This is a genomic window from Acidovorax sp. NO-1 (assembly GCF_000238595.1).
Lineage (GTDB): Bacteria > Pseudomonadota > Gammaproteobacteria > Burkholderiales > Burkholderiaceae_C > Acidovorax.
Map to the genome: position 1 here is coordinate 1 of NZ_AGTS01000049.1, position 56395 is coordinate 56395.

General features: G+C 65.3%; 53 protein-coding genes and 2 pseudogenes (1 of these 55 cut by a window edge). 21 read left to right on the top strand and 34 right to left on the bottom strand.

Annotated features, from left to right (window positions below; genetic code table 11):
• The 4 genes from KYG_RS24270 to KYG_RS05235 form a co-directional block, all read right to left on the bottom strand.
• Window positions 1-537, bottom strand: a 537-nt coding sequence (locus KYG_RS24270) for a peptidoglycan-binding protein (protein WP_139019298.1), incomplete at its 3' end; no start/stop codon positions are given.
• 40 nt (window positions 538-577) lie between these two features.
• Window positions 578-1054 (bottom strand): STY0301 family protein, encoded by a 477-nt coding sequence (locus KYG_RS05225; RefSeq protein WP_008903800.1) that lies wholly within the window; start codon window positions 1052-1054, stop codon window positions 578-580.
• Window positions 1055-1059: 5 nt separating this feature from the next.
• Complete coding sequence (locus tag KYG_RS05230) at window positions 1060-1440, bottom strand: BPSL0067 family protein (RefSeq protein WP_034693281.1); 381 nt, start codon at window positions 1438-1440, stop codon at window positions 1060-1062.
• Window positions 1441-1599: 159 nt separating this feature from the next.
• Window positions 1600-2355 (bottom strand): tyrosine-protein phosphatase, encoded by a 756-nt coding sequence (locus tag KYG_RS05235; protein WP_008903802.1) that lies wholly within the window; start codon window positions 2353-2355, stop codon window positions 1600-1602.
• A gap of 71 nt (window positions 2356-2426) precedes the next feature.
• Here KYG_RS05235 and KYG_RS05240 point away from each other — a divergent pair, with 71 nt between their 5' ends.
• Window positions 2427-3317, top strand: coding sequence for a helix-turn-helix domain-containing protein (locus KYG_RS05240; protein WP_008903803.1), 891 nt, complete (start codon window positions 2427-2429; stop codon window positions 3315-3317).
• Here KYG_RS05240 and KYG_RS05245 read toward each other — a convergent pair.
• The 4 genes and pseudogenes from KYG_RS05245 to KYG_RS05260 all read right to left on the bottom strand — a co-directional run bounded on the left by KYG_RS05245 (window position 3293) and on the right by KYG_RS05260 (window position 7311).
• Window positions 3293-3616: a DUF2834 domain-containing protein gene (locus tag KYG_RS05245; RefSeq protein WP_008903804.1), complete on the bottom strand. Its 324-nt coding sequence runs from the start codon at window positions 3614-3616 to the stop codon at window positions 3293-3295. The two genes, KYG_RS05240 and KYG_RS05245, sit on opposite strands and share 25 nt — an antisense overlap.
• Window positions 3617-3750: 134 nt before the next feature.
• Entirely contained in the window at window positions 3751-4101 is a 351-nt protein-coding gene (locus KYG_RS05250; RefSeq protein ID WP_008903805.1) for a DUF4124 domain-containing protein, read from the bottom strand.
• 54 nt (window positions 4102-4155) lie between these two features.
• Complete coding sequence (locus KYG_RS05255; protein ID WP_008903806.1) at window positions 4156-4371, bottom strand: hypothetical protein; 216 nt, start codon at window positions 4369-4371, stop codon at window positions 4156-4158.
• Window positions 4368-7311: pseudogene (locus tag KYG_RS05260) on the bottom strand (DNA topoisomerase III). The gene KYG_RS05255 and the pseudogene KYG_RS05260 overlap by 4 nt, the downstream one beginning before the upstream one ends.
• Window positions 7312-7442: 131 nt before the next feature.
• On the opposite strand from KYG_RS05260, the gene KYG_RS05265 reads away from it, so the two are divergent.
• The 3 genes from KYG_RS05265 to KYG_RS05275 are packed head-to-tail and all read left to right on the top strand — an operon-like array spanning window position 7443 to window position 9665.
• On the top strand, window positions 7443-8045 hold the full coding sequence (locus KYG_RS05265; protein ID WP_008903807.1) for an SET domain-containing protein: 603 nt from the start codon (window positions 7443-7445) through the stop codon (window positions 8043-8045).
• Window positions 8042-8902 carry a biotin--[acetyl-CoA-carboxylase] ligase gene (locus KYG_RS05270; protein WP_008903808.1) on the top strand — a complete coding sequence of 287 codons (861 nt, stop codon included), beginning with the start codon at window positions 8042-8044 and terminating at the stop codon, window positions 8900-8902. The genes KYG_RS05265 and KYG_RS05270 overlap by 4 nt, the downstream gene beginning before the upstream one ends.
• A 46-nt stretch (window positions 8903-8948) precedes the next feature.
• Window positions 8949-9665 (top strand): SPOR domain-containing protein, encoded by a 717-nt coding sequence (locus KYG_RS05275; protein WP_008903809.1) that lies wholly within the window; start codon window positions 8949-8951, stop codon window positions 9663-9665.
• A gap of 68 nt (window positions 9666-9733) precedes the next feature.
• On the opposite strand, the gene KYG_RS05280 is transcribed toward KYG_RS05275, so the two are convergent.
• From KYG_RS05280 to KYG_RS05295, 4 genes are all read right to left on the bottom strand, one after another.
• Entirely contained in the window at window positions 9734-11185 is a 1452-nt protein-coding gene (locus tag KYG_RS05280; protein ID WP_008903810.1) for a sensor histidine kinase, read from the bottom strand.
• A gap of 80 nt (window positions 11186-11265) precedes the next feature.
• A complete protein-coding gene (locus KYG_RS05285; protein ID WP_008903811.1) occupies window positions 11266-11940 on the bottom strand; it encodes a response regulator transcription factor in 675 nt (224 codons plus the stop codon).
• A 162-nt stretch (window positions 11941-12102) separates the two neighbouring features.
• Window positions 12103-12948, bottom strand: a complete 846-nt coding sequence (locus KYG_RS05290) for an N-formylglutamate amidohydrolase (RefSeq protein ID WP_034693315.1) — start codon at window positions 12946-12948, stop codon at window positions 12103-12105.
• Window positions 12949-13044: 96 nt separating this feature from the next.
• Window positions 13045-13551 carry a MarR family winged helix-turn-helix transcriptional regulator gene (locus KYG_RS05295; protein ID WP_008903813.1) on the bottom strand — a complete coding sequence of 169 codons (507 nt, stop codon included), beginning with the start codon at window positions 13549-13551 and terminating at the stop codon, window positions 13045-13047.
• Between the two features lie 141 nt (window positions 13552-13692).
• On the opposite strand from KYG_RS05295, the gene recA reads away from it, so the two are divergent.
• The gene (gene recA, locus KYG_RS05300) at window positions 13693-14805 is read left to right on the top strand and encodes a recombinase RecA (RefSeq protein ID WP_008903814.1); all 1113 of its coding nucleotides are present in this window, start codon (window positions 13693-13695) and stop codon (window positions 14803-14805) included.
• A gap of 90 nt (window positions 14806-14895) precedes the next feature.
• Window positions 14896-15360 carry a recombination regulator RecX gene (gene recX, locus KYG_RS05305; protein WP_008903815.1) on the top strand — a complete coding sequence of 155 codons (465 nt, stop codon included), beginning with the start codon at window positions 14896-14898 and terminating at the stop codon, window positions 15358-15360.
• Window positions 15361-15486: 126 nt separating this feature from the next.
• Here the strand turns inward: recX and argC are convergent, their stop codons facing one another.
• Window positions 15487-16419: an N-acetyl-gamma-glutamyl-phosphate reductase gene (argC, locus tag KYG_RS05310; RefSeq protein ID WP_008903816.1), complete on the bottom strand. Its 933-nt coding sequence runs from the start codon at window positions 16417-16419 to the stop codon at window positions 15487-15489.
• 163 nt (window positions 16420-16582) lie between these two features.
• On the opposite strand from argC, the gene sucC reads away from it, so the two are divergent.
• The 10 genes from sucC (at window position 16583) to tfpZ (ending at window position 28600) form a co-directional block, all read left to right on the top strand.
• Window positions 16583-17743 carry an ADP-forming succinate--CoA ligase subunit beta gene (sucC, locus tag KYG_RS05315; protein WP_008903817.1) on the top strand — a complete coding sequence of 387 codons (1161 nt, stop codon included), beginning with the start codon at window positions 16583-16585 and terminating at the stop codon, window positions 17741-17743.
• Window positions 17744-17758: 15 nt separating this feature from the next.
• Window positions 17759-18655 carry a succinate--CoA ligase subunit alpha gene (sucD, locus tag KYG_RS05320; protein ID WP_008903818.1) on the top strand — a complete coding sequence of 299 codons (897 nt, stop codon included), beginning with the start codon at window positions 17759-17761 and terminating at the stop codon, window positions 18653-18655.
• A 393-nt stretch (window positions 18656-19048) separates the two neighbouring features.
• Window positions 19049-21640, top strand: coding sequence for a CHASE2 domain-containing serine/threonine-protein kinase (locus KYG_RS05325; RefSeq protein WP_008903819.1), 2592 nt, complete (start codon window positions 19049-19051; stop codon window positions 21638-21640).
• Between the two features lie 17 nt (window positions 21641-21657).
• Complete coding sequence (locus KYG_RS05330) at window positions 21658-22446, top strand: Stp1/IreP family PP2C-type Ser/Thr phosphatase (RefSeq protein WP_085942508.1); 789 nt, start codon at window positions 21658-21660, stop codon at window positions 22444-22446.
• A 44-nt stretch (window positions 22447-22490) separates the two neighbouring features.
• Complete coding sequence (locus KYG_RS05335) at window positions 22491-23147, top strand: FHA domain-containing protein (RefSeq protein WP_034693286.1); 657 nt, start codon at window positions 22491-22493, stop codon at window positions 23145-23147.
• A gap of 41 nt (window positions 23148-23188) precedes the next feature.
• Window positions 23189-25450, top strand: coding sequence for a CHASE2 domain-containing protein (locus KYG_RS05340; protein ID WP_237707206.1), 2262 nt, complete (start codon window positions 23189-23191; stop codon window positions 25448-25450).
• 17 nt (window positions 25451-25467) lie between these two features.
• Entirely contained in the window at window positions 25468-26271 is an 804-nt protein-coding gene (locus tag KYG_RS05345; protein ID WP_008903823.1) for a 3',5'-cyclic-nucleotide phosphodiesterase, read from the top strand.
• A 295-nt stretch (window positions 26272-26566) separates the two neighbouring features.
• Window positions 26567-27112 carry a pilin gene (locus tag KYG_RS05350; RefSeq protein ID WP_008903824.1) on the top strand — a complete coding sequence of 182 codons (546 nt, stop codon included), beginning with the start codon at window positions 26567-26569 and terminating at the stop codon, window positions 27110-27112.
• A 128-nt stretch (window positions 27113-27240) separates the two neighbouring features.
• A complete protein-coding gene (locus tag KYG_RS05355) occupies window positions 27241-27771 on the top strand; it encodes a pilin (protein ID WP_008903825.1) in 531 nt (176 codons plus the stop codon).
• Window positions 27772-27832: 61 nt separating this feature from the next.
• Window positions 27833-28600 carry a TfpX/TfpZ family type IV pilin accessory protein gene (gene tfpZ / locus KYG_RS05360; RefSeq protein ID WP_034693292.1) on the top strand — a complete coding sequence of 256 codons (768 nt, stop codon included), beginning with the start codon at window positions 27833-27835 and terminating at the stop codon, window positions 28598-28600.
• A gap of 25 nt (window positions 28601-28625) precedes the next feature.
• On the opposite strand, the gene moaC is transcribed toward tfpZ, so the two are convergent.
• Window positions 28626-29135 carry a cyclic pyranopterin monophosphate synthase MoaC gene (gene moaC / locus KYG_RS05365; protein ID WP_008903827.1) on the bottom strand — a complete coding sequence of 170 codons (510 nt, stop codon included), beginning with the start codon at window positions 29133-29135 and terminating at the stop codon, window positions 28626-28628.
• 95 nt (window positions 29136-29230) lie between these two features.
• On the opposite strand from moaC, the gene KYG_RS05370 reads away from it, so the two are divergent.
• Window positions 29231-30802 carry a M48 family metalloprotease gene (locus tag KYG_RS05370; RefSeq protein ID WP_008903828.1) on the top strand — a complete coding sequence of 524 codons (1572 nt, stop codon included), beginning with the start codon at window positions 29231-29233 and terminating at the stop codon, window positions 30800-30802.
• Here the strand turns inward: KYG_RS05370 and KYG_RS05375 are convergent.
• The 3 genes from KYG_RS05375 to KYG_RS05385 form a co-directional block, all read right to left on the bottom strand.
• Window positions 30770-31123: a phage holin family protein gene (locus KYG_RS05375; protein WP_008903829.1), complete on the bottom strand. Its 354-nt coding sequence runs from the start codon at window positions 31121-31123 to the stop codon at window positions 30770-30772. The two genes, KYG_RS05370 and KYG_RS05375, sit on opposite strands and share 33 nt — an antisense overlap.
• Before the next feature lie 66 nt (window positions 31124-31189).
• Window positions 31190-31642, bottom strand: coding sequence for a hypothetical protein (locus tag KYG_RS05380; protein ID WP_008903830.1), 453 nt, complete (start codon window positions 31640-31642; stop codon window positions 31190-31192).
• Window positions 31643-31760: 118 nt separating this feature from the next.
• The gene (locus KYG_RS05385; RefSeq protein WP_008903831.1) at window positions 31761-32489 is read right to left on the bottom strand and encodes a TerC family protein; all 729 of its coding nucleotides are present in this window, start codon (window positions 32487-32489) and stop codon (window positions 31761-31763) included.
• Between the two features lie 448 nt (window positions 32490-32937).
• On the opposite strand from KYG_RS05385, the gene KYG_RS05390 reads away from it, so the two are divergent.
• Entirely contained in the window at window positions 32938-33399 is a 462-nt protein-coding gene (locus KYG_RS05390) for a DUF3717 domain-containing protein (protein WP_008903832.1), read from the top strand.
• A gap of 45 nt (window positions 33400-33444) precedes the next feature.
• Window positions 33445-33750, top strand: coding sequence for a putative signal transducing protein (locus KYG_RS05395; protein WP_008903833.1), 306 nt, complete (start codon window positions 33445-33447; stop codon window positions 33748-33750).
• A 78-nt stretch (window positions 33751-33828) separates the two neighbouring features.
• Here KYG_RS05395 and KYG_RS05400 read toward each other — a convergent pair whose 3' ends face one another.
• Together KYG_RS05400 and purB are read right to left on the bottom strand one after the other, a co-directional pair.
• Window positions 33829-34389, bottom strand: coding sequence for a YaeQ family protein (locus KYG_RS05400; protein ID WP_008903834.1), 561 nt, complete (start codon window positions 34387-34389; stop codon window positions 33829-33831).
• Between the two features lie 79 nt (window positions 34390-34468).
• Window positions 34469-35848 (bottom strand): adenylosuccinate lyase, encoded by a 1380-nt coding sequence (purB, locus tag KYG_RS05405; RefSeq protein ID WP_008903835.1) that lies wholly within the window; start codon window positions 35846-35848, stop codon window positions 34469-34471.
• Between the two features lie 129 nt (window positions 35849-35977).
• Between purB and KYG_RS05410 the strand changes: the two genes are divergently transcribed.
• The gene (locus tag KYG_RS05410) at window positions 35978-36592 is read left to right on the top strand and encodes a glutathione S-transferase N-terminal domain-containing protein (RefSeq protein WP_008903836.1); all 615 of its coding nucleotides are present in this window, start codon (window positions 35978-35980) and stop codon (window positions 36590-36592) included.
• Between the two features lie 52 nt (window positions 36593-36644).
• Here the strand turns inward: KYG_RS05410 and KYG_RS05415 are convergent, their stop codons facing one another.
• The 15 genes from KYG_RS05415 to glnE form a co-directional block, all read right to left on the bottom strand.
• Window positions 36645-37100: a nuclear transport factor 2 family protein gene (locus KYG_RS05415; RefSeq protein WP_008903837.1), complete on the bottom strand. Its 456-nt coding sequence runs from the start codon at window positions 37098-37100 to the stop codon at window positions 36645-36647.
• 6 nt (window positions 37101-37106) lie between these two features.
• The gene (locus KYG_RS05420; RefSeq protein WP_008903838.1) at window positions 37107-37889 is read right to left on the bottom strand and encodes an SDR family oxidoreductase; all 783 of its coding nucleotides are present in this window, start codon (window positions 37887-37889) and stop codon (window positions 37107-37109) included.
• On the bottom strand, window positions 37886-38428 hold the full coding sequence (locus KYG_RS05425) for a DUF3833 domain-containing protein (RefSeq protein ID WP_008903839.1): 543 nt from the start codon (window positions 38426-38428) through the stop codon (window positions 37886-37888). The genes KYG_RS05420 and KYG_RS05425 overlap by 4 nt, the downstream gene beginning before the upstream one ends.
• A 26-nt stretch (window positions 38429-38454) precedes the next feature.
• Window positions 38455-39747 (bottom strand): MFS transporter, encoded by a 1293-nt coding sequence (locus KYG_RS05430; protein ID WP_008903840.1) that lies wholly within the window; start codon window positions 39745-39747, stop codon window positions 38455-38457.
• A complete protein-coding gene (locus KYG_RS05435; RefSeq protein WP_008903841.1) occupies window positions 39744-40259 on the bottom strand; it encodes a chalcone isomerase family protein in 516 nt (171 codons plus the stop codon). Before KYG_RS05435 ends, KYG_RS05430 begins: the two co-directional genes overlap by 4 nt.
• Window positions 40260-40333: 74 nt before the next feature.
• The gene (locus tag KYG_RS05440) at window positions 40334-41557 is read right to left on the bottom strand and encodes a cyclopropane-fatty-acyl-phospholipid synthase family protein (protein ID WP_008903842.1); all 1224 of its coding nucleotides are present in this window, start codon (window positions 41555-41557) and stop codon (window positions 40334-40336) included.
• Window positions 41558-41583: 26 nt separating this feature from the next.
• Window positions 41584-42375: a DUF1365 domain-containing protein gene (locus KYG_RS05445; RefSeq protein WP_008903843.1), complete on the bottom strand. Its 792-nt coding sequence runs from the start codon at window positions 42373-42375 to the stop codon at window positions 41584-41586.
• The gene (locus KYG_RS05450; protein WP_008903844.1) at window positions 42372-43682 is read right to left on the bottom strand and encodes an NAD(P)/FAD-dependent oxidoreductase; all 1311 of its coding nucleotides are present in this window, start codon (window positions 43680-43682) and stop codon (window positions 42372-42374) included. The genes KYG_RS05445 and KYG_RS05450 overlap by 4 nt, the downstream gene beginning before the upstream one ends.
• 244 nt (window positions 43683-43926) lie before the next feature.
• Complete coding sequence (locus tag KYG_RS05455; RefSeq protein WP_008903845.1) at window positions 43927-44514, bottom strand: glutathione peroxidase; 588 nt, start codon at window positions 44512-44514, stop codon at window positions 43927-43929.
• A gap of 251 nt (window positions 44515-44765) precedes the next feature.
• The gene (locus KYG_RS05460; RefSeq protein WP_008903846.1) at window positions 44766-45971 is read right to left on the bottom strand and encodes an HD-GYP domain-containing protein; all 1206 of its coding nucleotides are present in this window, start codon (window positions 45969-45971) and stop codon (window positions 44766-44768) included.
• Between the two features lie 93 nt (window positions 45972-46064).
• Window positions 46065-49184: an efflux RND transporter permease subunit gene (locus tag KYG_RS05465; protein WP_008903847.1), complete on the bottom strand. Its 3120-nt coding sequence runs from the start codon at window positions 49182-49184 to the stop codon at window positions 46065-46067.
• A gap of 12 nt (window positions 49185-49196) precedes the next feature.
• Window positions 49197-50402 (bottom strand): efflux RND transporter periplasmic adaptor subunit, encoded by a 1206-nt coding sequence (locus KYG_RS05470; protein ID WP_008903848.1) that lies wholly within the window; start codon window positions 50400-50402, stop codon window positions 49197-49199.
• A 191-nt stretch (window positions 50403-50593) separates the two neighbouring features.
• Window positions 50594-51976: an efflux transporter outer membrane subunit gene (locus KYG_RS05475; protein ID WP_008903849.1), complete on the bottom strand. Its 1383-nt coding sequence runs from the start codon at window positions 51974-51976 to the stop codon at window positions 50594-50596.
• The gene (locus KYG_RS05480) at window positions 51973-52713 is read right to left on the bottom strand and encodes a TetR/AcrR family transcriptional regulator (RefSeq protein WP_008903850.1); all 741 of its coding nucleotides are present in this window, start codon (window positions 52711-52713) and stop codon (window positions 51973-51975) included. Before KYG_RS05480 ends, KYG_RS05475 begins: the two co-directional genes overlap by 4 nt.
• Window positions 52714-52826: 113 nt before the next feature.
• Complete coding sequence (gene glnE / locus KYG_RS05485) at window positions 52827-55574, bottom strand: bifunctional [glutamate--ammonia ligase]-adenylyl-L-tyrosine phosphorylase/[glutamate--ammonia-ligase] adenylyltransferase (RefSeq protein ID WP_008903851.1); 2748 nt, start codon at window positions 55572-55574, stop codon at window positions 52827-52829.
• A gap of 98 nt (window positions 55575-55672) precedes the next feature.
• On the opposite strand from glnE, the pseudogene KYG_RS05490 reads away from it, so the two are divergent.
• Window positions 55673-56395: pseudogene (locus tag KYG_RS05490) on the top strand (YhdP family protein) (it continues 3445 nt past the right edge of the window).

The following is a 56395-nucleotide window of genomic DNA, read 5'->3' on the forward strand; positions in this document are numbered from 1 at the left end:
TAGACAATCGATAGCATAGTGATAGCTAATTTGTCCGAAGCTATTCATATCGATCTTCTCAGCCTGCTTCAGGGCATCAACACCCTTTGCACCGCATGAGAAGGAATTACCCGCATGATGAATGGCGATGGACTGGTAGCTCCAATCATTCTGGGGAATTTTGGCAGGATTCAAAGCCTGCCACGTTTTACGTTCAACAATATTTACCCGGTCAATAATTACTTGTCTTATTTTTTCTTGATCAGCAGCAACGCATGCTGCAGTGGGATTGAGAATTCTGATGATATCTTGATTCAAGGCCCTATGAGTCGAACCATTGGGGAGAATAATAGAGTCCGCGGGTGCTATTCCAAGCATTCTCTGAAATACATAGATCGCTTGGAGTGTTTCGGGAGAAATCCGGCCGTCTTCTTTGATGGGCTGATAGCCGACCTTGCAGTTCATATGACGATTGAGAGCTCGCTGTATCGCTTGTACCTCATGAGGATTGTTTCCAACGGTTTTTCCAATTGGCGAAGTAATTTTAATTTCGGCCATTATTAATATCTTTAATAAAAGGTACGCATCTCAGAGAATCTCACTCCTGCCTACCGCGCTGGCCTGCTGCGCAGCTCCATCGTTTAAGCACCGGTGGCGAGCTGTTCGGGTCGTGCTCGGCAACACAAGACGCAATGTTTTTTTCAAGCGGCCTGGTAACGATGGCCGATGTCCCGGCGTATTCACAAGCCACCCAGTAAACGCGGTCGGTCGGAGCGAGCAGCCACCGCGAAGTGAGAGTCTTGGCTTTGCGCTGCTCGCTGCTGGGCGCCAGTTGGGCCATCTCCTCTGGTGGCCCCGCGTAGAAGGAAATATTGGCGAGAGGATGCGTGTCGTTGCTGCTGCGGGTTTGCCATCCTGCAGCAAAGGCGGTGAGGGGCGTCTGTTGGACCTGGATCGATGGTGGGCAAGCGATTGCCTTGGGAGACGCTGCGGTGGCTGGGGCCTGTTGCGCGACGGCGGCGCCGCTCGCGCCCAAAACAATCAGTAAAAGACTCAGGCCAAATTTATTCGTCATACCGATTACTCCACCACCGAAAAGGCGTCGCCATTGTTGCTGGGGTCCACATACTTCCCTGTCTTGTCCTTGCCGAGAAACATCAAGCGACGCAAGCGGATCGTGCCGCTGCCGGACCATTGATCGACGACCGTGATTCCCGATGCATCTTGGGACACATACAACGCCGCATGGTTGCCAGTGCCTTGGTTTGGGTACTTTCCGTTGACGAAGGTTGCGATGGCGGTGCCCTTCGCGAGCAGCATGTTGCCTTTCACAGCGGCTCCTTCTCTCCAGAGTGGCGTGGCTGGCGCATGGGCGTAGTGCTTGACGAGTGCAACGCAGTGATGCGTGCCAACGAGGGGTTGCTTGGCCAATGACTCTGGGTTGCCGTAGATGTATGACATGCGATTACAGGGACGCCACGCAAACACGCCTGTAGAGGCTCGTTCAGACGCTTGGGGCGGCGGAATTCTAGGAGCGCCATCCAGGATCAAAACGTGACACTGGAAACCACTTGTGCGCAGGCTTTAGCAACTCGCACAGTCCGGTCTTTCTCAAGAAAGTTATGCGTCCTGCAAATACCGCCCCTCCAGCTCCCTCTGCGCAGCAGCTTCCACACCCAGCACATCCACCAGATACGGCTGCACGCCGCCAAAGTCGTTGTCCACCAAGTGCAGGGCGGCGTCCAGAAACTCCTCTTGCACGCGCCACAGCACGCGCAGCACTTCTTCAGGCGCGTGGGTGCCCATGCCGGGCGGGCGCTGGTAGAGCGCGTTGGTGAGCAGGTAGTCGTGCATGACCACGTCACGCGGCACGCCCAGTGTCAGCAGGATGAGGGCGGCGGCGAAGCCGGTGCGGTCTTTGCCTGCGGTGCAGTGGAACACGGTGGGCGCATCGCTGGCCAGCAGCAGGCGGAACAGCTCGGCAAAACGCGGCGCGTTGTCGTGCACAAAGCCGCGGTAGGTGTCTTGCATCAGGCCCACGGCGTCTTGCGCGGTGAGCTGGCGGCCGGTGCGTTGCAGCTCCAGTGCGCGCTGCACCACGGTGGGCTCGATGTGCAGCGGGTGGTAGGCCACGCCGGGCAGCGCATAGGCATAGGCGGCGCTTTCGGCCTGGCCCCGAAAGTCCACCGCGCGAGCCACGCCCAGGTCGGCCAGCAGGGCCTGGTCTTCGGGCGTCAGGCCCGCCAGGTGGTCGGAGCGGAAGATGCGGCGCCATTTCACCGGGCGCCCGCCGTGGCCCACATAGCCGCCGAGGTCACGGAAATTGGTGGCGCCTGCGAGGGGGAGGGATCGGGTGGGGGTTTGCGCTTGCTGCATGGTGCGTGGGATTGAGGTGCGGTGGGGCGAGTGCTGAACCGCCAAGGATAGACGGGCGGTACGGCAGGCACATGTCGCACGCGTGGCTGCTTCGGCCACTGGCTGGCGCGGGTGTGCAGAATCCGGCCATGCAGCGTTTTGTGCCCGCACCCCTTGATCTGCAGCCCTGGCTGGTAGGCGCGGTGGTGGTCGATGCCCCTGCAACTCTGGCGCAGTCGCATTTCCCGGCGATGGTGTCGAGCATTCTGGTGGTGCGGCTGGCGGGCCAAGTGCACTGCCGGGGCGCGCTGGTGCCACCTTCGGCCTGGATCAGCGCCAGCACCACGCCCACCGTGTACGAGCACGGCGGCCCGGTGCGAGCAGTGGGGCTGGTGCTGCAGCCTGCGGCAGCGGCGGCGCTTTTTGCCAACGCGCGTGGGCAGGTCAACACAGCGCGCCCGCTGGCGGAACTGGCTGGCCCCCGGTGGGCCGAAGTGGAGCACGCAGTGAGGGCCACGGCAGACGATGCAACGCGGCTGGAGGTGCTGTGCCAGTTTGTCCGGCAAACGGTTGCACCGCCGTCGCCCTGTGAATCGCAACGGCTGCAGGGGCTGGCCTTGCTGGCTGCGATGGGCCATCGCATGGGCCTGGGCCAGCGGCAATTCGAACGGCGCTTTGTGGCGCACTGGGGCATGGCGCCCAAGCAGTTTGAGGTGATTGCGCGCATGAACAGCGCGCTGGGGCATGCGCTTGCCGCGCCGGGAAGTGCGGTTGCCGGGGCAGAGCTGGCAGCCGACGAAGGCTACTACGACCAGTCGCACATGGGGCGCGACGTGCGCAGGCTCGCGGGCCACCCGTTGCGGGCGCTGGTGCAAGGCACGCGCACCCCGATCAGTGCGCAATGGCCCATGAAGATCGGTGTGCAGGCGCAGAAGACGCTGGCGCACCTGCAAGGCGATCAGGAATTGGTCCGCAGACGCTGAGCCAGGTACAGCGGCATGGCGAAGGCCAGGCCCAGGCACCAGCAGGCGGCGATGTAGGCCCAGCGCCAGGCGCCCCGGGTGCCGTCAGCGGCAACCCAGGCGGAGAACGCCCCAGCCGCCAAGTACACATCCAGGGTGATGGCCGTGGTGAGCGGGTTGGCGAAGGCATCGCTCCAGAAAACCCCGGGCATCACGCTGCCCCCCGACAGGAAATACACCGCGTTGAAATACCAGGGGACTGCCAGGCCGGCAAGAGCCAGGAGAAGAAAAAAGGTGCGCAGGTACCGGTGGTTGTGCATTGTTGTATGGGGCCTCCCACGTGGAGGCCCGGACAGTGGATCAATGCACCGATTGAATCCGCACACCCTGTGGACGGCTAGGAAAAATGCGACTTGTCCGCGCAGGCCGGCCGTGAACTCTTCAGTGCACGTATTTACTGCGCGCGGGGGAGCGATGTGACGGCGCCGTCCACCGGCTGCTCCTGCGCCCCTTTGGGGCAAGGCTGGTCGGTGTAGGTGGTGCGGCCGTCCTGCACGCACTTGCGAGGCTGCGCAGCCAGCGGTTGGGATGCCCCACCCTGTACGGCGCCGGCCCGTGCAGCAGGTTGCTGCTTGCCGGGCGGCAGCGTTTCGGGGCCCGGGCGGGTGATCTTTTTCCAGGCCTGCTCGGCCCAGGGCCCGGCGTGGGGCAACCATTGGTCGTGCGTCCACCACGCGGCGGCGGCAGCGGCAACGAGAATCACCGCTATGGCGGTGAGGACCGTGCGTTCCGAGCGGCTGCGCATGCGGGGGTGTGGCGGATCAGGACCGACGACAGACCGGGGCGGGAGCCAGCGGCGTCAGCGCTGGCGCTGCACGCCCACGTCCATGGTGCCGTAGACGGTGATGCCCGAGGGCTCGCGCGCACCGGCTGCGTCACCAGCGCTGGTGCGTGCGGGCAGGCTGTCGCAGCCCGCAAGTGCCGCCGCAGCAGCAACAGCCAGCACCAGCCTACGCCAGCCGGATGCTCTGACGCTGGTGGCGCTGTGTCGGGCGAAGTCGTGGTGGTGTTTCATGCTGCGTCGCCTCCCAGATGGTTGCCCAGAATGCCGGCCAGCTCGAACATGCCCGCGCTGTCCTTGCCGAACACGGCGCGCAGCTTGTCGTCGGCGACGATGGTGCGCTTGTCCTTGGGGTCCTGCAAGTTGTTGGCCTTGATGTACTCCCACATCTTCTTCACGGCCTCGGGGCGGGCCACCGGTTCGGAGCCGATCACGGCAGCCAGGGCAGCACTGGGGGCCTTGCCTGCGGCGGCCTTGCGGGGTGCCTTGGCGGCTGCGGTCTTGGTGGCCGGGGCCTTCTTGGCGGCAGCAGGCTTTGAGGCTCTTTTGGCTGCAGCGCTTGTCCTGCCTGCGCCACCAGCTCCTGTTTTTGCAGCAGCGCCTGGGCGCGGCGGGAACTTGCTCGGTGCAAACTCGAAGTTGACCTTGCCCGCCTCCTTGTCCCACGCCAGGTGGGCCTTGAAGGCGCGGCGGGTGCGCATGCTCACAAACTTGTCGAGCAGGTCGGTCTTGCCGGTGTCGAGCAGCTTGGTCATCTGCTCGCGCTCCACAGGCTGTTGAAGGATGATCTTGCCGCTCTTGAAGGTGCAGCTGGGCGTGGGCTGGGCGGCGGTGGGCACGGCCTTGCTGCACACGTAGTTGCTGCCGTGCTCATGCACTTCCGAGCCGCAAATGGGGCACGCGCCGAGTGATGCGTCTTCAAACTCCACGATCTCGCCAGATTCTTCGCCCTTCTTGTCGTCGCCAAAGTCGAATTCGAGCTTGTAGTTGTGCGCCTCGTCGTCGTACTTGATGACGATCTCGGACGTGAAAGGCCAGCCCGCCTTGGAGCGGAAGCCTTCCAGCGGGCCGATCTTCTTGTCGCGCAGCAGCGCGTTGGCCTCGGCCGTTTCAAAGGTGCGGCCTGCGGGCGATTTGCCGAAGCTGAAGCCGCAGCCTTCCGAGCCGGGCTTGCCCACGCAGGCAAAGCGGCGGTAGTTCTCTTTGACCACGCCGCCGCAGTTGGGGCACGGCGATTCGAGTGTGGCGTAGTCGCCGGGGATGGTGTCGCGGTCGTATTCCTTGGCCTTTTTTCACCATGCGCTCGGTCATGGCGGCGATCTCCTGCATGAAGGATTCGCGCGTGAGCAGGCCCTTTTCCATCTGTGCGAGCTTGAACTCCCATTCGCCCGTGAGGTCGGCGCGGCACAGTTCTTCCACCTCCAGCCCGCGCAGCAGCGTCATGAGCTGGAAGGCCTTGGCCGTGGGGATGATCTCGCGGCCTTCGCGCAGCATGTATTTTTCGGTCAGCAGGCCTTCGATGATGGCTGCGCGCGTGGCGGGCGTGCCCAGGCCTTTTTCCTGCATGGCTTCGCGCAGCTCGTCGTCGTCGATCTGCTTGCCAGCGCTTTCCATGGCACCGAGCAGCGTGGCTTCCGAGTAGCGGGCGGGGGGCTTGGTCTTGAGGCCCTTGGGGTCCACCTGCAGGGTGTTGACCATTTCACCAGGCTTCACGGGCACCAGGTTCTGGCCCTTGTCGCCGTCCTTGCCGCCTTCGACTTCGTCAGCCGCTTCCTTGCCGTAGATGGCCAGCCAGCCAGGTTTGACCAAGACCTTGCCTTCGGTCTTGAAGCTGTGTGGAGCCACAGTGGAAATACGCGTGGTGACGGTGTATTCGGCGCTTGGGAAGAACACGGCCATGAAGCGGCGCACGACCAGGTCGTACAGCTTCTGCTCAGCCTCGCTCAGGCCGCTGGGCGCCTGCAGCGTGGGGATGATGGCAAAGTGATCGCTCACCTTGCTGTTGTCGAAGATGCGCTTGGACGGGCGCACGTAGTTGTTGTTCAGCGCGGTGAGCGCGTGCGGCGCCAGGTGGCGCATGCCGCTGTCGGCCAGCATCTCGAAGGTCTGCTTGGCCACGGGCAGATAGTCTTCCGGCAGCGCGCGCGAGTCGGTACGCGGGTAGGTCAGGGCCTTGTGGCGCTCGTACAGGCTTTGCGCCAGCGCCAGCGTGGTCTTGGCAGAAAAGCCGAACTTGCCGTTGGCCTCGCGTTGCAGGCTGGTCAAATCGAACAGCAGGGGCGACGCCTGCGTGGTGGGCTTGCTCTCTTCGGTGACCGTCGCCTGCTTGCCGCGCACGGCGTTGGCAATCGCCTGGGCTTCCGATGCAGACCACACGCGGTCGGCGCGGGCTTCCACGTCTTCCGATTTTTTCCATTTGGGGTCGAACCATTTGGCGGGGTATTCACCGGCCTGGGCGCCAAAGGTGGCGTGGATTTCCCAGTAGTCACGGCTGATGAACTTGCGGATCTTTTCTTCGCGCTCCACCACCAGCGAGAGCGTGGGTGTCTGCACGCGGCCCACGGTGGTCAAAAAGAACCCACCGTCGCGCGAGTTGAAGGCCGTCATGGCGCGGGTGCCGTTGATGCCGACCAGCCAGTCGGCTTCAGACCGGCTGCGCGCGGCGTGGGCCAGGCCTGCCATCTGCTGCTCGCTGCGCAGCGCATCGAAGCCATCGCGGATGGCCTGGGGCGTCATGGACTGCAGCCACAGGCGCTTGACGGGCTTGCCAAGACCTTTGCCATCGGGCTTGCTGCCCCCGGCGTACTGCTCGATCAGGCGGAAGATCAGCTCCCCCTCGCGTCCCGCGTCACAGGCGTTGATGAGTTCGGTCACGTCCTTGCGCTTGGCCTGCTTGACGACTGCGTTCAGGCGCGTCTTGGTCTTGTCCACGGGCTTGAGGTCAAAGTACGGCGGAATCACAGGCAGGTGGGCAAAGCTCCACTTGCCGCGCTTCACGTCAAACTCTTCGGGCGCCTGGATCTCCACCAGGTGGCCCACGGCGCTGGTGACTACATAGCGGTCGTTTTCGAAGTGTTCGTCGTGCTTTTCAAACTTGCCCGCCACGGGCGTGAGGGCGCGCACGATGTCTTGCGCTACCGAGGGTTTCTCTGCAATTACCAGGGTCTTGGTCATTTTGGGGCTCTCGCCAGTCGTTCTGGTTGCCCGGGTTCCGGGCGCTTCTACAATTCGTCTCTCACGCGCATGCACACGCATACACGCGCACGCACACATGTGTGCACTATCAAGTTAACAGAGTTTTTGCCATGCCCCGCACCGCACCGCCTGCAACCCCGACCCCCGCGCAGGGGCGTCGCATCCAGACCCGGCGCTCGGGCGTGCATGGCAAGGGCGTTTTTGCCGTGCAGGATATTGCAGAGGGCGAAGTCCTTGTCGAATACACGGGTGAAGTGATCGGCTGGCAGGAGGCGCAGGACCGGCACCCGCACGACCCCTTGCAGCCCAACCACACGTTCTACTTTCATGTGGATGAAGACCACGTGATCGACGCAAAGTTCGGCGGTAATTCGTCGCGCTGGATCAACCACAGCTGCAACCCCAACTGCTACGCCGACGAACGCGACGGCCGCATTTTCATCACCGCGCTGCGCAACATCCAGGCGGGCGAAGAGCTGAACTACGACTACGGCCTGATCATTGAAGAGCGCTACACCCCGAAGCTCAAGGCCGAATACCCCTGCTGGTGCGGCAGCAAGAACTGCCGGGGCACGCTGCTGGCGCCCAAGCGCGGCTGGGCGCCGCCGGTGCCGCTGCCGCCGTCCAGGCCGTCTTCTTCCAAAAAGGCTGCCAAGGCCCCCAAGGCGCCCAAGGCGCCCCAGAAGACCAAGCCGCGGGGCCGCAGCCAGTGAACGCCACGTCCCCGATCCGTTGGCCCGCCGAGGCCATCTGGGAGGCGGTGTCACCGTTGCTGCCGGGCTTTACCGTCGAGGTGCTGCCCACCATCGACTCCACCAACACCGAGCTGATGCGCCGCGCGCGCAACGGCCAGTGCGACCCCACCCTGCTGGTGGCCGAGCAGCAGACGGCCGGGCGCGGGCGGCTGGGGCGGGTTTGGCAAAGCGACGTCGGGGCTTCGCTCATGATGTCCCTGGGCTTGCCGCTGGCCCCCAAGGACTGGTCCGGCCTGTCGCTGGCCGTGGGCGTGAGCGTGGCCGAGAGCCTGCAGCCCGTGCTGCCGCCGCTGGGCACTCACCAGCCGGCCCGCGTCGGCCTGAAGTGGCCCAACGACCTCTGGCTGGGCGGCGTGGCGGGCGACCGCAAGCTGGGCGGCATTCTGGTGGAGACTGCGAGTTTTGTGGCGCCCCAGACGGCGATTGCACCAGGCCATGCAGGCACCGCACGCTATGTGGTGGTGGGCATTGGCATCAACGTGCTGCCGCGCAGTGCCGAGGGCATGAGCATGCCGCCCGGCAGCCTGCAGGAGGTGGAGCCGGGCATGGACGCGCCCACCGCCCTGCTGCGCATCGTGCCGCCGCTGGTGGCCATGCTGCGCTCGTTTGAAGGCTACGGATTTGGCCCCATGCAGCCCCGCTTTGCGGCACGCGACGTGCTGCAGGGCCGCGCAGTGACGCTGAGCGACGGCCACACCGGCACCGCGCATGGCGTGGGCGACGATGGTGCGCTGCTGGTGCATACGGCGGGCGGCATGCAGGCCATCACCAGCGCTGAAATCAGCGTGCGGCCCACTGCGGTGCCACCGGTGTGAAGATGCTGCTTTTGTTGATTCCGATGTTCCTGAAAGGCTGCGCCCCATGCTCCGACTTGCCGTGATCGTGCTGCTGCTGGCCAACGCGGGCTACTACGCGTGGTCGCAGGGGCTGCTCAAGGACTGGGGCTTTGCCCCTGAGGAGCAGGCCGAGCCCCAGCGCATGAACCAGCAGATCCGGCCCGAGACGCTGCAGATCCTGCGTGTGAACCCCAGCCGCACTGCGCCCTCATCGTCCTCGCAGTCTGCGCCCTCCGGCGTGGCGGTGGCCAGCAGCAACGCCAGTTCTGCGCCGTCGTCCCCGTCTGCATCCGACGCCGCGGAATGCCTGCAGGCGGGGGTGTTTGACGAGCGCCAGGCCGAGACCTTGCGCGCCACGCTGGCCCCGCTGCCGCAGGGCAGCTGGCAGCTGGACCCCACCCCCATCCCCGGCCGCTGGATGGTGTACATGGGGCGCTTTGATGACCTGGAGACGATGGACCGCAAGCGCGCCGAGCTGCGCGCCCGCAAGGTGGACCACGACCGCGCCGGTGGCACGCTGGAATACGGCCTGTCGCTGGGGCGTTTCTCGTCCAAGGAAGCGGCCGAGCGCGAGCTCACCAATCTGGCCAACAAGGGCGTGCGCACGGCGCGTGTGCTGCAGGAGCGGCCGGACGCCACCGGCTTCACGCTGCGCCTGCCCGCGGTGACGGACGCGCTGCGCCCGCAGCTCGAACCCCTGCGCACCGCCATGGCCGGCAAGACGCTGCGGGCCTGCAGCTGACGGATAGGCGGTACGGCGGGGCGCAGGCGTTCCCGCACCGTTGATGTCCGCCCTTGGCCGCGACGCGATCAGCCCGGCACAACGGTATCGCGCGCTGCAAAGCGCACACTGAAGCGCGCGCCCGGCGGGTGGTGCCCGGGGCGCGCGTCTTCCAGCGTGACCTCGGCGTCGTGCTTGCGCGCGATCTCCAGCACGATGGGCAGGCCCAGGCCCGAGCCATCGGCCTCGCTGCCCAGCGCCCGGTAGAAGGGCTGGAACACCAGCTCGCGCTCGGCCTCGGGCACGCCGGGGCCCGAGTCTTCCACCTGCAGCAGCAGCACATGGCCAAAGGTGTCGGCCAGCACGCGTGCGGTAACCACGCCGGGCTTGTCGGGCGTGGAGGGCGTGTAGTTGATGGCGTTGTCCACCAGGTTGCGCACGAGCTCCTTGAGCAAGGTGGGGTTGCCGTCCAGCACCATCCCGGGCGAGCCGGGCTCGGCGCCGTCGTAGCCCAGGTCGATGTGCTTTTCCAGCGCGCGCGGCACCGAGTCGCGCACCACCTCGATGACCAGCCGTGCCAGGTCGCAGGGCTGGCGGGCAATGCCCACGCCGCTGCCCTCGGCGCGCGCCAGCGCCAGCAGCTGGTTGACGGTGTGCGTGGCGCGGATGCTCGAGCGGCCGATCTGCTGCAGCGAGCGCTTGAGCTCCTCGGTGCTGGTGCCTTCGCGCTGGGCCAGGTCGGCCTGCATGCGCAGGCCTGCCAGGGGGGTCTTGAGCTGGTGGGCCGCGTCGGCCAGAAAGCGCTTTTGCGTGGCCAGCGAGTCGTTCAGGCGTGTGAGCAGATCATTCACCGACGACACCAGCGGCGCGACCTCCAGCGGCACGGTGCGGTCGTCCAGTGGCGAGAGGTCGTCGGGGTTGCGCGCGCGGATGCGCTGCTCCAGCTGGTTCAGCGGCTGGATGCCGCGCGCCAGCGCCAGCCACACCAGCAGCACGGCCAGCGGCAGGATGACGAACTGCGGCAGCATCACGCCCTTGATGATTTCGGTGGCCAGCACACTGCGCTTTTCGCGGGTTTCGGCCACCTGCACCAGCGCCACGGGCGTGTCCTCCAGCGGCAGCCGCACCCAGATGTAGGCGATGCGGATATCGATGCCCCGCAGCTCCGCATCGCGCAGCCGCACCTCGCCCGACTGGGGAATTTCATCCGCAGGCGGCTGGGGCAGTTCGCGTTCGCCCGAGAGGAATTCACCCCCAGGGCCGATGACCTGGTAGTACACGATGTCGGAATCGTCGGCCCGCAGGATTTCGGTGGCGGGCTGGGGCAGGTTGAACTGGGCCTTGCCCCGCGAGACGCTCACCAGCTGGGCCAGCGCGTGGGCGTTGTATTCGAGTGCGCGGTCAAAAGGCTTGTTGGCCAGGCCCTGGGCCACCAGCCAGGTCAGCGCCAGGCTCACGGGCCACAGCAGCAGCAGCGGCGTGAGCATCCAGTCCAGGATCTCGCCAAACAGGGAGCGCTGCTCGCGCTGGAAGATTTTCAAGGCAGTCGCCGTGGTGGGTTTTGAATGAAATTGGCCTCTGGCGCTTATCCATCAAGCGCGAGTAGCTATCATTTTTTTGACTATCCGGGAATCTTCTCCAGGCAGTACCCCAGGCCGCGCACCGTGGCGATGCGGATGGGCCCGCCCTCGATCTTCTTGCGCAGGCGGTGGATGTAGACCTCGATGGCGTTGTTGCTCACCTCTTCGCCCCATTCGCACAGGCGCTCCACCAGCTGCTCCTTGCTGACCAGGCGCCCAGCGCGCTGCAGCAGCACTTCGAGCAGGCCCAGCTCGCGCGCCGACAGCTCGACCATCTTGCCGTCGATGGTGGCCACACGGCCCGCCTGGTCGTACACCAGCGGGCCGTGCTTGATGGCGCTGCTGGTGCCGCCCATGCCCCGGCGCGTGAGCGCACGCACGCGCGCCTCCAGCTCCTGCAGGGAAAAGGGCTTGGCCATGTAGTCGTCGGCGCCAAAATCGAGGCCCTTCACGCGCTCTTCCACGCTGTCGGCCGCGGTGAGGATCAGCACCGGCAGGGCCGAGCCCCGGCCGCGCAGCTTTTTCAGCACCTCCAGCCCGTGCATGCGGGGCAGGCCCAGATCGAGGATGAGCAGGTCGAACTCGTTGTTGGTCAGCAGGGCCGCGTCGGCCTCGCTGCCGCTGGCGACGTGGTCCACCACGGCCCCCGATGCGCGCAGCGTGCGCAGCAGGCCATCGGCCAGCACCTGGTCGTCTTCGGCAATGAGGATGCGCATGGGGGTTGTCTCCTGGTGGGTGGCTGTGGTCTGGCGCCGCGCCTGTGCCGCGATTTTAGGAGGCACTCGGGCCTGGCGTATCCATCGCGCACATCGGGCCGCCGCAGTGGTCCTGCGCCGGTGCGGCGCAGGTTTGGCTGTGACCTGGCAGGCGCTGGACGGTCAGCGTGGATCGGTGGCGAGCAGCTTGTGCACCAGCGCCTTCAGGTCGGCCTGCAGGCGCGCCATGCCTTCGGGGTGCTGTGCCAGCGTGTGCTCATCCATGTACAGCCGGCGGTTGATCTCCAGCTGGATGCTGTGGCGGTGCTCTGCCGGGTTGCTGTAGCGCCGCACCAGCTCCACGCCCTTGTAGGGGTGGTTGTGCTCCACGCTGTAACCACAGCCGCGCAGGTGCTCGCACACCAGGGCCGACAGCGCGGGGCTTGCGGTGGTGCCGTCGCGGTCGCCCACCACAAAGTCGGCGTGCACCAGGCCCGGAAATTCGGTGGCAAAGCGCCCCGCCACGGCGGGCATCGAGTGGCAGTTGATGTGGATGCTGTAGCCGTGGCACGCGTGCGCGGCGGCAATGGCCTGTTGCACGGCAGCGTGGTAGGGGCGCCAGCAGCGCTCAATGCGCGCGCGCACCTCGGCCACAGAGAGCTGGCGGTTGTAGATCGGCTCGCCTTCGTCGGTGAACTTCCAGATCAGCCCCTTGCCCAGGCGCACCTTGCTGAGCACCGCGGGCTCGGTGGAGACCGGCTCGGTCCATTCGCCGTCGAGCAGGCTGGTGTCCAGCTCGGTGGTGTCGCGGTTGGCATCCAGGTAGATGCGCGGGAAATGGGCTTCGATCCAGGCCACGCCGAGGGCGGGGGCAAAGGCGTAGATCTTCTCGACATGCGTGTCTTCGGCGCGGCGCAGGGTGGGCAGATCGCAGGCCGAACCAAAATCAGCGGGGTATCGGGTGCCGCTGTGGGGGGAATCGAGCACCAGCGGGGTACGGCCGGGCAGGTGGGTGACTTCGGAGGACATGGCTTCGAGGGTAACGCAGTCGGCAAGGGTGCCAGTGTGCGCAATCCGCCAGCGGGCGTCCATGGCGCATTCCCTTGTGTAGTGCCTGCGGACGGGTCAGGGCGGGGCGCCGCCCGCGTAGGCCTCCAGCCCGATGGCCACCACCGTGGCCACCTCGGCGCCGACTTCATCGCGGAACTCCGCCTCGGCCTGCGCGACGGCATCGTGAAACGCCTGCAACCACGCCAGGCCCGTGGGCGTGAAGCGCACGCGCCGCGCGCGCGCATCCAGCGCGTCTGCCTCGCGTGTGACCAGGCCCCAGGCCTCGCACTGGTCCACCAGGTGGGCCATGGCCTGCTTGGTCATGCCCGCGCGCTGGGCCAGGTCGGTCAGCCGGTCGCCCTGCAAGGCCAGGTGGCGGGTGATGTGCACGTGCGCAGCCGTCACCTGGTCACGTGCCGCCAGGTTGGACAGCGCCAGCGGCACTTCGATATTGCGGGCCATGAGCTGCAGCACCCGGGCGTCGAAGCGGCGCAGCGCGCTGCCCATGAGGCGACCCAGGTGGGTTTGCCGCCAGCCGTCGTCGGCCGCCGCAGGCAGGCCGGAGCGAGAAAAATCGGTCATGGTAAATTGTCAGGCAAACTGACCAAATATCGCTTTGTTTTGATTGCATCACTCGCATAAACTACTGTTCAAGCATCCAGCCTGTGATTAACCGCAGAGCGATGCAAGCATCCAACCTGTTGTTTTTCAAGGAGTTTTCTCATGGACGTCGCAGTCAAAGGCACCAACCCGGCATTGCCAGTGAACACCGAAAAGGCCAAGGCCCTGGCCGCCGCGCTCGCCCAGATCGAGAAGCAGTTTGGCAAGGGCACCATCATGCGCCTGGGTGAAGGCGAGGTGATCGAGGACATCCAGGTTGTCTCCACCGGCTCGCTGGGCCTCGACATCGCCCTGGGCGTGGGTGGCCTGCCGCGCGGCCGGGTGGTTGAAATCTATGGCCCTGAATCGTCGGGCAAGACCACGCTCACGCTGCAGGTCATTGCCGAGATGCAAAAGCAGGGCGGCACCTGCGCGTTCGTCGATGCCGAACACGCGCTGGATGTGCAATACGCCCAGAAGCTGGGCGTGCAGCTGTCTGACCTGCTGATCAGCCAGCCCGACACCGGCGAGCAGGCACTGGAAATTGTGGACAGCCTGGTGCGCTCGGGCGCCGTGGACCTGATCGTGGTGGACTCGGTGGCCGCGCTCACGCCCAAGGCCGAAATCGAGGGTGAAATGGGCGACAGCCTGCCTGGCCTGCAGGCCCGCCTGATGAGCCAGGCGCTGCGCAAGCTGACCTCCACCATCAAGAAGACCAACTGCATGGTCATCTTCATCAACCAGATCCGCATGAAGATCGGCGTGATGTTCGGTTCGCCCGAAACCACCACCGGCGGCAATGCGCTCAAGTTCTACGCCTCGGTGCGGCTGGACATCCGCCGCACCGGCACCATCAAGAAGGGTGAAGAGGCCATCGGCAACGAAACCAAGGTCAAGGTGGTCAAGAACAAGGTGAGCCCGCCGTTCAAGACGGCCGAGTTCGACATCCTCTTCGGCGAGGGCATCAGCCGCGAGGGCGAGATCATCGACATGGGCGTGAACGCGAAGATCGTGGAAAAGAGCGGCGCCTGGTACGCCTACAACGGCGAAAAGATCGGCCAGGGCCGCGACAACGCCCGCGAGTTCCTGCGCGAGAACCCCGACCTCGCCCGCGAGATCGAGAACAAGGTGCGCGAGAGCCTGGGCATTGCCCTGCTGCCCGCGGCCCTGGAAGCCGCCCCTGCCGACAAGCCCGCCAAGGTTGCCAAGGGCGAGAAGGAAGACAACAACAAGTAAGCAGGCGGATGCGCGGCCTGTTTTGATGAAATGGGCCGCTGGCGCTTGCTGGTAAAGCGCTAACCGCTACTTATATGAGAGCAAAAGGCGATGGGCTTTGGCACCCTCTCCCTCAAGGGCCGCGCGCTGCGGCTGCTGTCGCAACGCGAACATTCGCGCGCCGAGTTGGCCACCAAGCTGGCGCGCCACGTGCAGGAGGGCGACGATCTCAACGCGGTGCTGGATGACCTGCAGGCCAAGGACTTCATCAACGCCCATCGCGTGGCCGAATCGCTGGTGCACCGCCGCGCCGCGCGCTTGGGCACCCAGCGCCTGGTGCAGGAGCTTCGCAGCAAGGGGCTGGATGACGACCTGGTGCGCGCCACTGCTGAACAACTGCGTGCCACCGAACTGGAGCGCGCCCGCGCCGTGTGGCGCCAGCGCTTTGGCAGCGTGGCCGACGACGCCAAGGAGCGGGCGCGGCAGATGCGCTTTCTGGCCGCGCGCGGGTTCGCGGGCGATGTGGTGCGCCGCGTGGTGCGCGGCGGCGGGCCTGAGGAAGACGACGCCCTGTGACCGCGCAGCCTGTGGGGCTGCGATCGCCAAAATAAGGGTGAAAATGGCCGCTAGCGCTTTACCAGCAAGCGCCAATAGCTACTAAATCAATAGCGATCATGCCCTGCCATTGCAGGGCGTGTCGGTTTACAGGCCCAGCATCAGCTGCAGGTTCTGCACTGCGGCCCCGCTGGCGCCCTTGCCCAGGTTATCGAGGCGCGCCACCAGCACGGCCTGGCGGTGGGTTTCGTTGCTGAACACCCGCAGCTCCAGCTTGTTGGTGTCGTTCAGCGCGGTGGGCTCGAGCTTGCCGTCGTCCGTGGGTGGCAGCACGCTCACCCATTGCGCGGGCGTGTTGCTCTTTGCATAGTGCGAGGCCAGCGCGTCGTGCAGGTCTGCGGCCTTGGGCTGGCCGGGCAGCAGATCCAGATGCAGCGGCAACTGCACCAGCATGCCCTGGCGGAAGTTGCCCACGGCCGGCACAAAAATGGGTCGGCGCGTGAGCCCGGTGTATTTCAAAATTTCGGGCAGGTGCTTGTGCGCGAGGCCCAGTGCATACAGCTCGAACGGCGCCGCCTGGCCTTGCTCATAGGCTTCGATCATGGTGCGTCCGCCGCCCGAATAGCCACTGACGGCGGGCAGCGCGAGCGGGAAATCATGGGGCACGAGGCCTGCATCCACCAGCGGGCGCAGCAGGGCGATGGCGCCGGTGGAATAGCAGCCGGGGTTGGAAACGCGCAGCGCATCGCGCACGGCTTGCGCCTGGCCTGCGGCGAGCTCGGGAAAGCCAAACACCCAGCCGGGTGCCGTGCGGTGCGCTGTGCTGGCGTCGATCACCTTGACCTGGCGGCCGGTGGTCTTTTCGATCTCATCGACCATGGCCACGGTCTCGCGCGCGGCATCGTCGTGCAGGCACAGCACCACCAGATCCACGCCCGCAATGAGGTCGCGCTTGGCAGCGGGGTCCTTGCGCAACTCGGGCGCAATGCTCACCAGCTCCACCTGCGGCATGGCCTGCAGCCGTTCACGGATCTGCAGGCCCGTGGTGCCGGCTTCGCCATCAATAAAGATTCTGGACATCGGAATGCTCCTGCTATGGGGTGGATGCGCCTGTAAGCTTGGCACAAGGGATGGTGCGTTGCAACATGATACAGTCGCCGGTTGCCATGTCCCCAGCCCGCGGCCAGACATTTTGTTGTCCATGGTAAACGGGTAAATACCACCCTTCCCTGAGAGAGACCTCATGAAGATTCACGAATACCAAGGCAAGGAAATCTTGCGCAATTTTGGTGTGCCCGTTCCGCGTGGCATTCCCGCATTCACGGTGCAAGAAGCCGTGGAAGCAGCCCAGAAGCTCGGCGGCCCCGTGTGGGTGGTCAAGGCCCAGATCCACGCCGGTGGCCGTGGCAAGGGTGGTGGCGTGAAGGTGGCCAAATCCATTGACGACGTGAAGGCCCGCGCCAGCGAAATCCTGGGCATGCAGCTGGTCACGCACCAGACCGGCGCCGAAGGCCAGAAGGTCCGCCGCCTGTACATCGAAGACGGCGCCGACATCAAGAACGAACTGTATGTGTCGTTGGTCACCGACCGCGCCACGCAGAAGGTCGCCCTGATCGCGTCCAGCGAAGGCGGCATGGACATCGAGGAAGTGGCCCACTCCACGCCCGAGAAGATCATCACCGAGATGATCGACCCGCTGACCGGCATCACCGAAGCGCAGAGCCGCAAGGTGGCAGCAGCCATCGGATTGAGTGGCGCCTCGATCGACCAGGCCGTGGACATCTTCGCCAAGATCTACAAGTGCTACATGGATACCGATGCGTCGCTGGTGGAAATCAACCCGCTGAACTGCGACTCCAAGGGCAACCTGATGGCCCTGGACGCGAAGTTCAACTTTGACGCCAACGCCCTGTTTCGTCACCCTGAAATCGTGGCCTTCCGCGATCTGGACGAAGAAGATCCGGCCGAAGTGGAAGCCTCCAAGTTCGACCTGGCCTACATCAGCCTGGATGGCAACATCGGCTGCCTGGTCAACGGCGCGGGCCTGGCCATGGCCACCATGGACACCATCAAGCTGTTCGGCGGCGAGCCGGCCAACTTCCTGGATGTGGGCGGCGGTGCCACCCCCGAGAAGGTGACTGAAGCCTTCAAGATCATGCTCAAGAACCCCAAGGTTGAAGGCATTCTGGTCAACATCTTCGGCGGCATCATGAAGTGCGACACCATTGCCACCGGCGTGATCACCGCTTGCAAGGCCGTGAACCTGAACGTGCCGCTGGTCGTGCGCATGAAGGGCACGAACGAAGAGCTGGGCAAGAAGATGCTGGCCGAGTCCGGCCTGCCCATCATCGCTGCAGACACCATGGCCGAAGCTGCGACCAAGATCGTTGCTGCCGTCAAGTAAGCCCGGAGAACACACATGTCGATCTACATCAACAAAGACACCAAGGTCATCACCCAGGGCATCACGGGCAAGACCGGCCAGTTCCACACTGAAAAGTGCCAGGAATACGCGAACGGCAAGAACTGCTTCGTGGCAGGCGTGAACCCCAAGAAGGCGGGCGAGTCGATCTTCAATATCCCGATCTACGCCTCCGTCAAGGAAGCCGCCCAGCAGACCGGCGCAACCGTCTCGGTGATCTACGTGCCCCCAGCAGGCGCTGCGGACGCGATCTGGGAAGCTGTGGAAGCCGATCTGGACCTGGCGATCTGCATCACCGAAGGCATTCCGGTCAAGGACATGCTGATGGTGCGCAACAAGATGAAGGCCAAGGAAGCCGCCGGCGGCAAGAAGACCCTGCTGCTGGGCCCCAACTGCCCTGGCCTGATCACGCCTGACGAAATCAAGATCGGCATCATGCCCGGCCACATCCACCGCAAGGGCCGTATCGGCGTGGTATCCCGCTCGGGCACGCTGACGTACGAAGCCGTGGCGATGCTGACCGAAGTGGGCCTGGGCCAGTCGAGCGCTGTGGGCATTGGTGGCGACCCCATCAATGGTCTCAAGCACATCGACGTGATGAAGGCTTTCAACGACGATCCAGACACCGACGCCGTGATCATGATCGGCGAAATCGGCGGCCCCGACGAAGCCGAAGCCGCGCAGTGGTGCAAGGCCAACATGAAGAAGCCTGTCGTAGGCTTCATCGCTGGCGTGACCGCCCCTCCCGGCAAGCGCATGGGCCATGCTGGCGCGCTGATCTCCGGTGGTGCCGACACGGCTGATGCCAAGCTGGCCATCATGGAAGAGTCGGGCTTCATCATCACCCGCAACCCTTCGGAACTGGGCAAGCTGCTCAAGGCACAGCTCAAGTAATCCCCGGGCCTCCCGCTTCACCCGCTCTGGACACGCCGCAAGGCATGGGTTGGGGCCGTAGGAGCCACGAAAAAGCGTCTGCAACCGCAAGGTTGCGGACGCTTTTTCGCTTCTGACCGTTTTCAATGCCTGTTACTTTCGGTGACAAAAATGGCATGGGCCTCCGGTTCCGCTGCGGGATGCGACAAGAACGGCACAGTGCGTCTTGCCGCCTGTGTGTCTGCACCGCTGCCCGCGCGCTGCACCACACCCGGCCAGCCCCGGCGTAAATATTGCTTTTAAGTGCCACCAATACAGCGAGTGGAACAGCAGCAAGTGGGACGAACAAGATCGGTACGGTGGCTTGGCAGGGGGCGCACCGAAGGGCTGCGTGGCGCGCTGGCTGCTGCTGCCATGGTTGCGCTGTGTGGGGCCACTGGGGTGCTTCAGTGGCTGGACTTCCGGGTGTATGACGCCGCCACCCGCATCACTGCACCGCCTCCGTTGCCGGAAATTGCCGTCATCGGCATCGATGACGCCAGCCTGGCTTCTCTGGGGAGCCCGCCATGGTCTCGTGACCTGTATGCCCGGCTGATTGACCAGCTCTCTTCAGCCGGCGCTCGGACCATCGCACTGACGCCGTCCCTTGCACAGCCTCAGCCCGATCAGGGTCTTGCCTATCTGCGAAAGATGCGCGAAACCCTTGTGCGCGCAGCAGACCCCTCACCGTTGGCCGCGGAACTTGCCCGAACGGTGGACGAGGCGGAGAAGGCGCTGGATGCCGACGCCCGCCTTGCGGCCAGCATCCAGCGGGCAGGCAACGTGTTTCTGACATCGCGCCATGCACTGGCGGGCGGGGCTGGCGCGCCGCTGCCGGCCTATGCCCACCGCAGCGTGCTGCCTGACCCTGCCAGCCTGGCGCTCGCCGCAACATCGGCACAGTATCCCGTGCCAGCCCTTGGATCGGTGGCGGCGGGTGTGGGCCACCACACCTTGGTCGAAGATGAAGATGGACGCCTGCGCCGTGTGCCGCTGGCCCTGCGGTACGACAACGTGGGAATCCCTGCCTTGGCCCTGCTGGTGGCCCGGCACAGCCTTCATCTTGGCCAGGATCAGCTCAGCACCCAGACCGAGCCGAACTCCGTGCGCATCGGCGGGCTGAACATTGCGACGGATGACTTGGCCTTCATGCGCCCGCGCTTTCATGCTGCGCAGGACGGTGTGCCGGCGTTTCCCGTTCTGTCGTTCGCCAGCGTGGTCAACGGCAAGGTGCCCGCCCACACTTTCAAGGACAAGGTGGTTCTGGTGGGCGAAACCAGCGACGCGCTGGTGGAGTCGCGGGTGACCACGAGCGCGGGCACCCTGTACCCGGTGGAGGTCCTTGCGCACACCCTTTCTGCGATACGGCAGGGCTTGGTGGTGCAACGGCCCGCATGGGCAGCGGGCGTATCGTGGGGTATTGCGCTGTGCGCGCTGATGTTTGTGGCACTCGGGCTGCCCCGGCTTTCGCACAGGGTGGGCGGGGTTCTGAGCGTTTCGCTGTTGCTACTTCTGGTGGCCACGGGCTGGGCCCTTCTGCGCCATGCGGGGTGGTGGGTGCCAGTGGCGCCAGGCGCATTGGCCCTGCTGGCAGGATTTGGAGCGTTCACAACGCTGCAGACCCTGGCGAAAGCCCACACGCACTCCTCTGGCGAAACGGCAGAGACCGATCGAATGATGGGGCTCGCCTTGCAGGGACAAGGGCAGCTGGACATGGCCTTTGACCGCCTGCGCCGGGTGCCACCCAGCGATGCGCTGATGGACAACCTCTACCACCTGGCCCAGGACTTCGAGCGCAAGCGCAACCTTGCCAAAGCCAAGTCGGTCTACAAGCACATCCTGCAGCACAACCGCGAATTCAAGGATGCCTACGTGCGCTACCGGCGTGTGCGGGCGCAACTGCACCAGGAGGCGGGAGCCACGCCCTCCAGTACGCCAGCGTCGGTCCCGCCCGGCACCACCAGCGCGCGGTTGCCCGGAGACGCTGCTCCCGGCGTGCCCATGCTGGGCCGCTACCAGATCGACAAGGAACTCGGCAAGGGTGCCATGGGGGTGGTGTATTTGGGCCGCGATCCCAAGATCGGGCGCGTGGTGGCCATCAAAACGCTGGCGCTCGGCGAGGAGTTCGAGGGCGAGGCGCTCATTGATGCACGGGCGCGCTTTTTCCGCGAGGCGGAAACCGCAGGGCGCCTACAGCATCCCTGCATCGTCACAATTTTCGATGCGGGTGAGGAGCACGACCTGGCGTACATCGCCATGGAATTCCTCAAGGGCGCAGACCTCACGCAGGCGTGTCGCGCCGGGCAGCTGTTGCCGGTCGGCACAGTTCTTTCTATCGTGTCGCGCGTGGCCGAAGCGCTGGACTACGCCCATGCACACCAGGTGGTGCACCGCGACATCAAGCCGGCCAACATCATGTTTGACGCTGCCACTGATGCCGTCAAGGTGACGGATTTCGGAATCGCCCGCATTACGGACTCCAGCAAGACCCGCACGGGTCTGGTGCTGGGAACCCCCAGTTTCATGTCGCCCGAGCAACTGGCCGGTAAAAAGGTGGATGGCCGGTCCGACCTGTACTCCCTGGGCGTCATGTTGTTCCAGTTGCTCACCGGCTCGTTGCCATTGCGTGGCGAATCCATGACTGAGCTCATGCACAAGATCGCCACCGTGGACGCACCGGACATCCGCGAGATCCGTCCGGAGCTGCCGCCCGCCGTGGCGCGCGTGGTGGCGCTTGCCCTTCAAAAGCGCCCGGAGGCCCGCTACCAGACGGGTCGGCAGTTCGCCGCCGACCTGCGGCAGGCGGGCGCTGCGGACGGACAGGCGGGGTCGCCCAGGCCGGGGGCAGTCGTCTATGATGCGCTCCGCGATGCAACAGGGCAGGAAATGGCGGATTTTCAGAAAACCGTGATGGAGACACCCGCTGGACGAGGTGCAGCATCCCTGCCGAAACCTGGCGCCCGATGACGCTCGCACCCACATCCATGACCTACGAATTTTTTGCGCGAACCGACAAGGGACGCGTGCGCACCAACAATGAAGATGCGGTGGCGGTCGACCGGGAGGCACAGGTGGCCATCCTCGCCGACGGCATGGGCGGCTACAACGCAGGCGAAGTGGCCAGCGGCATGGCCACCACCTTCATCCGCACGGAAATGGCGCGCTGGCTGGGGCAGGCAGGCCCGACGCCGCAATCCACGGACGTGCGCCGGGCTCTGGAGATCTGCGTCGAGAACGCCAACCACGCCATTCTGGGCGCGTCGCTTTCCAACCCGCAGTACGCGGGCATGGGCACCACACTGGTGGTCGGTGTGTTTCATGGCAGCCGGCTGATCCTGGGTCATATCGGTGATTCGCGTTGCTACCGCCTCAGGGACGGCAAGATGCAACAGATCACCCGCGACCATTCCTGGCTGCAGGAACAGGTCGATGCGGGGCTTCTCACGGCGCAACAGGCCGCTCTTTCCTCCAACCGCAACCTTGTCACCCGCGCTCTGGGCGTAGAGCCCAACGTGATGATGGAGGTCAACGAGTTCCAGGTTGCACCGAACGACCTGTTCCTGATGTGCTCGGACGGGCTCACGGACATGGTCACCGACGCGGATCTGGTGGAACTGGTGCGCGCCCCGCTGCCCCTCGAAGAAAAGGCAACCCTGCTCATCGAGACCGCCAATGCCAATGGCGGTCGTGATAATGTCAGTGTGCTGCTGGTGCAAGCGGCCGCTGCAGGCAAGAAGCGCGGCCTCATGTCTCGTTTGCTGGGTGCCGCCTGAATGGCCCCGACTACAACAATTACTCATCACATCAGGAGTGGATCATGCCCAGAATGATCGTTTCAATCGACGGCGTCGTCATCAAGGAGGTGCAGCTGACCAAAGAGCGCACCACGCTCGGTCGCCGTCCCTATAACGACATTGTGATCGACAACCTCGCGGTGAGTGGCGAGCACGCCGTCATCCACATGACGGGCGATGACGTGGAAATTGAAGACCTGGGCAGCACCAACGGCACCTACGTCAACGCCAAGGCCGTCAAGCGCCAGGAACTGCGCAATGGCGATACCGTGGAAGTGGGCAAGTACAAGATCCGCTTCCTGCACGAAGCGGAAGGCCAGAACTTCGAGAAGACCATGATCTTCAAGCCGGGCATGGTGCCGCCCTTGGCCACGGCCTCGCGCCCCGCCCCCTTGGCTGCTGCGCCTGCTGCGGCACCCATTTCGGCCGTGATCCGGGTGATGTCGGGCGCCGCAGCCGGCCGCGAAGTGTCGTTGCAAAAAGTGGTCACCACCATCGGCAAGCCGGGTGTGGCGGTAGCCTCCATCACCAAGCGCCACCAGGGATTCGTGCTGGCCCACGTGGAAGGCCCCGAAATGCCATTGCTCAACGGTGCATCCATCGGAGCGTCGCCCGTGCCGCTCAAGCACGGAGACCGGCTGGAGTTGGCAGGCACGGAGATGCAGTTCGAGCACGGCTGATCGCCCAGCGGGCGGCACGTCCGGACACCGCGCCAAAAACCATGACCCTGCAGCCTTGGCCAATGTTGCGGCGACATGGGCGGCGCATGCTGGTGACGCTGATCCCTTTGGCGTTCGCCCTGCTGCATATTTCTGGCACCCTGCATCTGCAGGTGCTGGAGCGGCTGGAAAACATCATCTACGACACCCGGCTGCGCGCGACCATGCCGCGCACGCTGGATGAGCGCATCGTCATCGTCGACATCGATGAAAAAAGCCTGGAGCGCGTCGGGCACTGGCCCTGGGGGCGGGACAAACTGGCGGCTCTGGCGCACGAACTGTTTGAACGCCAGCAGGCGGCGGTAGTGGGCTTTGACGTCCTCTTTGCCGAAGCTGACGGGAGCTCGGGCCTCCCCAACCTCCAGCGCCTCGCACAGGGGGCATTGCGGGACCAGGCGGGGTTCCGCGAACAGCTGGAGCAACTGGCCCCCTCACTGAACTATGACGCCCTCTTTGCCAGCGCACTTCAAGGGCGGCCTGCAGTTTTGGGCTATTACTTCACCAGTGACCGGGACGGAAGAGCCAAAGGATCGTTACCAGCGCCCGCCTTGCCCGCCGAGAGACTTCGCGACCTGCCCTTGCGTGCAACATCCTGGGGCGGCTACGGGAGCAATATCGAAGAACTGGCGCGTGCAGTTCCAGTGGCAGGTTTCTTCAACTCCATCACCGATGACGACGGGGTTGTCCGATCACTTCCCTTGCTCGCGGAGTATCAGGGCAAGTACTACGAGTCGCTGGCCTTGGCGATGTTTCGTGCCCTGCTGGAGCTGCCCGACATCCACCCTGACTACGTCAATGCCCACCCCCAGGGCGAGCACGATACGCTGCGCAGCATTGTGCTGCGCCAGCATGGCCGGGAGCTTGCACTCCCGGTGGACGACAAGCTTGCAACGCTGATCCCCTTTCGCGGGCCCGGCGATGTGGATGGGGGGTCATTCCGGTATGTCTCCGCATCCGACGTTCTGGATGGAAGGCTGCCTGCCAGCAGTCTTCAGGGAAAGCTGTTGCTCGTCGGCTCGACCACTCCGGGCTTGCTCGATCTGCGTGTAACGCCCGTTGGCAGAACCTACCCGGGCGTGGAAGCGCATGCCAACATGCTTTCTGCGTTTCTCGACGGCAAGAGCATCGTCCGCCCGGACTATGCAGTGGGCTTTGACGTCGCCCAGCTGTTTTGCACCGGCGCCCTTCTGGCCATCGCCTTGCCCCTGCTTTCCGCCACGTGGGCAGTGCTGCTCAGTGTGGCGGTAGTTGCCATGCTTGCGGGCGTCAATCTGTGGCTCTATTTCGCACAGGGCCTGGCGCTGCCACTGGCAACGGTGACGGTGATGGCGATCGCTGCCTTCGCACTGAACATGGTTTACGGCTATTTTGTAGAGAGCCGGGCCAAGCGCGAACTGGCTGCGCTGTTTGGAACCTACGTACCCCCCGAGCTGGTGGACGAGATGGTCAAGCAGCCGGAAAACTACAGCATGCAGGCGGCCAGCCGCGAACTCACGGTGATGTTCTGCGACATGCGGGGTTTTACCGCACTGTCCGAGCAAATGGACCCCTTGCAACTGCAGGCCCTGCTCAACGACGTTTTCAGCCGGCTCACCCACATCATCCGCAGCCATCAGGGAACCATTGACAAGTACATGGGCGATTGCGTGATGGCGTTCTGGGGCGCCCCGGTGCCCATGCAGGAGCACGCCCAGCGTGCAGTGCAGGCGGCGCTGGACATGGAGCGCGCGGTCGAGCAGTTCAACGCCTCCAACCGCGAACGCGGGCTACCTGAAATCGGCATCGGTATCGGGCTCAACACCGGCACTATGTGCGTGGGCGACATGGGCTCGGACATTCGCCGCAGCTACACGGTGATCGGTGACGCCGTCAACCTGGCTTCGCGCCTGGAAGGCCTGTCCAAACACTATGGCGTACGCACGGTGGCGAGCGCCTCCACCCAAGCCCAGGCGCTCCGGTTCGCCTGGCAGGAACTCGACCGTGTGCGCGTCAAAGGCAAGGCCCAGGCGGTCGCCATTTTTTCGCCGGTCGCGCTGCAGGATGCGCTAACCCCCCAAAAAACCCGGGAAATCGCCATCTGGCAGCGGTGTCTTGACGCCTACCGTGCTCAAGACTGGGCAGAATGCAGCAAGCTGCTGACGGACTTGAACCAGACCACTGTGCCCACCGCCCTCTACGACCTGTACACCGCCAGAGTCAAAGGCCTGGAGGGACAAGTCCGCGACCCCAATTGGGATGGCTCCACCACTTTTGACACCAAGTAGATAACAAGGATGAGCCCATGAAGGTACGCGTACTGGGCTGCTCCGGAGCCATCGCCAAAGGCTGTCGGACCACCTCGTTTCTGATGGACGAAAGCGTTCTCATCGACGCAGGCACGGGTGTGGGCGACTTGACGCTGGACGAAATGCGCAAGATCGATCACGTTTACCTCACGCATTCGCATCTGGATCACATCGCGGCGTTGCCGCTGATGCTCGACGCCGTTTCTTCGCTGCGCCAGACACCCGTGCAAATTCATGCTTTGCCCCAGACCCTGGAAGTGCTGAGCAAACACATCTTCAACAACATTATCTGGCCAGACTTCTCGTCCATTCCGTCGGCCGACAATCCTTTCATGCGGTTTTGCCCACTGCATGTGGGCGAGCAACGCGCGACGGTAGGGGTTGTCGTCGAGGCCCTGCCAGCTGTCCACACCGTACCCGCTGTGGGGTATGCCGTTCGGGGCCAGGATCGCAAAGAATGGTGGGTCTTCAGCGGCGACACCGAACGAAACCCGGCCTTCTGGGAGCGCGTGAACGAGTTGCCCGTGGCCATGCTGGTCATGGAGACCGCCTTCAGCGAACGCGAGAGCGCCCTGGCCCGCCGCAGCCTGCACCTGTCGCCACAGAGCTTGTTGGCGGAGCTGCGGCAATTCAACCAGCGGAGATGTCCGGTGTACATCACGCACACGAAGCCTGCGGAAACGGACATCATCATGGGCGAAATCGGTGACTTGCTCGCCCTCCAGGTTGCCAGCCCTTCGGATGAAGGCCCACCACTCAGTGTTCAGTGGTTACTGGCGGGGCAGGAGTTCACCTTGTAGCTGGCGTTGTTTGCGTTCCTGCACCGCTCGTGCCCCACGTGCCTGACTGACAAAACCCGCACAGCTTGCAACAAAGTATGAATTTGGTGACAGTCATGGCAGGACAAAAATGTCATGCGCGCCCGAAGTGGGAGCCACTTGCCTGTTTCGCTACGCTAGTGCATGCGGGGGCTGCCTCTCTGGCCCGCTCTTCCGAGCAGAAAAGCAACCTGGCATGGGAAATGCTGTACCAAAGGCAGACCTGGAGAATTCTTCTGCAGGTTGTTAATTGCAATCGACCTCCAAGGAGTTTCTTATGAAGCGCAATCTGCAAAAGGGTTTCACACTCATCGAACTGATGATCGTTGTGGCCATCATCGGTATTCTGGCGGCTGTGGCACTGCCCGCCTACCAAGATTACACAATCCGCGCCAAGGTCTCTGAAGGGCTGAGCTTGGCGTCGGCCGCGAAGACGGCAGTTGCGGAAACATATGCGAATACCACGCAAGGTACTATTGAAGCATATGGCGGCGTCGGTCCGATTACCGCTCCCGCGCCTGGCAACACAACGTATGGGTATCAATATACCGCCGGCACCAATGTGGCGACGATTGCGATTGCGGAAACTCCCGTCGCTGCGCCCACAGCCACTTCTGGTCGAATCACCATTACCTACGCCGGCACCCTTGGCACCACTCTGGGCAACCCACTGGTGCTGACTCCCGGCTCTGGCACAGTCACCAATTCCGCCGTGCCGTCTGCCGTTTTGGTATCAGGTGCTCCAGTTGTGTGGGGTTGCGGCATTGCTGCCACCGCATCTTTTAAGTATGTTCCGGCAAACTGCCGCTTTAACAACCTCTAATACTGACGAGATGAGAGAGGCCGCCTTGTGCGGCCTTTTTTTTGGCGAAACACATTTGAATGCCGCTGTGCTTTCATTCGTCACTCATTCAAGTCAAGTGCAACCTCGGCTATATGGAGGAAGAAGGCATGAAAAAGCACCTTCAATCGGGATTCACTTTGATCGAGTTAATGATCGTGGTAGCCATCATCGGCATTTTAGCGGCGGTGGCTCTGCCCATGTATCAAGACTACGCCATTCGTGCCCGGGTGACGGAAGGCCTCAGCCTGGCAGGCACGGCCAAGACGGCGGTGGTGGATTCGTTCTTTACGGTGCCAAGCGGTGGCATCTTGCCCTACCCCGGCACGGGCGCCCCGGTGGCGGGCAGTTATGGTTTCCAATACACCCCGGGCACACATGTCACCTCGATTGCCATTGGCGCCATCGTCGATGTCGCCGCGCCCGTATTGCCCGAAGGCCGCATTACGATCAGCTTTGGGGGTGGCGTGGGTTCAGTATTGGGGACTCCGCTGGTTCTGACCCCCGGCAGCGGTACGGTGAGTAACGCGGCGGTCCCTGCCGCGCCGCTAGCCGCAAGAGCTCCCGTCGTATGGGGTTGTGGAGTGGCCTTAACCTCAGCCTTCCGTTATGTACCCGCCAATTGCCGCTACTCACTTTGATATGCAATTCGGGTGCAAGTAGTTTGGCGTTTCTAACGTTGATGTTTGCTGGTGTTTTTTCATGCGTGTTCGTTACCGAGCAGCGTTGAAGGCCTCTGCTGCCCATTTGCTCGTGACTATCTTGGTCGCGACGCTGGCCGCGATTTTGGTTTTTTATGTCTGGTATCCCTGGCCGTTCTATGAAATCGTGTCAGGTCGTGAGTTGTTTTGGTTGGTTATAGGGGTTGACGTGGTATGTGGGCCGTTGCTGACCATGGTGCTGTGGAATCCGACCAAATCAGCAAGAGAGCTGGCCCTGGATATGTCGCTTGTTGGGTTGATACAGGTTGCAGCGCTGGCCTACGGTATGAGCACCGTGACAGACACGAGGCCTGTGCGCTTGGTATTTGAGGTGGACCGTATCCGCTTGGTTTCAGCGGCAGAAGTTAACCACGCGCAGTTGGAGCAGGCGGTCAAAGGGCTTCAAAACCTCCCATGGTTGGGACCTGTGCTTGTTGGCATCCGTGAGCCCAAAAGCAATCAAGAGATGCTGGAAAGCATTGATCTTTCATTGGAAGGGGTAGAGCCTTCTCTGCGACCAGACTGGTGGCAACCCTACGTTCTTTCAGTTCCTCAGGTGCTGAAGGCGGGGCGCTCGATAGCCGTGTTAAGGGCGAACCGCCCAGCGGATGCGGATCGAATAGATGCTGCAGTACGCGCTACCAAAACACCTGAGTCCGAGCTACTATGGCTGCCTCTTACTGCTGGGCGGAGCTTTGATTGGGTGGTAATTCTTCACAAAGAATCAGCTTTGCCGGTGTCTTACGCCCGCGTTGATGGGTTTTTCTGATGGGCGCACATACCACCGCCCTTTCTCAGTTGACAACCTCGGCCACAAAACTCCCCGACTTCCCCCCATGCTTTTCCACCACGCGCACGTCGTGGATGGACATCCCCCGGTCCACCGCCTTGCACATGTCGTAAATGGTGAGCAGCGCGACCTGAACAGCGGTGAGCGCCTCCATCTCCACCCCGGTGGGGCCCACGGTTTCCACCGTTGCTGAGCAGAAGATGCCCGTGGCGCCCTTATGCCGGGTGCTGGCAGTTTCAAATTCCACCGCCACCCGCGTAAGTGCCAGCGGATGGCACAGCGGTATCAGCTCGCTCGTTTTCTTGGCCGCCATGATCCCCGCAATGCGGGCGATGCCCAGCACGTCACCCTTTTTGGCGGTTCCCGACTCGATCAGTGCCAGGGTGGCCGGCAGCATTTCAATGCGGCCGGTGGCCACCGCGATGCGGTGGGTGGCGGGCTTGGCGCCTACGTCCACCATGTGGGCCTGGCCTTGGGCGTCGAAGTGGGTGAGGGGGGAGGTGGGGGTGGACATGGGCAATGGGGCGAAACGTTTTGGGGGCGGGGGCATCATACGGCGTTCACACGGGCGCACGCGTTGGGGTGGCGCTCGCAGTATGCAGACAAAGGATGTTCGTGAAGAAATTCGAGTCAAATCTGCCTCTGGCGCTTATCTGTAAAGCGCTAGCAGCTATTATTATCGTAGCAAACGGCGTTCTGTACGCACCCGGTGGGTCCGCTCAGACGAGCCTGCCCACCCTGGGGGACAACAGCGATCTGACCACCAGCGACGAGCGTCGCCTGGGCGACCGCATCATCCGCGAGCTGTACCGTGACCCCGACTACATCGACGATGCGGTGCTGGCCGAGTATGTGCAGGGGATCTGGCAGCCGCTGAAGCAGGCGGCGCGGGCGCGCGGCGAGCTCTCGCCCGAGCTGGATGAGCGCTTTGCCTGGGAGATCCTGCTGGGGCGCGACCGCACGGTGAACGCGTTTGCGCTGCCGGGCGGCTATCTGGGCGTGCATCTGGGGCTGATCGGTGTCGTTGCCACCCGCGATGAGCTGGCTTCGGTGCTGGCCCACGAGCTCAGCCATGTCACCCAGCGCCATATCTCCCGCCTGATCACCCAGCAGAACAAGCAGACGCCGCTGCTGCTGGGCGCGATGATTCTGGGGGCCCTGGCCGTCAGCAAGAACCCCGGTGCCACGCAGGCCATCATGGTGGGCGGGCAGGCGCTGGCGATTCAGAACCAGCTCAATTTTTCGCGCGACATGGAGCGTGAGGCCGACCGCATAGGCTACGGGCTGATGGAGCCTGCCGGGTTTGCGCCCCAGGGTTTTGTGAGCATGTTCGACAAGCTGCAGCAAGCCAACCGGCTCAACGACAACGGTTCATGGCCCTACCTGCGCAGCCACCCGCTCACCACCGAGCGCATGGCCGACATGCAGTCGCGCACGCCGCCCGGTGCGCCACACCCGCACGGGGGGAGCGCTGCATCGGCGCCCACGCTGGAGCACGCCCTGGTGGCGGCGCGGGCCCGGGTGCTGGCCAACCCGGGGGTGGATACGCTGCGCCAGTGGATTGCAGAGCCCCTGGGCAGCGGGTTTGGTGCGCAGGCCCTGCCCAGGCAGGCCGCTGCCCTCTACGCGGCGGCGCTGGGCAGCAGCCAGCTGCGGGATGCGGCAGCGGCCCGTACCGCGTCAGGGCGGCTGCAAGCTCTTGTGCGTGATGACGCGCCCGCCCATCGTCTGGCCAGGCTGCTGGCCGCCGAGATCGAGCTGGCGGCGGGGGATGCGGTGGCAGCGGAGGATGCCGTCAGTGCGCTGGGGGCCGGGGCGCCCCGCGCCCAGCGGCGGCCCGAGCTGGTGCTGCGCACCCAGGCCCTGCTGCGCGCCGGGCGCCCGGCCGAGGTGACCAGTGCCCTGCAAACCTGGGTGGCCAACCACCCGCGCGATGCCACGGTGTGGCAGTTGCTGGCCTCGGCCTGGCTGGCGCAGGGCCAGGGTTTGCGGGCGGTGCGGGCCGAGGCCGAGGCGCATGCGGCCCGTTATGACTATGCAGCGGCGGTAGACCGGTTCAAGGCGGGGCAGGACCTGGCACGGCGCGGAGGGCCGCAGGTGGACCACATCGAGGCGTCCATCATCGACACGCGGCTGCGCGCGATGGAATCACTTCTTCGTGAACAGGCCGCCGAGCGCTGACTCGATGAGCATGCCGAGCAGGGAATAAATCAGCGAACCCAGCAGTGCAGCGCCAAAGCCGTTGACGTGGAACCCGTCCAGCACGCTGGCTGCGGCCCAGAACATCAGGGCGTTGATGATGAAGAGGAACAGGCCGAGCGTGACAATCGTGACCGGCAGCGTGAGCACCACCAGCACAGGGCGCAGCACCACGTTGAACAGGCCGATGACAAAGGCCGCGATCAGCGCAGATGTGAAGCTCTGCACCGCGACACCGCTGTACACATAAGCCACGCAAAGCAGCGCTGCCGCGCTGAGCAGCCATTTGAGTAGGAGTTTCATGGGCGAAGAATAGCACCGCCCCCACGCGCGCCGGAAGCGCAAATTCAGGCAATTGTCGCCTGCAGTTTATTCAAGCCCCAGCACCCACAGCGCCCCGACGCCCGACAGCAGGCTGCCCGATGTGCCTGGCAGGGGCGTCCAGCGGCGGGTTGCAGGCGCGGGAACGTCCGGGCTTTCCGCCCGGGGCCGACGGGCATCCACCACCTGCGCAGGGCCCGCTCCTGCGGCGTGCAATTCATCGGTGATTTCAGCCAATGGCCCCTTGGCCAGCACCGTAGTGACCCTGACGGAGGGTGAGGGGAACAGCGGGAGGATCTGGGCAAACAGCTTGTCTGCCCATTTGTCGCGCCAGTTTTCGCGGGCGCGGTGGCTGACCCATTTGCTGATCCGGTGCGTCATGCGCGGCGCGCAGGCCACCAGCACCCACAGGGTGTCGCCCGCCGTGTCCCGCGACAGCAAGGGTGCCAGCACCTGCTGCGCACTGGCCGCATCGTCCACATACACGATGACTCTGTTCATACCACCTCCTGCAAAGCCTTGAACGACAAAAGGGGGCGCTACCGCCAGGCAGGCCCCCTTCACACAGGCATCCGCCGCGCCGCCAACCCTTCGGTGTGCGTGCGCGGCCCGATAAACGTCAGCCCTGGGCGGGTGCCGACGCCGCGCGGCGCGCCAGGATGACCTTGCCTGCGGCCAGAACCAGCAGCGCGCCTGCCACGCTGGCACCGTACTTGATGACGTCGGTCTGCGCGATCTTGAGCATCCACTGCCACTTTTCAGGGTTGGCAAAAACGGGGTCGCTGACGAGCATGCCGCCCGCAATCCAGCCCAGCAGCATGCCGCCGGCCGTGATGATCATGGGGAAGCGCTCCATCAGCTTGATGACGAGCTGGCTGCCCCACACGATGATCGGAATGGAGATCAGGAGGCCCAGCACCACCAGCAGGAACTGGTGCTCGCCCGCGTTCTGCGCGGCACCGGCAATCGCGATCACGTTGTCCACGCTCATCACCAGGTCGGCCACGATGATGGTCTTGATGGCGGCAAACAGCTTGTCGCTGCCTTGCACGTCGCCGTGGCCGTCCTCGTCCGGGGCCAGCAGCTTCACGCCAATCCACACCAGCAAAAGCGCCCCGACAAACTTGAGGAAGGGCAGCGCCAGCAGCGTCATGGCGAAGGCAATCAGGATCACGCGCAGGACGATCGCACCGGCCGTGCCCCAGATGATGCCCTTGGTGCGCTGGGCGGGCGGCAGCTTGCGGCAGGCCAGGGCAATGACCACCGCGTTGTCGCCACCCAGCAGGATGTCGATGATGATGATCTGGCCAAGCGCTAGCCAGAATGCAGGCGAAGACAAAAAGTCCATAAATTCCTCAGTATCAATGGGCACAAGGGCGGATGGGCTGCCACTGTAGCGCCGAGTCCAACCCGGGGATAGGGGTCTGCAATGGGCAGATCAAGGGCGTGCCGCAGGGGCTGAGGATGCGAGGGAACGGCCTTGAACAGCCCACAACGGGCCATCAAAGGTCTTGCTCGGCCCAGTGCCTGCCTTGCGGTGTGGACTGGGCCCGGACCGCCGGAAGCGTTGCTTCGTACTGACGACGGTACCGATGGCATGCATCGCGGGGCCACTGGTGGGCGCGGCCGGAAGGCATGTCGGGAGCTACTCCCCTTCGAAGTGTCGATTGGAACATCGCCCGCGCTGCCGCGCAAGTGCGCGGCGATTGTGGATAGTGCGTACACACCCCGCACGCATTGCCGTCTGCGCACCGCAGGTGGGGCTATGATCCAGCCCCTTTGCGTTACCTCACCCCATGGCCGCCATCCACATCACCGACATCGAAGCTGCCATCAACTATTGGCGCAGCCGCACGCCGTCGCCCGATGGCATCGTGCTGGCGCCCGAGCTGCGCGCGCTGGGCGAGGCCTATGCGCTCATGGTGTTCCGCCAAGCCGATGCGGTGGACGAAGACGCCTTGCCGCCCGAGGCGCTGGCGGCCTGGCTGGCGTGGTACGACGCCACCCCCGACACCCCCTGCATTGCCATCTGCTCCACCAGCCAGGGGGACGACCTGTGCAAGGGCTGTGGCCGCACGTTTGATGAGGTGCAGTTCTGGCCGGCGATGACACCCGCCGAAAAACGCGGGGTGTGGCGCCGCATCACGCTCGAACACACGGCCTGGCGGTTTAACCGCTATGCGGAGCGCGCTGCCGAGGGCCCCTCGGACAAGCCGGTTGTGCCACCCACCGCCGTGCAAGGCGCCGGTCCCCGCTGAGCCCCGGCCCTGTACGCGCAGCGCCCAACCCTGTATGGTGGGCCCATGCTGCGCCTCATCCAAGCCCCGAACATTGCCATTGCCACGCTGTGGGCTGACCTGTTGTGCGAGGCCGGGATGACGGCCTCGGTGCAGCGGCAGTACCTGGGTGCCGCCGCCGGGCATTTGCCGCCCGACCAATGTCTGCCCGAGATCTGGCTGGACCACGAAGAACACGCCTCCCGCGCCCGCGCGCTGCTGCAGGAGTTGCAAGACCTGCCCCAGCGCCGCTGGATGTGCCGGTGTGGCGAGATGGTGGAGGGCGGGTTTGAGCAGTGCTGGCAGTGCGGCACGCTCATGCCCAGGGACTGAGTCGGAAACTACCGAATTGATAGCTGCAAACGCTTGCCAGTAAAGCGCCAACAGCCATTTTGATGTGTATTTCCCGAGTTACTTCCAGCGAACGGGCTCCACATGCACGCTGCCCTGCGTGCTGCTCAGGGTGATGGCCCCCTCCTGCACCGTGGCCTGCAGTTGCATGCTGCGCTCGGCCAGCTGGGCCAGCGCCTGCGAGGCTTCGGTGGGAATGCGCCAGACCTGCAGTTTTTCCAGGCGCGAAAGCTTGGTTTCAATGCCCTTCCACCAGATCTCGGCCGCGTGGTTGAAGCAGTAGACGATGACCGAATCGGCCTTGCTGCAGGCCTTGGTCAGCGGTTTGTCCTCGGGCTGGCCCACCTCGATCCACACGCGCTTGCGCCCGGTGAAATCGGTCAGCGAGGCGTCCGGGTCATCCGGGTCCGACAGGCCCGCGCCAAACGCGAGCGTGGCGTCGCCATTGCACAGGTCGTTGAGCTGGTGCGCCTGGATGGCCAGCGCCGCCAGCCGCACCATCATGCGCTCGTCGGTCTCGCTGGGGTGGCGCGCCAGGGTGAGCGCGTGGTCAGCGTAGTAGCCGTGGTCGATGTCGGCGATCTGGAGGTTCGCCTTGAAGATGGTGGATTTGATGGCCATGCAGCCTCACTACTAAATAGATAGCTGCCAGCGCTTGACCAACAAGCGCTGGAGGCCAAAAAGGCTATAAATCTGCCGGTTAAACGCGTCGCGCCAGTTCGGCCGCCTTGCCGACATAGCTGCCGGGCGTCATCGCCAGCAGCCGGTCTTTCTCTGCCTGCGGGATCTCCAGCGAGGCGATCAGCCCATGCAGCGCCTCTGCCGTCACGGTCTTGCCGCGCGTGACTTCCTTGAGCTTTTCGTAAGCGCCCTGCACGCCAAAGCGGCGCATCACCGTCTGGATGGGCTCGGCCAGCACTTCCCACGATGCGTCCAGGTCTTCGGCCAGCGCTTCTTCGTTGATTTCGAGCTTGTTCAGGCCCGTGAGCAGCGAGGCATAGGCCAGCGCCGCGTAGCCCAGGGCCACGCCCATGTTGCGCAGCACGGTGCTGTCGGTCAGGTCGCGCTGCCAGCGGCTGATGGGCAGCTTCTCCGACAGGTGCTTCAAAACCGCGTTGGCCAGGCCCAGGTTGCCTTCGGCGTTTTCAAAGTCGATGGGGTTGACCTTGTGCGGCATGGTGCTGGAGCCAATTTCCCCGGCCTTCAGGCGCTGCTTGAAGTAGCCCAGGCTCACATAGCCCCAGATGTCGCGCGAGAGGTCGATGAGGATGGTGTTGGCGCGGGCCACGGCGTCAAACAGCTCGGCCATGTAGTCGTGCGGCTCGATCTGGATCGAGTACGGCTGGAAGGTCAGGCCCAGGCCCAAGGGTTCGGGCGTTTCGATGACCTTCTTGCTGAAGGCTTCCCAGTCAAACTCAGGCCAGGCGGACAGGTGGGCGTTGTAGTTGCCCACGGCGCCGTTCATCTTGCCCATGATCTTGACGGCGGCGATCTTCTCGCAGGCCGTTTGCAGGCGCATCACCACGTTGGCCATTTCCTTGCCCACGGTGGTGGGGCTGGCGGTCTGGCCGTGGGTGCGGCTGAGCATGGGCACGTCGGCAAAGGCGTGCGACATTTCGCGCAGCTTGAGCACGATGCGGTCGAGGCCAGGCAGGATCACCTGGTCGCGGCCCGAGCGCAGCTGCAGCGCGTGGCTGGTGTTGTTGATGTCTTCGCTGGTGCAGGCAAAGTGCACAAATTCGGCGGCCTTTTCCAGCTCGGGGCGGGCTTCGAACTTGCTCTTGATCCAGTATTCGACCGCCTTCACGTCGTGGTTGGTGGTCTTTTCGATCTCCTTGATGGCCGCGGCATCGGCCTCGGAGAAGTTCTTGACCAGGCCCAGCAAGTAAGCGCGTGCTCCGGTGGTCAGCGGCTTGAACTCGGCAAATCCGGCGTCTGACAGGGCGATGAACCACGCCACTTCCACCTGCACGCGGCGGTGCATGTAGCCGTGCTCGCTCATGATGGGGCGCAGGGCGGCAAGTTTGCTGGCGTAACGGCCGTCAAGCGGCGACAGGGCGGTGATGGTGGACAGGCTCATGGCGCGCCATTGTAGGCGGGGCGGGTGCGCGCGGTTTGTGGGGGCGGCGCATCAGTCAGCCTTGCGCAGGGCGGCTGTCGATAGAATCAAACCCGAATTGTTCAGCCCCTGCGCACTGGAAGACACACCATGAAATTGATCGGAGCCACCACCAGCCCCTACGTGCGCAAGGTACGTATCGTGATGGCTGAGAAAAAGCTCGACTACCAGTTCGTCCAGGAGAACGTCTGGGCGGAGGACACCCACATCGCAGCCTCCAACCCTCTGGGCAAGGTGCCGTGTCTGGTAATGGAAGGCGGCGAGGCCGTGTTTGACTCGCGCGTGATCGTGGAATACCTCGACACCCTGTCGCCCGTGGGCAAGCTGATCCCGTCGCAAGGCCGCGAACGCGCCGAGGTCAAGACCTGGGAGGCGCTGGCCGACGGTGTGATGGACGCCGGCATCCTGGCGCGCCTGGAAGCCACCTGGGCCCACCGCAAGGACAGCGAACGCAGCCAGGCCTGGATCGACCGCCAACTCGTCAAGGTGAACGACGGCCTCAAGTCCATGAGCCAGGGCCTGGGCGACAAGCCGTTTTGCAGCGGCATCCACCTGAGCCTGTCGGACATCGCCGTGGGTTGCGCCCTGGGCTGGCTGGAGTTCCGCTTTCCCGAGATCGCCTGGCGCAACGAATACCCCAACCTGGGCAAGCTCATGGACAAGCTCATGCTGCGCCCGAGCTTCGCCGACACGAAGCCGTCCTGATCGCACGCCACGGCGGTTGCGCCTGCACGTGGCGCAACGGCTTTTTGGGGTGCTAGGAATTGGCCCGCCGGCGCAGCCAGCGCATCAGCGCGCCCACCACGGGCAGCTTTTCATACAGCTCTTCGGCGGCGTCCCAGTAGTCGCGGTGCAGGGTGACCAGCCCGTGTCCATCCAGCACCAGGTGCGAGGCGCCGCGCACTGTCTGCGTGACGCCCTTGTCAAAACGCTGGAAGGCGAACAGGAAATCCCAGGTCAGGAAACACTGGTTGCCCTGCACCACGCGGCCGGTGACCACAAATCGGGGTTCATCCAGCGCCCTGAACATGTGGGCAAAGATGGCCTGGATCGCGGGCACGCCCTGCACCTCGTTGAACGGATCCTTGAAGCGTGCATCGGGGGCATACACCTGCCCCAGGGTTGCCACGTCTGCGGGCGAGAGGTTTTCAAAGAACGCAATGAAGCGCGTGACGGCGTCTTCGGTGAAGGGCGATGTGTAGGGCGTTTGCATGGAAGCTCAAAGTCCCGTGAACTTGCGAACCGCCGGAAAATACCACCGGTAGGGCAGCAGGCGCAGCAGCTTCATCACGCGCGTGAAGCGTTTGGGGAAGTGGATATCGAAATGCCCACGCTCCCAGCCCTGCACGATGGCCGCTGCGGCGGCTTCCGGGGAGATCAGCGCGGGCATGGTGAAGTCGTTGCCCGCTGTGAGCGGTGTGGCCACAAAGCCGGGGTTGATCACGCTCACGCCCATGCCCAGATCGTGCAGATCCAGGTACAGCGCTTCGGCGAGGTTGATGAGGGCGGCCTTGGTGGGGCCGTAGGCCAGACTCTTGGGCAGACCCCGGAACCCCGCCACGCTGCTGATCAGGCTCACATGCCCCGGCCGCCCGGCCTGCGCGGCCGCCAGCATGGCGGGCAACACGGCAGCCAGCACCAGCAACACGCCGTTGTAGTTGACCTGCTCGTGGCGCAGCATCACGGCCAGGTCGAAATCGGTGGCGCGCATGTCGCGGTAGTAGCCCGCGCAGTAGCACACCAGGTCGGGCGCGCCACCGGCCAGCACCTGCGCGGCGGCGGCCTGCACCTGTGCCGGCTCGGCGGTGTCAAACGCCAGCGCCGTGCTGCCCGGGTGCTGCACGATAAAGGTGTTCAGCGCATCAGCGCTGCGGGCTGAGACTATGACCTGCGCGCCGCGCGCATGCAGCGCCGCCGCTGTGGCCCGGCCAATGCCGCTGCTGGCTCCGATCAGCCAGGCCCGGCGGCCGCGCCAGTCGCGCAGGGGCGGGTTCAGGCTCATGGCGCGCGCTTGGTGAAGGACAGCGTGATCTCGCCCAGACGCACGCCAAATTTGCTCATGGTGGCGCGGTTGAGCATCACGCGGTCGTCGATGAGGTACATCCAGTCATCCAGATCCACGTTGTAGACCTTGCCATCCACCGGCAGCGCCAGCGTGTAGGTCCAGCGGAAGGCATTGCCGCGCGTCTGGCCGCTGGCGGTGCCCACCACGTCGTCGGCCGTGCCGGTGTAGCGGCCGTCGGCGTGTTTGGTCAGGCGCCAGATGCGGCGTTGCGTGGTGCCGTCGGAGTAGGTGAAGGCTTCGTCGAGCACGCCCTCGTTGCCGTTCCATGTGCAGTCCATGACCACGGTGAAGCGTTTGACGATCTGGCCGCTGCGGTCCTGGAAGATGCCGTAGGCGTCGATGGTGCCGTTGAAATACTGGGCCAGGTCGAGCACCGGCTTTTCGCTGGCGTAACCATCCAGGCTCTGGCTGGCGCAGCCGGACAGCACCACGGGCGCCGCCACGGCGGCCGAAAGGAGAAGACGTCTGTGCATCATGGTGGTGGGCCTTGGTCGGTTCGAATTCAGACAATCGCCGCGCCACGCGGGCGCCGCAGGATGAGGAGATAGAGCGCTGCCGCCGCAGCGAGCTTGAGCACGCAGGGCAGCACGGCATAGGCCAGGCCCAGGGTCTGCAGGCCGTCGTCGCTGCGCGTGCCGGGCGTGTAGCCCCACCAGCCCAGCAGCGGCAGCGCCAGGCCCGCGGCCAGGGCCAGATTGAGCTTGGTGGCAAAGTTCCACCAGCCAAAGTACGCGCCCTCGTGCTGGCCGCCGTCGCCCTCGGCGGCAATCACGCCGGCCAGCAGGGCGCTGGGCAGGGCCAGGTCGGTGCCCAGCGCGACACCCGAGAGCGCGCAGACGATGAGGAACGGCACGACATCGCCCGCGCCGAGAAACGCGGCCCACACAAACACGGCAATCGCCAGGAGCATGCCCGTGAGCCAGGTGCGCGCCAGGCCCCAGCGCCCCACGGCGCGCAGCCACAGCGGGATGGACAGCGCTGCGCACACAAAGTAGGCCGCGAGGAACATCGGCTCCTGCGCGGGCGGGGCTTGCAGACGGTCCTGGATGAAGAACAGCACCAGCGTGGCCGGGATGGCGCTGGCAATGCCGTTGAGCATGAACACCGCCAGCAGGCGGCGGAAGGCGGGCCGCCCCCAGGGCCGCCACAGGCTGGCGCGCTGCGCGGGTCGGTACACACCAGCCACAGCACCCGCATGGGCGGTGGGGCGCGGGGAGCGCGTCCACGCCCACCAGCCCAGCAGCAGGGTGATGGCAAACACACTGAGCATCACCGGCAGGCCCAGCAGCGCAGGCAGCACCGAAGCCAGCACCACGCCCACCAGCGCAGCGCCTTCGCGCCAGGCCACGATGCGGCCGCGCTGCAGCTCGTCGCCGCCCAGGCGCGCGCCCCAGGACTGGTGCGCAATGCTGAGCTGACTGTAGGCGGTGTAGGTGATGAGCAGTGCCACCAGCGCCCAGGCAATGAGCGCATCGGCCCCGGCTACTTGCGGAAAGAACAGGCTGGTCAGCCCCAGTGCCAGCACCACCGCCGACACTGCGCCCACCGCCAGCACGGCGCGCACCGAGCGGCCAAACAGATGGTCGGCCAGGCGGCCCAGCAGCGGGTCGGTGAACGCATCGAACAGCCGCGCCGCCAGCAGCACCGCGCCCAGCGTGGCCAGCGGCATGCCAAATTCGCGCGCGTAGTGGTTGGGCAGCAGCACGTACAGCGGCAGCGCCACAAACGCCAGCGGCAGGCCCAGCAGCCCGTAGGCCAGGCCTGCGCCGGCGCGGAGGGGCTGCGTGGAGGTCATGGCTGGCCTGCAGTGCGGGTGGCGGCCAGCAGTTCCTGGCGCAGCCCGGGCTCGGAGGTCTGGGGCGAAAGCCAGATGCCGAAGAACAGGCGCGAGAACTCGGCGTCCGGCACCTCGCCCACCACGCGCCCGGCCATCTTGAAGGTGGCGCCCACGCCGGGCTGGTGAATGCCCAGCAGCCGGTCACCCGACTTCACGTCCGGCAGCGCTGCCTGCAAAGCCTGCTGCCAGCGCGTGGCCTGCTCGGCCGTGAAGCTGCCCACGCGGCGCATCTCCTGCAGAGAGCGCCTGGCGATGGCCTCGGCCGAAAAGTCGCGGTGGTACGTGAGCTCCAGCGCCAGGGGTTGTGCGCCGTAGTTGCCGGCGTCAAAGCCGGGCGGCACCCACAGGCGCGCGCGGTAGATCTCGAAGCCCAGAAACCGCAGCACGCCCTGGCCGGCCAGGCGCACATCCGGCAGGGGCATGGCGGGCGGCGCCTCTGCCGCCTGGGCCGCAGGCACGGCTTGGGCCAAGGCAGAATTTGAATAAAAAAAGGCTCCAGCGCTTATCAGTAAAGCGCAAGCAGCTATATTTTTCATAGTGGTCATCAGTCCTTGACCAGCGTGTATTGCACCAGGTCGATGTTGCTCATGGCAAACGCCGCTTCGCAGTACGCGAGGTAGAACTCCCAGATATGCATGAAGCGCTGGTCAAACCCGAGCTGCAGGATCTGCGTGCGCTGCGCCAGAAAGCGCTCGCGCCAGCGCTTGAGGGTTTCGGCGTAGTCCTGGCCAAACGCGAACTCGTCCACCACGCGCAGGCCTGCGGCCTCGCCCTCGCGGCGGAATTCGCGCGGGCAGGGCAGGCAACCGCCGGGGAAGATGTACTGCTGGATGAAATCGGTGGAGCTGATGTAGCGCTCGAACAGGCTGTCGTCGATGACGATGCTCTGGATGCAGGCCTTGCCGCCGGACTTGAGCAGCCGGTTCACGGACTGGAAATAGGTCGGCCAGTATTCGCGGCCCACGGCTTCGACCATCTCGATGGAACAGATGGCGTCGTACGGACCGTCCTGGATGTCGCGGTAGTCCTGCAGGCGCAGGTCGGCCTTGGCTTGCACCCCGTGCGCCGCCATGCGCTTCTGCGCAAACGCCAGTTGCTCGGTGGAGAGCGTGACGCCGGTGAGGGATGCACCGAACTCGGTGGTCGCCATCTCGGCCAGGGCGCCCCAGCCGCAGCCGATCTCCAGCACGCGGTCGCCCGCCTGTACGCCGGCCATGCGCAGCGCACGGCGCACCTTGGCGTGCTGGGCGGCACGCATGTCGCCGCCCGCGTCGCCCTCAAACCAGGCGGACGAGTAGTTCATCGTATCGTCCAGCCAGAGTTCGTAGAACGCGTTGCCCAGGTCGTAGTGGGCGTGGATGTTCTTCTGGCTGTTGGCGCGCGTGTTGCGGTTGAGCAAGTGCTTGATGCGGTACAGCAGCCGGCCCGCCCAGGTGCCGTAGATCACGCCTTCCACCTGCTGGCGGTTGGCGATGAAGAGCTTGAGCAGGTCGGTGAGGTGCGGCGTGGTCCAGTCGCCCGCAATGTAGCTCTCGGCAAAACCGATGTCGCCCGACTTGAGCGCGGCGCTGCACACGTTCCAGTTCTTGAGCGTGATCGCGGCCGAGGGGCCGTTGCCATGCCCGAAGTGCTGCAAGGTGCCGTCGGGCAGCTGCACCGTGAGGTGGCCATGCTGCAGGCGCTGCAGCAGCTTGAGCGCCGTGCGGGCTGCAGCCGGGGTGCCTGCGGGCAGGGCCACGGCGGTGCGGGGGGCGGTGGTGGAGTTCATGGCGGCGTTCTCGTTCGTCATGGAAATCAGCGGGTCACGATGGATGCAGGCGCCTCGGGCTTGCGGTGGAAACGCACGCGCTTGAGCCACAGCTGCAGCGCGTGCCAGTGAATGCGGGCAATGATGGCCAGGGTCATCGCGGGGTAGCCCCAGAGCGCCTGGCGCAAGGTCTGGGGGGTGATGGCCTGCAGGGTGCCGCTCACGCTGGTCTGGATGAGTGGGCCGGTGTCGTCGTCGTGGTCGATGCGCACCACAGTGCGGCCCGCGTCCTGTGCCCCCGCCTCGGTGCGCATGAAGCGAAACCGGTAACCGCCGTTCACCTCGCAGAACGGCGACACATGGAACACCTTGCGTGCCTGCTGTTCCACGCCGTACTGCGGCGCATCCAGCAGGTAGCAGTGGCGCTCGCCAAAGGTGTTGTTCACTTCGACCACGATGGCGCGCAGGTGGCCGTCGGCGCGGTGGCAGTACCAGAAGCTCACGGGCTTGAAGGTGTAACCCAGCACGCGCGGGTAGCAGTGCAGCCACACCTCGCCCGTGGCGTCGGTGATGCCTTCGGTGCGCAGCAGCTCATCGAGCCAGGCCAGCGCACCGCCCTGCGCGGCACTGCGGCCATCGCCGTGGTCCACGTCATGGAAGCTGATGGCGCCGCGGCGGTTGATGGCCAGGTCACTCTGAATGCTGGGCAGGCTGCGCATCGGCAGCATGAGAAAGAACGTGGGGTAGGCAAACGCATGCCGCCGGGGCCGCAGCCGCGTGTGGCGCACCTGGCCGAAGCCGATCAGGGGCGCTGCGGATGGGGCCGGGGCGTGGCTCACGCAGCCTCCGCCAAAGGCGCGGGCAGGGCCGCCAGCAGTTGCTCGGCCACGGCCAGGCCCGATTTGAGGCCGTCTTCATGGAAGCCGTAGCCCGTCCAGGCGCCGCAGAACCAGGTGTGCTGCTGCCCCTGCAGCTTGCCCACCTGCTGCTGGGCGCGGATGGCGGCCATGTCGAACACCGGGTGGGCGTATTCGTAACTGCCGATCACGTGCTCGGGCGCAATGTCGCGCACCGGGTTGAGCGACACCACCACGGGCTGCGCAAACGGCACGGGCTGCAGCTGGTTGATAAGGTAGTGCAGGCAGACGCGGGCCGACTCGCGGCTGCGCTGCTGCGCGCGCTCGTAGTTCCACGCGGCCCAGGCGGCGCGGCGCTGGGGCAGCACGGACGTATCGGTGTGCAGCACAGCGCGGTTGGCCTGGTAGCGGATCGAGCCGAGCACGGCGCGCTCGTGCGGGGTGGGCTGGGCCAGCAGCGCGAGCGACTGGTCCGAATGTGTGGCCAGCACCACCTTGTCGAAGTGTTCGGTGTGGCCCGCGGTTACCACGCGCACACCGGCGGCATCGCGCTCGATGCGGCGCACGGGGGTGGCGAGGCGCTTGTCGGCAATGCCCGCCACGATCTTGTCCACATAGTGGCGTGCGCCACCGGCCACCGTCCACCATTGCGGGCGGTTGCTCACCTGGATCAGGCCATGGTTGTGGCAGAACCGGATCATGGTGGCCACGGGGAACTTCAGCATCTGGTCGGTGGGGCAGCTCCAGATGCAGCCCAGCATGGGCAGGAAGTACCAGTCGCGGAACGCGTCGCCAAAACGGTGGTCTTTGAGAAAGTCGCCCAGCGGCTGCATCAGCGCGGCATCGGCCTGCTTTTCGGCAATGCGCGTGCACAGCTGGTTGAAGCGCAGCAGGTCGCGCAGCATCCCCAGAAAGCGCGGGTTGACCAGGTTGGAGCGCTGGGCAAACACGGTGCTGAGGTTGGTGCCGCTCCACTCCAGTGTGCGGTGGCCGCGCAGGGCGCCCGGCACCTGCACCGAAAACGACATGTCGGATTTGGCGGTCTCCACGCCCAGCTCGGCCAGCAGGCGGATCAGGTGGGGATAGGTGCGCTCGTTGAACACCAGAAAACCGGTGTCCACGCCGTGGGTGACGGGGGTGCCCGAGGCATCAGGCAAGGTCACATCCACCGTGTGGGTGTGACCGCCGAAGTAGTCGCCTGCTTCAAACAGGGTGATGTCCGCCTGGCCGCGCAGCTGGTGCGCGACGGAGAGTCCGGAAATGCCGGAGCCGATGATGGCGATTTTCATGACCGGCTCCCTCTGGCCGGTGCACGGAATAAAAAGGTTGCGAAGCGTCCCGAAACGAATAAGAGAGGGAGGGAGGAGAAGCGCTCCAGGAGGTCAGTCGGAACCCGGGGGCCCGAAAGGCTTCGCAACGTTAAAACTGTACGCTGCGCAATCGTCTTGCGCAATGGATAGAGTGAGGCCGCGCTGGCGAAGTTCCAGAGGCCCCCTGTATTTTTTTTCAAGAAATGTAAAGAAATCATGGCGCTCACCGGGGTGTGGGCAGGGCCAGCTGCTGTTCGATGGCACGCACCAGCCCCTTGTTGTCCGGCCCGGTCATGCTGGAGTACTGGTCCACCAGCTTGCCGTCGCGGGCGAGCAGGTATTTGTGAAAGTTCCAGCGCGGCGCTGTGCCCGACAGCTGCGCCAGCTGCTGGTACAGCGGCGAGGCCTCTGGCCCCTTCACGCTGCTTTTGGCAAACATGGGGAATTTCACCCCGAAGGTGTTTTCGCAGAAGTCGGCGATTTCCTGGTTGCTGCCTTTTTCCTGGGAAAAGTCGTTGGACGGGAAGCCCAGCACCACCAGGCCCTTGTCCTTGTAGCGGGCGTACAGCTCTTCCAGCCCCTTGTACTGGCCGGTAAAGCCACAGAAGCTGGCCGTGTTGACCACCAGAACCACTTTGCCGCTGTACTGGCACAGCGACTGGGGCTTTTCGTCCTGCAGGCGCGGGAAGGTGTGCCGCAGGGTTGCAGGGCAGCTTTCAGGCTCGGCCGCGTGGGCCGCGGGCGCATGACCAACCCCCGCCAAAAGCGCGACGCTGGCAGCCGTGACAAAGGAGTAGAGGGAGGTTTTCATGGGTATATGTCCTCAGGAGAGTGCTCAATTTAACCGTTTCATCACTTTTTGTCCACATGAGTTTTTATTTGTACTATTCGGTTTACGTTGTGCAGGCCCATGCGGATTCATTCCCCCGCTGAAATGGGGGTCTTTGGCGTATGGAGGCTCAGGTTGAGCGAAATACGCCGCGTGGCGCGGGGTTACCAGGAAGGGGGTGCCAGCGATGGCAGGTTTGCGTCTCCCCTGCCATCGGGGGAGCGCGCCGCAGGTCAGCCCAGCTGCAGCAGGCGTTCCAGCGGGAGCTTGACCCGCACATCCTTGAAAGCCACCACACCGGTGACCTTCCAGGGGGGCATGCCGGTATCGCGCGGGATGGGCTCGCCGGTGGGCATGCCCTCGCGGTTGGTGACCACGGCTACGCGCGGGGTGGTGGCCGTCGTGCCGCGGCGGATGACCACGCCGACCTCCTGGCTGGCCAGGCGGACGAACGCACCTGGCGGGTAAACGCCCAGGGTCTTCACGAGTGCCGCGCCCGCCTCGTCCACCTGGTGTTCCTCGTCGTAGTAGCTGGCCTGCATGGCCGCCGTCACCGGCATGGGCCAGCGCGCGGCACGGGGCGCCATGCGGGCGCCAAAAATGTCTGCGCGCTGCAGCAGGCGGGCCATCTGCTGGGCGGGGGTCTTTTTTGCCAGAGGGCCGGGCCCGCGGTGGTGGTGGCAGCGCACGGCCTCAAGCCAGTCGGCGTCTGCAACGCCCAGGCTGCGCAACAGCGCCTCCGAGCGCTCCGCGTGGCTTTGCACGGCCGCAATCTGGTCGGCCGTCAGGGGGTGGGTCTGCTGGGCCAGCATGTCCTGCAGCTCGGTCATGGCGATGTTCATGCTCAGGGCCGCATGCCCCAGCTGCTGCACGCGGGCCTCTGGCCAGCGCAGCATTTCGCGCGCGACCACCGTGCACACGCAGCACACCAGCATCGAGTGCGTGGCGCTGTACATGCGGGTTTCCTGGGCCGACAGGTAGATCAGTGCGAGCAGGGTGGCGTCGGGCGTTTGCTCACCGTGGCGGGCCAGCTCGTCGTACAGGGCCCGGAAGCGGTCGCCAAAGTCTGCGGGTGATGGTGCGCGCAGCAGCCGGGTGGTGCGAAGCTGCAGGTCGGTCCAGTCGGGCAGGGCCTTGTCACCGCGTCCCCGGCCCGTGGCGTCGTCCCCGGCCGTCATCTTCATCGCGGCAATCTCGCCAAGATTGGTGTCCGAGATCAGCATGCGCTGGAGCTGTGCAAGGTAGGCACGGTGGCTGTCGCCCGACTCGTCGGTGTCCACGCACAGCTGGCGTCCCCGCTCCACCATCTTGGCCAGTTCATCGCGGTTGCGGATGACATAACCCTTTTGTGCCAGCAACACCCCGTCCGCGCCCCGCAGCACAAAGGGCAGCGGGTGTCCAAGCTGGATGGTTTCGATGTTGAGGCTGACGAGGTTCATGGCGCTCGTTACATTATCTGACGGTTGCGGCGCTGCCAAAGTGTGCGAAACCCCGGTGATTGCCTGTTATTTCGGGCAACCATGGGAGCCCGCTCATTGCGCGGGCGGTGGCTTCGGCACTGCGGGCACTGCGGGCGTTGCCGGGCCCGGGTGGGCGCCGGTCACGCGGCGCAGCAGCCGGCCGAGTCGCTGGCCCACGTCGTCCACTCCGGTGAAGACCGCCGGAATGACCAGCAGGCTCAGCAGCGTGGACGTGATCAGCCCGCCAATCACCGCCACCGCCATCGGCGAGCGAAAGCTCGCATCCGCCGCGCCAAACCCGATGGCGATCGGCAGCATGCCCGCGCCCATTGCCAGCGTGGTCATGATGATGGGCCGCGCCCGCTTGTGGCAGGCGTCGATCAGCGCCTCAAAACGGGTCAGGCCATGTTCGCGCCGCGCGAGGATCGCGTATTCCACCAGCAGGATGGAGTTCTTGGTGGCAATGCCCATCAGCATGATGAGCCCGATGAGGGAGGGCATCGAGAAGCTCTTCTGCGCAATCAGCAGCCCCACAAAGGCCCCGCCCAGCGACAGCGGCAATGCAGCCAGGATGGTGACCGGGTGCAAAAAGTCCTTGAACAGCAGCACCAGCACGATGTAGATGCACAACACGCCGGTGAGCATGGCCAGGCCGAAGCTCGCGAACAGCTCGCCCATCATCTCGGCATCGCCAATGGTGATCTGGCGCACGCCCGGCGGCAGGCTCTGGATGGAGGGCAGCGCCTCCACCGCCTTGGTCACATCGCCCAGCGGCTGGCCCGAGAGTTCGATCTCGAAGTTGACGTTGCGCGCGCGGTCATACCGGTCCACCACCGCCGGGCCGCCGCTGAACTCCAGCGTGGCCACCTGCCCCAGCATCACCGGGCCCTTGCTCCCCGGCACCGACAGGCGCTCCAGCAGCGACAGGTCCTGGCGCGCATCGTCTTGCAGCTTGACCACGATGGGCACTTGGCGCGAAGCCAGGTTGAGCTTGGGCAGCGACACGTCGTAGTCGCCCACGGTGGCGATGCGCAGCGTTTCGGCAATGGCGCTGCTGGTCACCCCCAGGTCGGCGGCGCGGGCAAAGTCCGGGCGCACCGCGATCTCGGAGCGCACCAGGCTGGCCGTGGACGAGATGCTGCCCAGGCCCGGGATAGTGCGCAGGTCCTTCTCTACCGCCAGCGCGGCCGTGGTCAGGGCCTGCGGGTCGTCGCCCGAGAGCACCAGCACATATTTCTCGCCCGATCCGCCCAGGCCCACCTTGCTGCGCACGCCGGGCAGCGTCTCCAGCGCGGCGCGGATCTGGTTCTCGATGCCCTGCTTGCGTGGCCGGTCGCCACGTTCGGCGAGCAGGATGGTGAGCGTGGCCTTGCGTGTCTCGGCGTTGCCCATGCCTGCAAATGGGTCGCCACCCGCCGTGCCGCCGCCGATGGTGGTGTACACACTTTGCACATGGTCCACACGGGCGATGCGCTGGCGTGCGTCCTCGGCCACCGCGCGCGTCTGCGCCAGCGTGGCGCCGGGCTGCAGCTCCAGGTAGACCTGGGTTTGCGAGTTGTCGTCTGGCGGGATGAAGCCCGTGGGCAGCAGTGGAATCAGCGCCAGCGAGCCGATGAAAAACGCCGCCGTGGCCACGAACGTGATCCAGCGGTGTTTGATGCACCACGCGGCCCAGCGCAGGTACACCGTCATCCAGCGCGGGTCCTTGTGTTCGTCCACGATGGGTTTGAGGATGTAGGCCGCCATCATGGGCGTGAGCACCCGCGCCACCACCAGGCTGGCAAACACGGCCAGCGAAGCCGTCCAGCCAAACTGCTTGAAGAACTTGCCTGCGATGCCGCTCATGAACGCCGTGGGCAAAAACACCGCAATCAGTGTGAACGTGGTGGCCACCACGGCCAGGCCAATTTCGTCGGCCGCTTCCATGGCCGCCTGGTAGGGCGACTTGCCCATGCGCAGGTGGCGCACGATGTTCTCCACCTCCACGATGGCGTCGTCCACCAGGATGCCCACCACCAGCGACATCGCCAGCAGCGTGATCACGTTGATCGAAAAACCCAGCAGGTGCATGCCGATGAACGCCGGAATGATCGACAGAGGCAGTGCCACGGCCGACACAAACGTGGCGCGCCAGTCGCGCAAAAAAAGCCACACCACCAGCACGGCCAGCAGCGCGCCTTCATACAAGAGGTGCATGGAGCCGTCGTATTCCTCCTGCACCGGCTGCACGAAGTTGAAGGCCTCGGTCACCTCCAGGTCAGGGTGCTGCTCGCGCAGTTCTTTCAGTGCCGCCTGCACGGCCGCGCCCACTTCCACCTCGCTGGCGCCCTTGCTGCGGGCCACTTCAAAGCCCACCACCGGCTTGCCGTTGAGCAGGGCCATGGCGCGGGGCTCGGCCACGGTGTCGGTCACCGTGGCCACCTGGTCCAGCCGCACATGGCGGCCATCGGACAGCGCCAGCGTGAGGCCGGCCAGCTCCTGCGCCGACTGCACCGTGGCCAGCGTGCGCACGGGCTGTTCGCTGCCGCCCAGGTCGGTGCGGCCACCCGCGCTTTCGGTCTGCACCAGCCGCAGCTGGCGCGATATATCGGCTGCCGTGGCGTTCAACGCCTGCAGCTTGACCGGGTCGAGCGCCACATGCACCTGCCGGTCCACGCCGCCCACGCGGGTGACCGCGCCCACGCCGCGCACGGACAGCAGCTTCTTGGCCACCGCATCGTCCACAAACCACGACAACGCCTCGTCGTCCATACGGTTGGACGCGATGGTGAAGGCCAGCACGGGCTGGGCGGCCAGGTCCATCTTGGTCACGATGGGGTCGCGCACGTCGCCAGGCAGGTCGCCGCGCACACGTGCCACGGCCGAGCGCACGTCATCCAGCGCCTCCTGCGTGGGCTTTTCCAGCCGGAACTCGGCCGTGATGGTGGCACCGCCATCCTGCACCTTGGTGTAGATGTGTTTGAGGTCCTGCAGCGTGGCGATGCTGTTCTCGATCTTGCGCGCCACATCGTTTTCGAGCTGTGCGGGCGAGGCGCCGGGCAGCGCCACGGTCACCGAGATCGTGGGCAGGTCAATGTCCGGAAAGTTCTGCACCTTCATGGCGTTGAACGACAGCAGGCCGCCGAAGGTCAGCAGCACAAACAGCATCAGCGCCGGTATGGGGTTCTTGATCGACCAGGTGGATACATTCATGGTGAATGCTCCTTAATTAATAGCTGTTGGCGCTTTACTGGTAAGCGCCAGGGCCATTTTTTGCTCGAAATCCGGTCCCTGCGACGTGCTGCTGGCGGGTGGCGTGCTCACCACGCGCACCAGATCGCCGTCGTTCAGAAAGCCTGCGCCGCGCACAGCCACCGCCGCATTTGCTTCCAGGCCTGAAAGCACTTCGACCCGGTCGGCCACGCGCCGGCCAGTCTGCACCTTGCGCATCTGTACCCGTTGGTCGCCGCCCACCACAAACACGTAGGCGAAGCCATCGCGCACCACCAGCGCTTCTTGCGGCACGGTCAGCGCATCGCTGGCGCCCAGTGCGAACTCACCGCGCGCAAACATGCCCGCACGGAAGTCCGCGTTCAGGGGTAGATCAACGTACACCAGCGCATTGCGCGTCTGCGGGTCCACCGTCGGCGCAATCATGCGCACTGTGCCTTCTGCCACCGCACCACTGGCCGCTGTCACGCTGACCTTGGCGCCCGGCGCAATGCGGCGCAGCTCGGTAGACGTGACTTCGGCGCGCCATTCGAGGCGCCCTTTGCGCACCATGCGAAACAGCTCGGTGCCTGCGCCCACCACCGCGCCCACGGTGGCCGTGCGGGCCGAGATCACGCCACTGTCGGGCGCAAGCACCTGGGTGTGTTTGAGCCGCAGTTGCTGCGCATTGAGCGTGGCCTGTGCCGCCTGCACGCGTGCTTTGGCGGTTTGCTCGGCGGTGGTGAACTGCTGGATCTGCTGCTGGCTGAGCGCGCCCGTGGCTTGCAACGAACGGGCCCGATCGGCATTGGCGGCGGCCTCGGCGGCATTGGCCTGCGCTTCAAGCAGGCTGGCGCGCACCTGGGCGACATCGGCCTGCACGGTATCGGCCGAGAACGTGGCGAGCACCTGACCGGCCTTGACCACGTCACCCACATTCACGCGCACATCGGTCAGGCGCAGGCCATTGCTCTCTGCGCCAATGCTGGCCTCCTGCCAGGCAGCCACATTGCCGTTGGCGGCCAGACGCAGGGGCACGGCGGTGCGCTGGGGCTGGGCGGTGGTCACGGTCATGGCAGGGCGCGCCTGGCCCGCCTTGGGTTCATCGGCCGCACGCGATGTGCCCGAGAAAACCAGGGCACCACCCATGGCCAGCACACACGCGGCGATCAAGGCGAAGGCGGTGGGGGAAAACTTGAAGGGGAAAGAAGAGTGTTGCATGGGCTTCGCCCTGAAGAATTCTTATCAGCTGTGCATGGTGTTGGGCGTGGTCCACTGCGCTCGAAACTGGCGATGCGCAGACGAGGGCAGCCAAGGAAGGGCCGCCCTGCAGCGAGGGCTGCGTCCTCCTGCCCGCGTAGCGCAGCGCAGCGAGAGCGGGGGGAAGGCCCGCAGGGCCTCAGGGGGGTGTCTCATAGCTCCCATCCGCCACCGGCGGCGCGGTACAAAGCAATCCAGGCGGCCTGGCGTTCGTGCTGCAGCGCAATCACCGCGTTGTCGGCGGCCAGGGCCGTGCGGCGCGCATCCTCCAGCTCGACCAGGCTCGCCAGCCCGGCGCGCCAGCGTGCCTCGGTGGCATCAAACGACGCGCGGTAGCCGGCGGCAGCTGCCTGTGCACTGGCGCTGCGCTCGGCCGTGCCCTGCAGCCGCACCAGCGCCTGCTCCACCTCGCTCACGGCCTGGCGCACCTTGGCACGGTAGACCGCGGCGGCTTCGTCGTAGCGCGCCTGAGCTGCCTCCACCTGCGCACCGCGGCGGCCGCCGTCAAACAGCGGCACGCTGAGCGCCAGCGGGCCAATGTTCCAGGTGGTGAGGTCGGTCGTCACGCCCGCGCTGCGCACCCAGGCGGCCCCCACGGAGCCGCTCAGGCCCAAGCGCGGGTAGCGCTGCGCTTGCGCGCTGCCCACCTCGGCACTGGCAGCGGCGACTTCGCGCTCGGCGTTGTACACGTCGGGGCGCTGGGCGAGCACCTGGGCCGGCAAGGTCGCAATGGCGAACAGGGCTTGCGGCGCGGCGGATGCCGGGGTGGACAGGCGCGCACGCAGCGCGGGTTCGTCCCAGCCGGTGAGCGCCACCAGGGTCTTGATCTCCACTTCGCACTGCATGCGCTGCTGCGAAGCGCGGGCCTGTGCTTCGGCGGCGCTGGCACGCGCCAGGGCCGCGGTGGCAGGTGCCGTGAACCCGGCGCGTTCGCTCAGGTCCGACAGCCGCGCGGTTTCGCCGCGCGATTGCGCGTCGCGCTCGGCCACGCGCAACTGCGCAAGGCAGGTGCGCAGGCTGCTCGTCTGCTGCGCCACCTCGGCGGCCACGCTCACGCGCGCTTCGTGCCACAGCGCCTGTGCGCCTGCCAGCCGCTCATCGGCAGCGGTCTTGGTAGCGCGGTTCGCACCAAAAAGGTCGATCTCCCAGCTCGCCTGCAGCCCGGCCTGCGCCGTGGTGGCGTTGCCCGCGAGCTGCTCATTGAAACCCCGGCTGGCGCTGGCCTGCGCATCCAGCGACGGCAGCAGCGCGGCGCGGCTCGCCACCTGCGTGGCGCGGGCCTGCGCAATGCGGGATTGGGCCTGCGCTACCCCGGGGCTCACGGCCTGGGCCGCGTCGATCAGCTCCACCAGCAGCGGGTCGCCCAGTTGCGTCCACCACCGCGTCAGATCGCCCATTGAGCCCTGGTGCGGCAAGGGCGCTTGCCACGCCAGCGGCGGTGGTGCCGGCACCTGCGCCGGGGGCGGTGTGATGGCGCACGCGCCCAGCGCCAGCGGCAGGCAGGCCCAGAGGAGTCGTGGGGTGCTCAAGGTCATGGTTTCGGGGCTTTCTCGCGGGGAGTCGTTGGGTTGTGTTGCGTCGTGCGGTGCGCAGGGTGCCGGGGCGCACGTCGCCGCGCCATTTCGCCCTGCACCATGCTCAGGCCATAACCTGTCAGGCGTTCCACCCAGCCGTCCACCGCCTCCGGGCCAGCAAGCCGGGGTGCAATGGCCTGCAGGGGATCGCGCTGCGTCCAGAGCTGCATGATCAAACCCGCGAGGCTGAAGGCCAGCCGGTGCATATCGTCATCCACTTGCGTAACGCCCATGTGACGGCCCAGCACCTCGAGCATGGCCAAGTGGGGGGCGCGGCATTCGCGCTCTATGAGTTCAGGCCACACATGGGTTGGCTCCAGCAGTTCTCGCACATGCAGGCGCAGTGACTGCGTCACAAGATCATCGTGCTTGAGCGGTTCCAGAAAGCCGCTGAAGTAGGCCGTCAGCGCCTGTTGCAAGGTGAGCGCAGGATCGGCAAACACCGGAATGAGGTCGCTGCCGCTGCCAAAAGGCTCGTAGAACGTGGCGGTGTAGAGCCGGGCCTTGTCGCCAAAGTGGTAGGCGATCGCCGCCACGTTGGTGCCGGCCGCCTGGGCGATGGCGCGCACCGAGGTCTGTGCAAAGCCCCGCTCGGCAAACAGCTGCAGCGCCGCGTGGAGCAGCCGAATCCGCGTGTCTTCACCATCACTGCGGGCGGTGCGCAGGGCTGCAGGAATCAGGGGGGTGCCAGAACTCATGGCACCGGATTACACACCAGAATTCAAACAACTGTTTGAATTGACGGCCCCCGTGCCCTCCGATTCGCTTGAAAAAGGTGCAACGAAACGTCACGCCCTTGGTGGCGGGTCGCTCACCCGAAGACGGATTTCCAGAGCGCCAGCACCGCATCCCGCTGCGCCTGCAGCGCGGGCGGGGTGACCTGGGTGGGCGCTTCGTCCAGGCGCGCCACGTGCTGCACGCGCCGGAGTTCGCGGTAGGCATCCGCTGCCGCTGCACCCACGCCAGCGGGCAGCAGCCCCACCTGCTCGGCGCGCTGCAGCAGCGCAATATTGCCCACGTTGCCGCGCAGTTCGGGGTGCTGTGCCGATTGCGAAAGCACCAGGTACTGCACGGCAAATTCGGCATCCACCATGCCGCCCGGGCTGTGCTTGACGTCAAATTTTCCGTCGCGCGCCGGGTGGGCAGCGCGCACGCGCTCGCGCATCAGCACGATTTCTTCACGCAGGGCCGCAGGGTCGCGCTCCGAGGTGATGACGGCCTCGCGCACCGCGTCGAAGCGCACCTGCAGGGCCTCGCTGCCCATCACGAAACGCGCGCGCGTCATGGCCTGGTGCTCCCAGGTCCACGCGGTGTTGCTGCCGCGCCGTTGCTGGTAGTTCGCATAGGCCTCGAAGCTCGTCACCAGCAGGCCCGAGTTGCCGTTGGGCCGCAGGGCGGTGTCGATCTCGTACAGGTCGCCTTCGCCCGTCTTCACGGTGAGCCAGTTGATGAGCTTGCGCACAAAGGCCGCGTAGACCTCGGGGGCGCGCTCATCGTCGTCATCGAACACAAAGACGATGTCCAGGTCGCTGCCGTAGCCCAACTCCTTGCCGCCCAGCTTGCCGTAACCAATGATGGCGAACTGCGGGCTCTCGCGGTGGCGCGTCTTGAGCCGGCTCCAGCACCACTGGGCCGTGATGCGCAGCACGCTGTCGGCCAGGGCAGAAAGATCGTCCGCCACCTGCTCGACGGTGATGCGCCGCTCCACGTCGCGCGCGAGGGTGCGGAAGGTTTCCGCATGCTGGGCGCGGCGCAGCAGGTTGAGCAGGGTTTCGTCATCGTCCTCGCCAGTGGACTGCAGCGACGCGAGCCGCACGGCCAGTTCGCGCTCGAAGTCGGCCACCACGAACCGCTCGGTCAGCAGTGAATCGCCCACCAGTTCATCGATAACACCGGGGTGTTGCAGCAGGTAGCGGGCAGGCCACTTGGCCGCACCCAGCAGGTGCAGCAATTGTTCGTGCACGGAGGGGCGCTCCAGCAGCAGGGCCAGATAGCTCTCGCGGCGCAGCAGGGGCTCGAGCCAGTTGGCCAGGCGCAGGGCGGCCTCCTGGGTCACGCGGCCTTCCTTGAGCCACAGTGCGGTGCGTTGCACCAGCCTGAACAGACGGGCGCGGGCTTCGTCGCGCAGCCCTGCCACGCGCGGGTGGTTGCGCCATTCGGCCACGCGCTCGCGGAACCCGGGCGGCAACTGTTCCAGCAGCGTTTCGAGTTCAGGGGGGGCTGCCGCCGTAGCGCGGGGGCCGCCGCAGCCGCCACCATTGCACTGCTTCTTGCCGGCTCCGCCCAGCAGCGTGTCAAATTCCTGCGCCACCAGCTCGCGGTGCGCATCCAGCTCGTGCAGGAAGGCGCAGCAATCGGGATACCCCAGGGTGTGCGCGATCCATGCAAGATCGTCGTCGCGCGTGGGCAGCACATGGGTCTGCTGGTCGTCCAGGTACTGGATGCGGTGCTCCACGCGGCGCAAGAAGACGTAGGCCCGCGCGAGCGCGTCGGCCGTCTCCTGCGGCATCAGGCCCGCCTGGGCCAGGCGGGTGAGCGCATCGAGCGTGGGCCGGCGGCGCAACTCGGGGAACTGGCCGCCCCGCACCACCTGCAGCAGTTGCACGGTGAACTCGATCTCGCGGATGCCGCCACGCGAGAGCTTGACGTCGTTGGCACGCTCGGGGTGGCCTGCGCTGCGCTTGGCCGCGTGGTCCCGGATCTGGCGGTGCAACACCCGCAGCGCATCGAACACGCTGTAGTCCAGGTAGCGGCGGAACACAAAAGGCAGCACCACGCTGCGCAGGGCCTGCACTTCCGGGCTGCCAATGCAGCTGCGCGGTGCCACCACCCGGCTCTTGAGCCAGGCAAAACGCTCCCACTCGCGGCCGTGCAGCTGCAGGTACTCCTCCAGCGCTGCCAGCGATACCGAAGGAGGGCCGGAATTGCCATTGGGGCGCAGCGCCAGATCGACGCGGAACACGAAGCCATGTTCGGTGGTGTCTCCGACCATGCTGTAGATGGACTTGACCGCGCGCGCGAAATACTCGTGGTTGGAGATGCGCCCCCGGCCGTCGGCCGTGCCAGCGGTTTCACCATCGTGTTCGTACACGTAGATGAGGTCGATGTCGCTGGAGACGTTGAGTTCGCGCGCCCCCAGTTTGCCCATGCCGATGATCCACAGCTGCACGGGCTGGCCTTCCGGTCCTTGCGGCGCACCGTGGCGCTCGTTCAGCTCCTGGCGGGCGTGCTGGCAGGCGCGGTCCAGTGCCAGCTCGGCCAGTTCGGTCACTGCGCTGGTGATGTCTGCCAGCGGGGCCTGCGCCTCGCAGTCCATCCGGATCAGCCGCTCCATGACCAGCTGGCGCAGCACCCGCAGCGCGGTGCCCGTGTCGCAACCGCGTGCACGCAGCGCTTCGTAGGCCTTCTCCATGCTGGGCCACCGGGGAACACCGGGGGGGAGCAATGCCAGGTCGGCCTCGTAGCGGCGGTGCAGGCGCTGGTAGAAACGCGAGTGCGCCGCCCCGTGAACAAAGGTCGCGGAGGGATTGCAGGAGGATTCAGGATGCGGCGCGGACATGGCGGCCGCAGCGTGGTGCTGCGTACATAAGAACACCGATTTGTAGTGAACCCGCGCTAATCCTGCGGGTCATAATTCCTGCCACATTCAATCCCACCATGATCGATCCCATCACCCACCCCACCCGCCTGCTGAAAACTGTGGCAGGTCTCGCGCGGTGGTCTCTGGGTTTGCTGCTGGCCTTCTGGCTGCTGCTGACCATCGCGTGGGGGGCACTTCATGGCTGGATTGTGCCGCGAATCGGTGATTTTCGCCCGCAGCTGGAGGCACATGCCGCACGGGTGCTGGGGGTTCCGGTCCAGATCGGAGCGATCGCTGCCCGCACCGAAGGCCTGATACCTTCCATCGAGCTGTCGGATGTCGCCCTGCTAGACACTGCCGGACGTTCTGCGCTGCGCCTGCCCCGGGTGGTGGTGGCGCTGTCACCACGGTCGCTGCTCAAGGGCGGTTTCGAGCAGCTCTATATCGAAGAGCCTGACCTGGATGTGCGCCGCACCGTGGACGGGCGGATCCAGGTGGCGGGCCTGGAGTTCTCGCCGCAGCCCGGCGAAGACAGCGCCGCAGCGGACTGGCTTTTCTCCCAGGATGAGGTGTTCATTCGCGGGGGCACGGTGCGGTGGACCGACGAGCAGCGCGGCGCCCCGGAGCTGGCCTTGCAGAAGGTGGATGTGCTGCTGCGCAACGGGAACTGGGACCACCACCTGCGCCTGGACGCCACGCCGCCCGAGGCCTGGGGGGATCGCTTCACGGTGGTGGGGCTGTTCCGTGCGCCCTTGCTGCGCGCGCGTGATGGCAACTGGAAGCACTGGACCGGGCAAGTG

Coding starts and splice junctions, on each gene's coding strand:
- KYG_RS05225 (WP_008903800.1), bottom strand. CDS start 1,054: ATGACGAATAAATTTGGCCTGAGTCTTTTACTGATTGTTTTGGGCGCG.
- KYG_RS05230 (WP_034693281.1), bottom strand. CDS start 1,440: ATGTCATACATCTACGGCAACCCAGAGTCATTGGCCAAGCAACCCCTC.
- KYG_RS05235 (WP_008903802.1), bottom strand. CDS start 2,355: ATGCAGCAAGCGCAAACCCCCACCCGATCCCTCCCCCTCGCAGGCGCC.
- KYG_RS05240 (WP_008903803.1), top strand. CDS start 2,427: ATGTCGCACGCGTGGCTGCTTCGGCCACTGGCTGGCGCGGGTGTGCAG.
- KYG_RS05245 (WP_008903804.1), bottom strand. CDS start 3,616: ATGCACAACCACCGGTACCTGCGCACCTTTTTTCTTCTCCTGGCTCTT.
- KYG_RS05250 (WP_008903805.1), bottom strand. CDS start 4,101: ATGCGCAGCCGCTCGGAACGCACGGTCCTCACCGCCATAGCGGTGATT.
- KYG_RS05255 (WP_008903806.1), bottom strand. CDS start 4,371: ATGAAACACCACCACGACTTCGCCCGACACAGCGCCACCAGCGTCAGA.
- KYG_RS05265 (WP_008903807.1), top strand. CDS start 7,443: ATGCCCCGCACCGCACCGCCTGCAACCCCGACCCCCGCGCAGGGGCGT.
- KYG_RS05275 (WP_008903809.1), top strand. CDS start 8,949: ATGCTCCGACTTGCCGTGATCGTGCTGCTGCTGGCCAACGCGGGCTAC.
- KYG_RS05285 (WP_008903811.1), bottom strand. CDS start 11,940: ATGCGCATCCTCATTGCCGAAGACGACCAGGTGCTGGCCGATGGCCTG.
- KYG_RS05290 (WP_034693315.1), bottom strand. CDS start 12,948: ATGTCCTCCGAAGTCACCCACCTGCCCGGCCGTACCCCGCTGGTGCTC.
- KYG_RS05295 (WP_008903813.1), bottom strand. CDS start 13,551: ATGACCGATTTTTCTCGCTCCGGCCTGCCTGCGGCGGCCGACGACGGC.
- recA (WP_008903814.1), top strand. CDS start 13,693: ATGGACGTCGCAGTCAAAGGCACCAACCCGGCATTGCCAGTGAACACC.
- recX (WP_008903815.1), top strand. CDS start 14,896: ATGGGCTTTGGCACCCTCTCCCTCAAGGGCCGCGCGCTGCGGCTGCTG.
- argC (WP_008903816.1), bottom strand. CDS start 16,419: ATGTCCAGAATCTTTATTGATGGCGAAGCCGGCACCACGGGCCTGCAG.
- sucC (WP_008903817.1), top strand. CDS start 16,583: ATGAAGATTCACGAATACCAAGGCAAGGAAATCTTGCGCAATTTTGGT.
- sucD (WP_008903818.1), top strand. CDS start 17,759: ATGTCGATCTACATCAACAAAGACACCAAGGTCATCACCCAGGGCATC.
- KYG_RS05325 (WP_008903819.1), top strand. CDS start 19,049: ATGGTTGCGCTGTGTGGGGCCACTGGGGTGCTTCAGTGGCTGGACTTC.
- KYG_RS05330 (WP_085942508.1), top strand. CDS start 21,658: ATGACCTACGAATTTTTTGCGCGAACCGACAAGGGACGCGTGCGCACC.
- KYG_RS05335 (WP_034693286.1), top strand. CDS start 22,491: ATGCCCAGAATGATCGTTTCAATCGACGGCGTCGTCATCAAGGAGGTG.
- KYG_RS05340 (WP_237707206.1), top strand. CDS start 23,189: ATGACCCTGCAGCCTTGGCCAATGTTGCGGCGACATGGGCGGCGCATG.
- KYG_RS05345 (WP_008903823.1), top strand. CDS start 25,468: ATGAAGGTACGCGTACTGGGCTGCTCCGGAGCCATCGCCAAAGGCTGT.
- KYG_RS05350 (WP_008903824.1), top strand. CDS start 26,567: ATGAAGCGCAATCTGCAAAAGGGTTTCACACTCATCGAACTGATGATC.
- KYG_RS05355 (WP_008903825.1), top strand. CDS start 27,241: ATGAAAAAGCACCTTCAATCGGGATTCACTTTGATCGAGTTAATGATC.
- tfpZ (WP_034693292.1), top strand. CDS start 27,833: ATGCGTGTTCGTTACCGAGCAGCGTTGAAGGCCTCTGCTGCCCATTTG.
- moaC (WP_008903827.1), bottom strand. CDS start 29,135: ATGTCCACCCCCACCTCCCCCCTCACCCACTTCGACGCCCAAGGCCAG.
- KYG_RS05370 (WP_008903828.1), top strand. CDS start 29,231: ATGTTCGTGAAGAAATTCGAGTCAAATCTGCCTCTGGCGCTTATCTGT.
- KYG_RS05375 (WP_008903829.1), bottom strand. CDS start 31,123: ATGAAACTCCTACTCAAATGGCTGCTCAGCGCGGCAGCGCTGCTTTGC.
- KYG_RS05380 (WP_008903830.1), bottom strand. CDS start 31,642: ATGAACAGAGTCATCGTGTATGTGGACGATGCGGCCAGTGCGCAGCAG.
- KYG_RS05385 (WP_008903831.1), bottom strand. CDS start 32,489: ATGGACTTTTTGTCTTCGCCTGCATTCTGGCTAGCGCTTGGCCAGATC.
- KYG_RS05390 (WP_008903832.1), top strand. CDS start 32,938: ATGGCCGCCATCCACATCACCGACATCGAAGCTGCCATCAACTATTGG.
- KYG_RS05395 (WP_008903833.1), top strand. CDS start 33,445: ATGCTGCGCCTCATCCAAGCCCCGAACATTGCCATTGCCACGCTGTGG.
- KYG_RS05400 (WP_008903834.1), bottom strand. CDS start 34,389: ATGGCCATCAAATCCACCATCTTCAAGGCGAACCTCCAGATCGCCGAC.
- purB (WP_008903835.1), bottom strand. CDS start 35,848: ATGAGCCTGTCCACCATCACCGCCCTGTCGCCGCTTGACGGCCGTTAC.
- KYG_RS05410 (WP_008903836.1), top strand. CDS start 35,978: ATGAAATTGATCGGAGCCACCACCAGCCCCTACGTGCGCAAGGTACGT.
- KYG_RS05415 (WP_008903837.1), bottom strand. CDS start 37,100: ATGCAAACGCCCTACACATCGCCCTTCACCGAAGACGCCGTCACGCGC.
- KYG_RS05420 (WP_008903838.1), bottom strand. CDS start 37,889: ATGAGCCTGAACCCGCCCCTGCGCGACTGGCGCGGCCGCCGGGCCTGG.
- KYG_RS05425 (WP_008903839.1), bottom strand. CDS start 38,428: ATGATGCACAGACGTCTTCTCCTTTCGGCCGCCGTGGCGGCGCCCGTG.
- KYG_RS05430 (WP_008903840.1), bottom strand. CDS start 39,747: ATGACCTCCACGCAGCCCCTCCGCGCCGGCGCAGGCCTGGCCTACGGG.
- KYG_RS05440 (WP_008903842.1), bottom strand. CDS start 41,557: ATGAACTCCACCACCGCCCCCCGCACCGCCGTGGCCCTGCCCGCAGGC.
- KYG_RS05450 (WP_008903844.1), bottom strand. CDS start 43,682: ATGAAAATCGCCATCATCGGCTCCGGCATTTCCGGACTCTCCGTCGCG.
- KYG_RS05455 (WP_008903845.1), bottom strand. CDS start 44,514: ATGAAAACCTCCCTCTACTCCTTTGTCACGGCTGCCAGCGTCGCGCTT.
- KYG_RS05460 (WP_008903846.1), bottom strand. CDS start 45,971: ATGAACCTCGTCAGCCTCAACATCGAAACCATCCAGCTTGGACACCCG.
- KYG_RS05465 (WP_008903847.1), bottom strand. CDS start 49,184: ATGAATGTATCCACCTGGTCGATCAAGAACCCCATACCGGCGCTGATG.
- KYG_RS05470 (WP_008903848.1), bottom strand. CDS start 50,402: ATGCAACACTCTTCTTTCCCCTTCAAGTTTTCCCCCACCGCCTTCGCC.
- KYG_RS05475 (WP_008903849.1), bottom strand. CDS start 51,976: ATGACCTTGAGCACCCCACGACTCCTCTGGGCCTGCCTGCCGCTGGCG.
- KYG_RS05480 (WP_008903850.1), bottom strand. CDS start 52,713: ATGAGTTCTGGCACCCCCCTGATTCCTGCAGCCCTGCGCACCGCCCGC.
- glnE (WP_008903851.1), bottom strand. CDS start 55,574: ATGTCCGCGCCGCATCCTGAATCCTCCTGCAATCCCTCCGCGACCTTT.